General features: G+C 67.4%; 58 protein-coding genes and 3 tRNA genes (1 of these 61 running past the window's edge). 23 read left to right on the forward strand and 38 right to left on the reverse strand.

All coding sequences use genetic code 11. The features are described from left to right. Window positions 1-76: 76 nt before the first annotated feature. Together ACU18_RS07525 and ACU18_RS07530 are read right to left on the reverse strand one after the other, a co-directional pair. The gene (locus ACU18_RS07525; RefSeq protein WP_050684920.1) at window positions 77-817 is read right to left on the reverse strand and encodes an ankyrin repeat domain-containing protein; all 741 of its coding nucleotides are present in this window, start codon (window positions 815-817) and stop codon (window positions 77-79) included. A 10-nt stretch (window positions 818-827) separates the two neighbouring features. Further along, the gene (locus tag ACU18_RS07530) at window positions 828-1,430 is read right to left on the reverse strand and encodes a GlcG/HbpS family heme-binding protein (protein ID WP_050684921.1); all 603 of its coding nucleotides are present in this window, start codon (window positions 1,428-1,430) and stop codon (window positions 828-830) included. A 197-nt stretch (window positions 1,431-1,627) separates the two neighbouring features. Between ACU18_RS07530 and ACU18_RS07535 the strand changes: the two genes are divergently transcribed. The 5 genes from ACU18_RS07535 to ACU18_RS07555 all read left to right on the forward strand — a co-directional run bounded on the left by ACU18_RS07535 (window position 1,628) and on the right by ACU18_RS07555 (window position 5,102). Then, a complete protein-coding gene (locus tag ACU18_RS07535) occupies window positions 1,628-2,827 on the forward strand; it encodes a sensor histidine kinase (protein ID WP_050684922.1) in 1,200 nt (399 codons plus the stop codon). Beyond that, window positions 2,824-3,450, forward strand: coding sequence for a response regulator (locus ACU18_RS07540; protein ID WP_050684923.1), 627 nt, complete (start codon window positions 2,824-2,826; stop codon window positions 3,448-3,450). The genes ACU18_RS07535 and ACU18_RS07540 overlap by 4 nt, the downstream gene beginning before the upstream one ends. Before the next feature lie 130 nt (window positions 3,451-3,580). Next, complete coding sequence (locus ACU18_RS07545; RefSeq protein WP_013599688.1) at window positions 3,581-3,784, forward strand: cold-shock protein; 204 nt, start codon at window positions 3,581-3,583, stop codon at window positions 3,782-3,784. A gap of 122 nt (window positions 3,785-3,906) precedes the next feature. Beyond that, window positions 3,907-4,227 (forward strand): hypothetical protein, encoded by a 321-nt coding sequence (locus ACU18_RS07550; RefSeq protein WP_050684924.1) that lies wholly within the window; start codon window positions 3,907-3,909, stop codon window positions 4,225-4,227. Between the two features lie 68 nt (window positions 4,228-4,295). Continuing rightward, window positions 4,296-5,102: a MerR family transcriptional regulator gene (locus tag ACU18_RS07555; protein ID WP_050684925.1), complete on the forward strand. Its 807-nt coding sequence runs from the start codon at window positions 4,296-4,298 to the stop codon at window positions 5,100-5,102. 53 nt (window positions 5,103-5,155) lie between these two features. Here the strand turns inward: ACU18_RS07555 and ACU18_RS07560 are convergent, their stop codons facing one another. Next, a complete protein-coding gene (locus ACU18_RS07560) occupies window positions 5,156-5,809 on the reverse strand; it encodes a DedA family protein (protein WP_050684926.1) in 654 nt (217 codons plus the stop codon). Between the two features lie 61 nt (window positions 5,810-5,870). Continuing rightward, a complete protein-coding gene (locus tag ACU18_RS07565; protein ID WP_050684927.1) occupies window positions 5,871-6,476 on the reverse strand; it encodes a helix-turn-helix domain-containing protein in 606 nt (201 codons plus the stop codon). Between the two features lie 87 nt (window positions 6,477-6,563). Between ACU18_RS07565 and ACU18_RS07570 the strand changes: the two genes are divergently transcribed. Further along, window positions 6,564-7,520, forward strand: a complete 957-nt coding sequence (locus tag ACU18_RS07570) for an NAD(P)/FAD-dependent oxidoreductase (RefSeq protein ID WP_231686024.1) — start codon at window positions 6,564-6,566, stop codon at window positions 7,518-7,520. Here the strand turns inward: ACU18_RS07570 and ACU18_RS07575 are convergent. Genes ACU18_RS07575 through ACU18_RS07585 form a run of 3 tightly spaced genes read right to left on the reverse strand, consistent with a single transcriptional unit; the run spans window position 7,507 to window position 10,381 of the window. Continuing rightward, window positions 7,507-8,283 carry an enoyl-CoA hydratase gene (locus ACU18_RS07575; protein WP_050684929.1) on the reverse strand — a complete coding sequence of 259 codons (777 nt, stop codon included), beginning with the start codon at window positions 8,281-8,283 and terminating at the stop codon, window positions 7,507-7,509. The genes ACU18_RS07570 and ACU18_RS07575 overlap by 14 nt on opposite strands. Then, window positions 8,280-9,236 (reverse strand): 3-hydroxyisobutyrate dehydrogenase, encoded by a 957-nt coding sequence (mmsB, locus tag ACU18_RS07580; protein WP_050684930.1) that lies wholly within the window; start codon window positions 9,234-9,236, stop codon window positions 8,280-8,282. The genes ACU18_RS07575 and mmsB overlap by 4 nt, the downstream gene beginning before the upstream one ends. A gap of 2 nt (window positions 9,237-9,238) precedes the next feature. Continuing rightward, window positions 9,239-10,381 carry an enoyl-CoA hydratase/isomerase family protein gene (locus ACU18_RS07585; RefSeq protein WP_082178232.1) on the reverse strand — a complete coding sequence of 381 codons (1,143 nt, stop codon included), beginning with the start codon at window positions 10,379-10,381 and terminating at the stop codon, window positions 9,239-9,241. A 225-nt stretch (window positions 10,382-10,606) separates the two neighbouring features. On the opposite strand from ACU18_RS07585, the gene ACU18_RS07590 reads away from it, so the two are divergent. Both ACU18_RS07590 and ACU18_RS07595 read left to right on the forward strand, forming a co-directional pair. Further along, window positions 10,607-11,413, forward strand: a complete 807-nt coding sequence (locus tag ACU18_RS07590) for an exodeoxyribonuclease III (RefSeq protein WP_050684931.1) — start codon at window positions 10,607-10,609, stop codon at window positions 11,411-11,413. Window positions 11,414-11,447: 34 nt separating this feature from the next. Beyond that, the gene (locus ACU18_RS07595; RefSeq protein WP_050684932.1) at window positions 11,448-12,350 is read left to right on the forward strand and encodes a hypothetical protein; all 903 of its coding nucleotides are present in this window, start codon (window positions 11,448-11,450) and stop codon (window positions 12,348-12,350) included. 39 nt (window positions 12,351-12,389) lie between these two features. Here the strand turns inward: ACU18_RS07595 and ACU18_RS07600 are convergent, their stop codons facing one another. The 13 genes from ACU18_RS07600 to ACU18_RS07660 form a co-directional block, all read right to left on the reverse strand. Beyond that, entirely contained in the window at window positions 12,390-13,442 is a 1,053-nt protein-coding gene (locus ACU18_RS07600) for a LacI family DNA-binding transcriptional regulator (protein WP_050684933.1), read from the reverse strand. Between the two features lie 123 nt (window positions 13,443-13,565). Continuing rightward, the gene (locus ACU18_RS07605; protein WP_050684934.1) at window positions 13,566-14,546 is read right to left on the reverse strand and encodes a carbohydrate ABC transporter permease; all 981 of its coding nucleotides are present in this window, start codon (window positions 14,544-14,546) and stop codon (window positions 13,566-13,568) included. After that, window positions 14,543-15,508, reverse strand: coding sequence for a carbohydrate ABC transporter permease (locus ACU18_RS07610; protein ID WP_050684935.1), 966 nt, complete (start codon window positions 15,506-15,508; stop codon window positions 14,543-14,545). The genes ACU18_RS07605 and ACU18_RS07610 overlap by 4 nt, the downstream gene beginning before the upstream one ends. Before the next feature lie 98 nt (window positions 15,509-15,606). Further along, entirely contained in the window at window positions 15,607-16,944 is a 1,338-nt protein-coding gene (locus ACU18_RS07615) for an ABC transporter substrate-binding protein (RefSeq protein WP_050684936.1), read from the reverse strand. 143 nt (window positions 16,945-17,087) lie between these two features. Continuing rightward, window positions 17,088-17,699: a hypothetical protein gene (locus ACU18_RS07620; protein WP_050684937.1), complete on the reverse strand. Its 612-nt coding sequence runs from the start codon at window positions 17,697-17,699 to the stop codon at window positions 17,088-17,090. After that, complete coding sequence (locus ACU18_RS07625) at window positions 17,696-18,349, reverse strand: hypothetical protein (RefSeq protein ID WP_050684938.1); 654 nt, start codon at window positions 18,347-18,349, stop codon at window positions 17,696-17,698. Before ACU18_RS07625 ends, ACU18_RS07620 begins: the two co-directional genes overlap by 4 nt. Beyond that, window positions 18,346-18,726 carry a hypothetical protein gene (locus ACU18_RS07630; protein ID WP_050684939.1) on the reverse strand — a complete coding sequence of 127 codons (381 nt, stop codon included), beginning with the start codon at window positions 18,724-18,726 and terminating at the stop codon, window positions 18,346-18,348. Before ACU18_RS07630 ends, ACU18_RS07625 begins: the two co-directional genes overlap by 4 nt. After that, complete coding sequence (locus tag ACU18_RS07635) at window positions 18,723-18,914, reverse strand: hypothetical protein (RefSeq protein ID WP_050684940.1); 192 nt, start codon at window positions 18,912-18,914, stop codon at window positions 18,723-18,725. Before ACU18_RS07635 ends, ACU18_RS07630 begins: the two co-directional genes overlap by 4 nt. Continuing rightward, entirely contained in the window at window positions 18,911-19,372 is a 462-nt protein-coding gene (locus tag ACU18_RS07640) for an Asp23/Gls24 family envelope stress response protein (protein ID WP_050684941.1), read from the reverse strand. The genes ACU18_RS07635 and ACU18_RS07640 overlap by 4 nt, the downstream gene beginning before the upstream one ends. 108 nt (window positions 19,373-19,480) lie before the next feature. Further along, the gene (locus tag ACU18_RS07645; RefSeq protein ID WP_082178233.1) at window positions 19,481-21,325 is read right to left on the reverse strand and encodes a BCCT family transporter; all 1,845 of its coding nucleotides are present in this window, start codon (window positions 21,323-21,325) and stop codon (window positions 19,481-19,483) included. A 217-nt stretch (window positions 21,326-21,542) separates the two neighbouring features. Next, a tRNA-Phe gene (locus tag ACU18_RS07650) sits at window positions 21,543-21,618 on the reverse strand. A gap of 48 nt (window positions 21,619-21,666) precedes the next feature. After that, window positions 21,667-21,740, reverse strand: a tRNA-Asp gene (locus ACU18_RS07655). Between the two features lie 91 nt (window positions 21,741-21,831). Then, window positions 21,832-21,904: transfer RNA gene (locus ACU18_RS07660), tRNA-Glu, on the reverse strand. A gap of 165 nt (window positions 21,905-22,069) precedes the next feature. Between ACU18_RS07660 and ACU18_RS07665 the strand changes: the two genes are divergently transcribed. From ACU18_RS07665 to ACU18_RS07680, 4 genes are all read left to right on the forward strand, one after another. Further along, window positions 22,070-23,113, forward strand: a complete 1,044-nt coding sequence (locus ACU18_RS07665; protein ID WP_050684942.1) for a PHP domain-containing protein — start codon at window positions 22,070-22,072, stop codon at window positions 23,111-23,113. A 62-nt stretch (window positions 23,114-23,175) separates the two neighbouring features. Next, window positions 23,176-24,150 carry a DMT family transporter gene (locus tag ACU18_RS07670; RefSeq protein WP_050684943.1) on the forward strand — a complete coding sequence of 325 codons (975 nt, stop codon included), beginning with the start codon at window positions 23,176-23,178 and terminating at the stop codon, window positions 24,148-24,150. A 9-nt stretch (window positions 24,151-24,159) separates the two neighbouring features. Then, window positions 24,160-24,588 (forward strand): metallopeptidase family protein, encoded by a 429-nt coding sequence (locus ACU18_RS07675; RefSeq protein WP_050684944.1) that lies wholly within the window; start codon window positions 24,160-24,162, stop codon window positions 24,586-24,588. Between the two features lie 10 nt (window positions 24,589-24,598). Then, a complete protein-coding gene (locus tag ACU18_RS07680) occupies window positions 24,599-25,519 on the forward strand; it encodes a cation diffusion facilitator family transporter (protein WP_050684945.1) in 921 nt (306 codons plus the stop codon). 17 nt (window positions 25,520-25,536) lie between these two features. Here the strand turns inward: ACU18_RS07680 and ACU18_RS07685 are convergent, their stop codons facing one another. From ACU18_RS07685 to ACU18_RS07700, 4 genes are all read right to left on the reverse strand, one after another. Further along, window positions 25,537-26,388 (reverse strand): ABC transporter permease, encoded by an 852-nt coding sequence (locus tag ACU18_RS07685; protein ID WP_050684946.1) that lies wholly within the window; start codon window positions 26,386-26,388, stop codon window positions 25,537-25,539. Continuing rightward, window positions 26,375-27,382 carry an ABC transporter ATP-binding protein gene (locus tag ACU18_RS07690; protein WP_050684947.1) on the reverse strand — a complete coding sequence of 336 codons (1,008 nt, stop codon included), beginning with the start codon at window positions 27,380-27,382 and terminating at the stop codon, window positions 26,375-26,377. The genes ACU18_RS07685 and ACU18_RS07690 overlap by 14 nt, the downstream gene beginning before the upstream one ends. Then, a complete protein-coding gene (locus ACU18_RS07695) occupies window positions 27,379-28,455 on the reverse strand; it encodes a LolA family protein (protein ID WP_331456830.1) in 1,077 nt (358 codons plus the stop codon). The genes ACU18_RS07690 and ACU18_RS07695 overlap by 4 nt, the downstream gene beginning before the upstream one ends. 183 nt (window positions 28,456-28,638) lie before the next feature. Further along, window positions 28,639-29,676, reverse strand: coding sequence for a universal stress protein (locus tag ACU18_RS07700; RefSeq protein WP_050684949.1), 1,038 nt, complete (start codon window positions 29,674-29,676; stop codon window positions 28,639-28,641). A 428-nt stretch (window positions 29,677-30,104) separates the two neighbouring features. Here ACU18_RS07700 and ACU18_RS07705 point away from each other — a divergent pair, with 428 nt between their 5' ends. Next, window positions 30,105-30,740, forward strand: coding sequence for an NAD(P)-binding protein (locus ACU18_RS07705; protein WP_082178236.1), 636 nt, complete (start codon window positions 30,105-30,107; stop codon window positions 30,738-30,740). Between the two features lie 66 nt (window positions 30,741-30,806). Here the strand turns inward: ACU18_RS07705 and ACU18_RS07710 are convergent, their stop codons facing one another. Beyond that, window positions 30,807-31,445, reverse strand: coding sequence for a copper resistance CopC family protein (locus ACU18_RS07710; RefSeq protein ID WP_050684951.1), 639 nt, complete (start codon window positions 31,443-31,445; stop codon window positions 30,807-30,809). Between the two features lie 111 nt (window positions 31,446-31,556). Here ACU18_RS07710 and ACU18_RS07715 point away from each other — a divergent pair, with 111 nt between their 5' ends. After that, window positions 31,557-32,996 (forward strand): NCS2 family permease, encoded by a 1,440-nt coding sequence (locus tag ACU18_RS07715; RefSeq protein ID WP_050684952.1) that lies wholly within the window; start codon window positions 31,557-31,559, stop codon window positions 32,994-32,996. Window positions 32,997-33,015: 19 nt separating this feature from the next. Here ACU18_RS07715 and ACU18_RS07720 read toward each other — a convergent pair whose 3' ends face one another. Beyond that, window positions 33,016-34,320: a cation:proton antiporter gene (locus ACU18_RS07720; RefSeq protein ID WP_050684953.1), complete on the reverse strand. Its 1,305-nt coding sequence runs from the start codon at window positions 34,318-34,320 to the stop codon at window positions 33,016-33,018. Window positions 34,321-34,494: 174 nt separating this feature from the next. Here ACU18_RS07720 and hutG point away from each other — a divergent pair, with 174 nt between their 5' ends. Beyond that, window positions 34,495-35,544, forward strand: coding sequence for a formimidoylglutamase (hutG, locus tag ACU18_RS07725; RefSeq protein ID WP_050684954.1), 1,050 nt, complete (start codon window positions 34,495-34,497; stop codon window positions 35,542-35,544). Between the two features lie 7 nt (window positions 35,545-35,551). On the opposite strand, the gene ACU18_RS07730 is transcribed toward hutG, so the two are convergent. Both ACU18_RS07730 and ACU18_RS07735 read right to left on the reverse strand, forming a co-directional pair. Further along, a complete protein-coding gene (locus tag ACU18_RS07730; RefSeq protein ID WP_050684955.1) occupies window positions 35,552-36,220 on the reverse strand; it encodes a response regulator in 669 nt (222 codons plus the stop codon). Beyond that, window positions 36,217-37,791, reverse strand: a complete 1,575-nt coding sequence (locus ACU18_RS07735) for a sensor histidine kinase (RefSeq protein ID WP_050684956.1) — start codon at window positions 37,789-37,791, stop codon at window positions 36,217-36,219. The genes ACU18_RS07730 and ACU18_RS07735 overlap by 4 nt, the downstream gene beginning before the upstream one ends. A gap of 273 nt (window positions 37,792-38,064) precedes the next feature. Here ACU18_RS07735 and ACU18_RS07740 point away from each other — a divergent pair, with 273 nt between their 5' ends. From ACU18_RS07740 to ACU18_RS07760, 5 genes are all read left to right on the forward strand, one after another. Continuing rightward, window positions 38,065-39,075 carry a Bug family tripartite tricarboxylate transporter substrate binding protein gene (locus ACU18_RS07740; RefSeq protein ID WP_050684957.1) on the forward strand — a complete coding sequence of 337 codons (1,011 nt, stop codon included), beginning with the start codon at window positions 38,065-38,067 and terminating at the stop codon, window positions 39,073-39,075. Beyond that, complete coding sequence (locus tag ACU18_RS07745; RefSeq protein ID WP_050684958.1) at window positions 39,072-39,575, forward strand: tripartite tricarboxylate transporter TctB family protein; 504 nt, start codon at window positions 39,072-39,074, stop codon at window positions 39,573-39,575. Before ACU18_RS07740 ends, ACU18_RS07745 begins: the two co-directional genes overlap by 4 nt. Next, on the forward strand, window positions 39,575-41,113 hold the full coding sequence (locus ACU18_RS07750; RefSeq protein ID WP_050684959.1) for a tripartite tricarboxylate transporter permease: 1,539 nt from the start codon (window positions 39,575-39,577) through the stop codon (window positions 41,111-41,113). Before ACU18_RS07745 ends, ACU18_RS07750 begins: the two co-directional genes overlap by 1 nt. A 55-nt stretch (window positions 41,114-41,168) precedes the next feature. Then, the gene (locus ACU18_RS07755; protein ID WP_050684960.1) at window positions 41,169-41,561 is read left to right on the forward strand and encodes a universal stress protein; all 393 of its coding nucleotides are present in this window, start codon (window positions 41,169-41,171) and stop codon (window positions 41,559-41,561) included. 186 nt (window positions 41,562-41,747) lie between these two features. Continuing rightward, entirely contained in the window at window positions 41,748-42,128 is a 381-nt protein-coding gene (locus tag ACU18_RS07760) for a hypothetical protein (RefSeq protein WP_050684962.1), read from the forward strand. A 60-nt stretch (window positions 42,129-42,188) separates the two neighbouring features. On the opposite strand, the gene ACU18_RS07765 is transcribed toward ACU18_RS07760, so the two are convergent. After that, window positions 42,189-43,058: a fumarylacetoacetate hydrolase family protein gene (locus tag ACU18_RS07765; RefSeq protein WP_197273541.1), complete on the reverse strand. Its 870-nt coding sequence runs from the start codon at window positions 43,056-43,058 to the stop codon at window positions 42,189-42,191. Between the two features lie 232 nt (window positions 43,059-43,290). Here ACU18_RS07765 and ACU18_RS07770 point away from each other — a divergent pair, with 232 nt between their 5' ends. Next, window positions 43,291-43,551: a hypothetical protein gene (locus ACU18_RS07770; RefSeq protein WP_197273542.1), complete on the forward strand. Its 261-nt coding sequence runs from the start codon at window positions 43,291-43,293 to the stop codon at window positions 43,549-43,551. A 110-nt stretch (window positions 43,552-43,661) separates the two neighbouring features. Here ACU18_RS07770 and ACU18_RS07775 read toward each other — a convergent pair whose 3' ends face one another. The 6 genes from ACU18_RS07775 to ACU18_RS07800 form a co-directional block, all read right to left on the reverse strand. After that, a complete protein-coding gene (locus ACU18_RS07775; RefSeq protein WP_050684964.1) occupies window positions 43,662-43,898 on the reverse strand; it encodes a hypothetical protein in 237 nt (78 codons plus the stop codon). Between the two features lie 162 nt (window positions 43,899-44,060). After that, entirely contained in the window at window positions 44,061-45,653 is a 1,593-nt protein-coding gene (gene hutH / locus ACU18_RS07780) for a histidine ammonia-lyase (protein WP_050684966.1), read from the reverse strand. 110 nt (window positions 45,654-45,763) lie between these two features. Beyond that, the gene (locus tag ACU18_RS07785) at window positions 45,764-47,461 is read right to left on the reverse strand and encodes a urocanate hydratase (RefSeq protein WP_050684967.1); all 1,698 of its coding nucleotides are present in this window, start codon (window positions 47,459-47,461) and stop codon (window positions 45,764-45,766) included. A gap of 228 nt (window positions 47,462-47,689) precedes the next feature. Then, window positions 47,690-48,514, reverse strand: coding sequence for an IclR family transcriptional regulator (locus ACU18_RS07790; protein ID WP_050684970.1), 825 nt, complete (start codon window positions 48,512-48,514; stop codon window positions 47,690-47,692). A 158-nt stretch (window positions 48,515-48,672) separates the two neighbouring features. Next, entirely contained in the window at window positions 48,673-49,680 is a 1,008-nt protein-coding gene (gene trxB / locus ACU18_RS07795; protein ID WP_050684972.1) for a thioredoxin-disulfide reductase, read from the reverse strand. Window positions 49,681-49,878: 198 nt separating this feature from the next. Continuing rightward, on the reverse strand, window positions 49,879-50,742 hold the full coding sequence (locus ACU18_RS07800; protein WP_050684974.1) for an SDR family oxidoreductase: 864 nt from the start codon (window positions 50,740-50,742) through the stop codon (window positions 49,879-49,881). A gap of 121 nt (window positions 50,743-50,863) precedes the next feature. On the opposite strand from ACU18_RS07800, the gene ACU18_RS07805 reads away from it, so the two are divergent. After that, the gene (locus tag ACU18_RS07805) at window positions 50,864-51,286 is read left to right on the forward strand and encodes a winged helix-turn-helix transcriptional regulator (RefSeq protein ID WP_050684976.1); all 423 of its coding nucleotides are present in this window, start codon (window positions 50,864-50,866) and stop codon (window positions 51,284-51,286) included. A 25-nt stretch (window positions 51,287-51,311) separates the two neighbouring features. Here ACU18_RS07805 and ACU18_RS07810 read toward each other — a convergent pair whose 3' ends face one another. Both ACU18_RS07810 and ACU18_RS07815 read right to left on the reverse strand, forming a co-directional pair. Beyond that, on the reverse strand, window positions 51,312-52,061 hold the full coding sequence (locus ACU18_RS07810) for a 3-hydroxybutyrate dehydrogenase (RefSeq protein WP_050684997.1): 750 nt from the start codon (window positions 52,059-52,061) through the stop codon (window positions 51,312-51,314). Window positions 52,062-52,119: 58 nt separating this feature from the next. After that, complete coding sequence (locus ACU18_RS07815; protein ID WP_050684998.1) at window positions 52,120-53,502, reverse strand: MFS transporter; 1,383 nt, start codon at window positions 53,500-53,502, stop codon at window positions 52,120-52,122. A gap of 129 nt (window positions 53,503-53,631) precedes the next feature. Here ACU18_RS07815 and ACU18_RS07820 point away from each other — a divergent pair, with 129 nt between their 5' ends. Continuing rightward, window positions 53,632-54,525: a LysR family transcriptional regulator gene (locus ACU18_RS07820; RefSeq protein ID WP_050684977.1), complete on the forward strand. Its 894-nt coding sequence runs from the start codon at window positions 53,632-53,634 to the stop codon at window positions 54,523-54,525. A 54-nt stretch (window positions 54,526-54,579) separates the two neighbouring features. On the opposite strand, the gene ACU18_RS07825 is transcribed toward ACU18_RS07820, so the two are convergent. Then, window positions 54,580-54,839, reverse strand: partial view of a spermidine synthase gene (locus tag ACU18_RS07825; RefSeq protein ID WP_050684981.1) — the end only. Its footprint extends 718 nt past the window's final position; 260 of the gene's 978 nt are visible here — the last part of the coding sequence; the start codon falls outside the window, past its right edge; the stop codon is at window positions 54,580-54,582.

Genomic DNA, 54,839 nt, shown 5'->3' on the forward strand with positions numbered 1-54,839 from the left:
AGACAGGCCTTCAAAAGGCGGCGCACCGCCGTCGTGGGCCGGCAAAGATGGGTAACGTCAGCGGGGCGGGCGGCTGCTAGGAAGCCGGCCGGAGCAGGGCTGCAATCTGCCCAAAGCCCAGCCGCTCGGCGTTCTGCAGGGCGGTGCGGCCTTCCGGATCCCGGATGTTGGGGTCGGCGCCTGCCGCGAGGAGCAGCCGCACCACTTCCTGCTGGTTGGGGCCGCCGGAGTTGAGCAGGATCGCTTCCTGCATGGCGGTCCAGCCCAGGTTGTTCACATGGTTGACGGGGACCCCGGCGGCGAGCAGAAGTTGCACCGTCTCCACATGGCCGTGCTCGCTGGCCGGGATCAGGGCTGTGCCGCCGTACCTGTTAGTGCTGGCCACATCGGCCCCTGCCGCAAGGGTCAGCTGGAGCACCTCGTTGAACCCCTCGGCGCCGGCGTAGAGGAACGCCGAATCCGAGATGTCATCCTTGGCATTGACGTTTCCTCCTCGGCCGATGAGTTCCTGCACCAGGGGCGCGTTGTTGGCCTTGGCCGCTGTAATCAGGTCCCGGTCCAGCTGCGCCTGGGCGTCGGGCGAGCGCACCGGCGCAGTGGTGACGGGTGCAGCCGCAGTGCCGGAATCAGCCGCTGAGGGGGCCGGCACTGCTGGAACCGGGCGGGTGGCTGTGGGCTCAGCCGTGGCGGCACCGGGCGACGGGGTACCGGGCGAGGAGGAACCCGCCTCGCAGCCGGACAGGCACAAAACCAGCCCGGCGGCGGCCACCAGCGGGGCGAGGGCCAGGGGCCGGGTCCAGGTCAGGTAGTGCCGCATGCCGCCCAGCCTACTTGCCGGTTCCGGCCAGCACCGCTGCCCCGGCGGATGCGCAGGCCTCATCCAGCGCACCGTCCGGAGCGCCGCCCACGCCGATGCCGGCAACAGAAACCCCGTTGACCTTCAGCGGCACGCCGCCGGCCAGGAAGAGCGTGCCGGGCAGGTCCGCAATGGACGGGCCGGGGCCGTTGATGCGCCGGGCCAGTTCACTGGTGGGGGCACCGAACGCGGCGGCGGTGTAGGCCTTCTGCTTGGCGGCCTCGATGGTGTGCGCCGCGGCGTTATCGCCCCGTAGCACCGCCTGGACGGTCCCGAACCGGTCCACCAGCGCCACCGTCACAAACGGGAGCTTGTCCGCCTGGCACTTGGCCAGGGCAGCGCCCACCGCCGCAGCTGAGGCACCGGCCGTGATCCGGTCCTGCTGCACCGCGTTGGCGGGGACCGGCTGGACGTCAGCCGCCGGGAGGGCCGCGGGAACAGTTGCAGCGCCGGCAACGGCCCCGGCTGCAGCGGGCCCCGCGGTGGCACCGGCGTTGGCGGCGGCCGTGGCGCCGGCGGTGGCCAGCAGCAGTGCCGTGGCTGCGACCGCAAACGTTTTTGTGGACTTTTTCATGGTGTTTCCCTTGGTCGGAGGAGGAGGAGCGGGTGCTGGCTTCAATCCTTCCGGCGCATCGGACGCCTGCCATCGGGCGTTGGTCTGTGGTCGGCTGCCACTTATGGCGCCTGGAATCAGCCAAATGGCTGAGAGACCCGGGCGGACCCGGCGCCCTAGCATGGAGGGGACGTCCCGCAACAGCATCGGAAAACCTCATGGCTCCCTTCCCCAGCACCGGCTCCGCCGGCACTCCCGGCACCCGCTGGGGCAGCATCGGCGCGGCCGTGCATCTTGGTTTCGCTGTGCTGCTGGTGGCCTCCGCGGTGCGGTATCTTATGCGGCACAGCGCCACGGACAACGTCCTGGTCCTGGGACTGGCGGCCGCTGCGTGCCTGCTCTACGCGGCCGTCGCCGTCCTGGCCGAACGCGGCCGGCCCGGTATGGCGTGGATGTTCGCACTCGTGGCCGTCTGGTCCGGCCTGGTTATCGCGGCGCCCAGCTTCGCCTGGTGCTCCTTTGCGCTCTTTTTCCTGGCCCGCCGGGCTTTGACCGGCACCGCTGCGTACGTCGCGGCCGGCGCCACGGCGTTTGCCACGGCCGCGGGGCTCTTCCGGCTCAGCGACGGCACGGATCCGGCAATGGTTTTGGGCCCGCTGGCCGTGGGCCTGATGCTCACGCTTGTCCACGACAGGATCGCGCATGATGCCAACGAACAGGTTCGCCTGCACGCGGAAATTTCTCAGGCGCAGGCGGGCCTGGCGGCCAGCGAGCGCCGTGCCGGCACCATCGCCGAACGGGAGCGCGTCTCCCGGGAGATCCACGACACCGTGACGCAGGGCCTGGCCAGCAGCCTGCTGCTGCTTGAAGCCGCGGACCGGGCCTGGCCCGCCCCTGCGGCGAAAGCGGGCCTGCACCAGGCCACCGGCCTGCTGCGAAGCAACCTCTCCGAGACCCGCAGCCTGGTCCATGAACTGGCGTCCCCCGGCCTGGACACTTCGCCCCTGCCCGAGGCCCTGCTGATCGCGGCCCGCCAGTACATGCCCGCGGCCCGGCTACTGGTCACCGGAGACCCGCGGGAGGTCCCGGCAGAGGTCCGCCACGCCCTCCTGCGCGTGGTGCAGAGCGCAGCTGCCAACACCCGCCTGCACGCGGGCGCCACGGCAGCAACCGTGACCCTCGGTTACCTGCCCGGGGCCGTCACCCTGGACATTTACGACGACGGAGCGGGCTTCGATCCGCTGGCGGCAGCACCGCCGTCGGACGCGGGCGGGTACGGCCTGCGCGCCATGCGGCAACGGGTGGAGCAGCTGGGCGGCGTTTTCGCAGTGGAAAGCGGCCCCGGGGAAGGCACAATCGTCGCAGCCCAGCTGCCGGCCGCCCCGCTGACGGAGCAAAACCGGGGCGGTGCCTTGTGACGGCCATCCGGGTGCTGCTGGTGGATGACCACCTTGTGGTGCGCCGCGGACTGCGGGCGTTGCTGGGAACCCAGCCCGGCATCGAGGTGGTGGGTGAAGCGGCGTCCGGGGAGGAAGCCCTGGCCCTGGTGCCGGAACTCCAGCCTGCGGTGGTGGTGATGGACCTGGCAATGGGCGCGGGCATGGACGGCATCGAGGCCGTCCGGCAGCTCCGTGCGTTCAACCCCCGGCAGGCCATCCTGGTTTTCACCACATATGACTCGGATGCGGATATTGTCCGGGCGGTGGACGCCGGCGCCATGGGCTACCTGCTCAAGGACGCGGCACCGGGTGAAATTTTTGCAGCCGTCCGCGGCGCCGTCGAGGGTAAAAGCGTGATGAGTCCCCCGGTGGCGTCGCGGCTGTTCCAGCAGCTGCGCAACCCCGGGGAGATCCTGACGCCGCGGGAGGCCGAGCTGCTCAGCCTGCTCACCGAAGGCCTGAGCAACCGGGAGCTGGGCAAGCGGCTTTTTATCTCGGAAGCCACCGTCAAAACGCACCTGGCGCACATCTACGGCAAGCTCGGAGTGGACACCCGGGCCGCTGCGATTGCCACCGCAATCCGCCGCGAAGGCATGCGTTGACGACGCCAAACACGTCAAACCCTTGCACGCAGGCCTTCCGCCCCGTACGTTGGGATGGCGGGGGACGTTCTCCGCACACTTCGGGTTGATACCCGGAGAGAGAATCAGAGTCACATGAAGGAATGCAGCCATGGCAACAGGCACAGTTAAATGGTTCAACGCCGAAAAGGGTTTTGGCTTCATTGCCCCCGATGACGGGTCCGCTGACGTTTTCGCACACTACTCGGCAATCGCCAGCAGCGGTTACCGCTCACTGGACGAAAACCAGAAGGTCGAATTCGATGTGACCCAGGGCCCCAAGGGCCCGCAGGCAGAGAACATCCGCCCGCTCTAAGACTTAGGTACTCCCGGCTCCGGCCGGGGCACGCCCGTCAGGCGGCTCCGTCAACATCACGTTGGCGGGGCCGCTTTTTTGTGCCCGGCACACCACCAGCCCCGGTTTGCAATAATCGGAGCATGACCGGACAGGACCCGGAAAGGGACCCGTGGGAGGAGTTCGACAGGCTGGGGCCTGCCGTTCCCGACCGTGTGCCCGGCCAGCCCGGCGGCGAACCCCACGGCTTCGGTTTCCGGACGGGCGTCCGCAGCGGCAGGGTGGCGCTGGGCTTCGCCATTTACACGCTGGCGCTGGGTACCGCGCTGGTGCTTACGGGCTTCATCTTCTTCGTCGCCATGGGCCAGTGGCTGCCGGCCGGGCTGATGGTCCTGATTGAGGCAGTTTTCGTTTTTTCCTTCACCCGGCTGGCCCGCCAGGCACGCCGCAGGCACCGGCGCTGAGCGCCTGCGGGAACTTCCGGAAAAAGAGTTCTTGACGTTGACGCAGCGTCAACCCGTACGCTCAGAGCATGGAAGCACTCCGGCGGGACTGGCCCATCCAGGACATCGCAAAACTGGCCGGCACCACCAGCCGCACCCTTCGCCACTACGACGATGTGGGGCTGCTGAAACCCAGCAGGGTGGGCAGCAACGGGTACCGCTATTACGACGGCGACGCTCTCCTTGCGCTGCAGCGGATCCTCCTGCTGCGCGAACTGGGGCTGGGGTTGCCTGCCATCGCGGAGGTCTTCCGGAACCAGACGGACACCGTGACGGCCTTGGGCCGGCACCTGGAGTGGCTGGGCCAGGAGCAGGAGCGGTTGGCCCGGCAGATGGCATCCGTCAGTAAAACGATCAGGACAGTATCAACAGGAGGCGACCCGGTGGCGGAAGAAATGTTCGACGGCTTTGACCATACGCAGTACAAGGACGAGGTGGAGGAGCGCTGGGGCAAGGACACCTATGCCCGCAGTGACGCCTGGTGGCGGGGCATGGGCCCGGCTGAACAGCAGGCCTGGAAAGCCAGGGTCGCCGGCCTCGGCAGGGATTGGATTGCCGCGGCAACCGGCGGAGTGGACCCGGGCAGCGCCGGTGCGCAGGACCTGGCCCGGCGGCACGTGGCCTGGCTGACGTCGATCCCGGGCACACCGGCGTCGGACGACGGCGGCGATACCCGCGGCTACGTGCTGGGACTGGCGGACATGTACGTGGCGGATCCGCGCTTTGCTGCGAACTACGGCGGCACTGCAGGCGCCGCCTTCGTCCGGGATGCGCTGCGGATCTACGCCGGGGCGCACCTGCCCGGGGCAGGGTCCGGTCAGGGAAAGGCCGAGTAGCCGGTCACGGCCCGGCCCGGCCCACCAGGAGAGAGTTGATCTCGCGGCGCCTGTCAGCTTTTCGCCCGGGCGCGCCTGACCCGCCGGATGATCAGCAGTGCCAGCGCCACGGCGATGGCGGCGTAGACAGCGTAGTTGAGGAACTTCGAGTATTGCTCAATGAGGTGGTACTGGGTTCCCAACAGGTAGCCCAGTCCGATCAGGGCCCCGTTCCACAGGCCGCTGCCGGCCAGGGTGAACAGGCTGAAGGTGCCCAGCGGCATCGCGGCGGCTCCTGCCGGCAGCGAGATGAGGCTCCGCACGCCGGGGAGGAGCCTGCCAAAAAAGATGGAGGACCGGCCGTGGCGGCGGAACCAGCCGGCGGCGTGTTCGAAGTCTTCGCGGTCCACCAGCGGCAGCCGGGACAGCCCCCGGATTGACCGTTCCAGCCCCAGCTTGGCGCCCAGCCAGTACAGCAGGAGCGCCCCGAGGTAGGCGCCCAGGGTGCTGGTGAGGAAAACCAGCAGCAGGTTCAGCGAACCCTGCTTGGCGAGGAAGCCGGCCAGGGGAAGGATCACTTCGCTGGGGATGGGTGGAACCACCGTCTCGGCGAGGGTGAACGCGCCAACACCCCATTCCCCGAGGCTCTCGATGGCCCGGGCAGCGACGCCCACAATCCCGGTGAGGCCGTCAGTGGCGCTGGATCCTACGGCTGCTGCTGCCCACATTCTAAAAGAGCTCCCCCTGGGTCTGCGGCTGGGGCGCGATGCGCGCCTGCTCCTTTCTACCTCACGTGGCTGGCTGTTTGCTGGCAGGCTTGGCCCGGATGTGGATGCGTTCCCCCTGGGTACCGAAGAGGCTCAGGAATTCCACCGCGCGGCCGTCCGCCCGGCCGAACCAGTGCGGCACCCGGGTGTCGAACTCCACGGCTTCGCCCGGCCCCAGCACCAGGTCGCGTGCACCCAGCACCATCCGGAGCCTGCCGTTGAGGACGTACAGCCACTCGTAGCCCTCGTGGACCTGCGGGGTGGGCGCCAGCATCGGGCCTGCGGGAAGAATGTGTTTGTAGGCCTGGATGCCGCCGGGCTTCCGGGTCAGCGGAATGATGGTCATGCCGTACGCCTCGATGGGCCGCAGGTGCACGCGCGGGTCGCCCGTCGCCGGGGCGCCCACCAGTTCGTCCAGTGGAACCTGGTGCGCCTTGGCCAGCGGCAGCAACAGCTCAAGGTTGGGCCGGCGCTGGCCGGATTCCAGCCGGGAAAGGGTGCTGACGGAGATCCCCGTAATGTCGGCGAGCGCGGCCAGCGTGACGTCGCGGCTGAGCCGCAGGGCCTTGAGCCGGGGGCCCACCGCGGCCAGGACATCATCGAGGCTCTCTTCCGTGTTCTCTCCCATGGGCCTATTTTGCCATACCAGCAACGAAGCTTGCCATAACGGCCCGGGCGACGGGAGCCTTGGAACATGACGAATCAAGGGAACCCAATGTATGACGTTGTGATTGTGGGCGGGGGCGCCGCCGGCCTGAGCGCCGCGCAGATGCTGGGCCGCACCCGGCGGTCCGTGGCGGTGGTGGACAGCGGGGAGCCGCGCAACGCTCCGGCTGCGGGAGTGCACGGCTTCCTGGCCCGCGACGGCGTCAGCCCCGCGGAGCTGCTGGCCGCCGGACGGGCGGAAGCCGAAAACTATGGCGCCCGGATTGTCCGCGGCGCGGTGGTGTCCGCAGCCGGTGGGCTGGAGCAGGGCTTCGACGTGGAGCTCGACGGCGGCGAGCGGCTCCGCGGCCGTCGGCTCCTGATTGCCACAGGGCTGGTGGACGAACTGCCGGAGCTCCAAGGGCTCCGCGAACGCTGGGGCAAGGATGTGCTGCACTGCCCGTTCTGCCACGGCTGGGAAGTCCGGGACCGGGCCATCGGAGTGCTGGGCGCCGGGCCCTGGTCCGTGCACCAAAGCCTGCTGTTCCGGCAGTGGAGCAGCAACGTCACACTGTTCCTCAACGACACCGTCACCCCTACGGACGCGGAGCTGGAGCAGCTGGCCGCCCGTGGCGTCAAGCTGGTGGCCGGTCCGGTGGAGTCGCTGCGGGTGGCGGACGATGCGCTCAAGGGGGTTGTCCTGGCCGGCGGGCCGGAGGTGGCGGTGGACGCCCTGGTGGTGGGTGCCAGGGTCCACGCCCGCCTTGACGGGTTTGCGGGGCTGGGCCTGGTGGCGGAGCCGCATCCGATGGGGATCGGCGATTACCTCCCGGCCGATGCTGAGGGCGCCACAGCCGTCCCCGGAGTCTGGGCGGCCGGGAACGTGACGGACATCAAGGCGCAGGTGATGGCGTCAGCCGCGGCGGCTGCGTGGACCGCCGTCGTGATCAACAACTCCCTGATGGCCGACGAAATGGACGGCGACCTCCGCGCGTACCGGGAGGCTTTGGCCCTTACCGGTGCCTGAACTCCGGCTGCCGCTTCTCCGTGAATGCCGCCATGCCCTCCTTCTGGTCCTCCGTGGCGAACAGGGAATGGAAGAGCCGGCGCTCGAACAGGACACCCTGGGCGAGGCCGGTCTCGAAGGCGGCGTTCACGGCTTCCTTGGCGGCCATGGCCACGGGCTTGGACTTGGCAGCGATCAGCCCGGCCGTTGTGAGGGCCTCGGCCAGCACGTCGCCGGCCGGGACCACGCGGGACACCAGGCCGCAGCGGTCTGCCTCCGCGGCGTCGATGAACCTGCCAGTAAGGATCAGGTCCATGGCTTTGGCCTTGCCCACGGCCCGGGTGAGCCGCTGGGATCCGCCCATGCCGGGCAGCACGCCCAGGTTGATTTCCGGCTGGCCGAACTTGGCGTTGTCGCCGGCGATGATGAGATCGCACATCATGGCCAGTTCACAGCCGCCGCCCAGGGCGAAGCCGGACACCGCGGCGATGGTGGGGATCCGCAGCCGGGTGAAGTCCTCCCAGCCCCGGAACCAGTCAGCCGCGTACATGTCCATGTAGCCCTGGGACGCCATTTCCTTGATGTCGGCGCCGGCGGCGAAGGCCTTGCCGGAGCCGGTGATCACCACGGCACCGGTACCGGGGTCCGCATCCATGGCTGACACCGCCGCCACCAGTTCATCCATGGTGGCTTTGTCCAGGGCGTTCAACGCCTCCGGCCGGTTGAGGGTGACCAGGCCAACCCGGCCCCGCTGTTCCACCAGGATGTTGTTGTATTCGCTCATTCAGGGCTCCCGTCGTGGTGTGCCGGTGCGGCGCCACGCTCCTGCTCCGAGCGGGCACGGATGTCCGTGATGATCGCGGAGAAGTCCCGGGAGGCACCGCCTTCTGCGGCAAACGTATCGTAGATTTCCGCCGCCAGTGGTCCCAGCCGGCCGGCCACCCCGGTGCTGCGGAGCGCGTTGACGGCCAGGTTGAGGTCCTTGGCCATGAGGGATCCGGCGAACCCGGGCAGGTAGTCCCGGTTGGCTGGGCTGCCGGGGACAGGCCCCGGGACGGGACAGTTGGTGGTCAGGGCCCAGCACTGCCCGGAGGCTGCGGATGCCACATCAAACAAGGCCTGGTGGCTCAGGCCCAGCTCCTCCCCCAGCACAAACGCTTCACTGACGGCGATCATGGATACCCCCAGGATGAGGTTGTTGCAGATCTTGGCGGCCTGCCCGGCGCCGTGGTCCCCGCAGTGGACCACACGCTTGCCCATGACCTCCAGCGGCGGCAGGATGTCCGCGAAGCCAGCAGCCGGGGCCCCCACCATGAAGGTCAGGGTTCCGGCTCCGGCACCCGCCACGCCCCCGGACACCGGCGCGTCCACAAAGGTGTGGCCCGCCGCGCCGGTCAGCGCTGCAGCTTCCCGGGCCTCCGCGACGTTGATGGTGGAGCAGTCCAGGAAGACCGTGCCCGGCGCTGCGGCGGCCAGCAGCCCCGGCTCCCCGTCGATGCCCTGGTAGGCGGCCAGCACGTGCTCTCCGCTGGGGAACATGGTCAGCACCACGTCCGCACCGGCTACGGCTTCGCGGGGGCTGCCGCTGACGGGGATCCCGGCCGCGCGGGCCGCGTCGCGGGCGGCCGGCACCACATCGAACCCGGCCACCCGGTGGCCGGCCTTAACCAGGTTGGCGGCCATGGGCGTGCCCATGTGGCCCAGGCCCAGGAAGGCGATGCTGCGGTATTCCGGCATGATCAGGCTCTCCTGCGGTCTGACGGGACCGGCTGCAGGTCCAGTTCCTCCCCCGGCAGGGGCGCGAAGAACCGGTCCACCCGGTCCGGGTGGACCTCTGCCAGGGTGGACGGCTTCCATTGCGGGTTCCGGTCCTTGTCCACCACCTGGGCCCGGATGCCCTCGCGGAAGTCAGGTGCCGTCAGGAAACGCAGGCCTACCCGGTATTCCTGGGCCAGGGTTTCCGCCAGGTCCAGGCCGCGGGCCCGCCGCAGGGCGGCCAGGGTGACGGCGACCGCGGTGGGCGACTTGGACTCGATGGCATCCGCCGCGGCAGCCGCGTCCCCGTCCCCGTCCTTGGCGTAAGTGCGCAGGCTGCGGACAATCTCCACCGCATCCGTTCCGGCATAGCAGGTATCGATCCAGCCGCGCTGCCCGGCCAGCACCGAGGGCGGCGCCTCCGTCGTGAAGCGTCCGACGGCGGCTGCCGCGGGTTCGTGTTCCAGCGCCGCCACGAGCCCGGGCAGGCTGGTTGAGGGGACAAAGTGGTCGGCCAGGCCCAGGAACAGGGCGTCGGCCGCGTCCAGGTGGGCGCCGGTCAGGCCTGCGTGGGTTCCTGTTTCGCCGGGGGCACGGGCCAGGAGCAGGGTACCGCCCACGTCCGGGACAAAACCGATGGTGGTTTCCGGCATGCCCATGCGCGTCCGCTCGGTGACCACGCGGACGGACCCGTGGGCGGAGATCCCCACGCCGCCGCCCAGGACCAGCCCGTCCATCAGCGCCACGTAGGGTTTGGGATACGCGGCGATCAGGGCGTTGAGCCGGTACTCCGTTTGCCAGAAGTCCGCTGTCCGGTTGCCGCCGTGCAGCATGTCCTCGTAGATCGCAACGATGTCCCCGCCGGCGCAGAGCCCGCGCTCGCCGGCGCCCTGGATCAGGACCGTGGCTACGGCGTCGTCCGTTGCCCAGTCGGTGAGGGTCGCCAGCAGGTCCGCCACCATGCCCGCGGTGAGGGCGTTTACGGACCGCGGCCGGTTGAGCGTCGCCACCGCCAGGGAGCCCCGGCGTTCGAAGAGCACCTCTGCGGCCGCTTCGGGCTGCGCCGCGGCTGCCGCGGCACCCGCCGGAACTGCGCCTTGGTCCGTCCTGCTGGGGCTGTCCGTCATCTGTTTCCTTCCAACGTGGCGGCGCTGCACCGCCGGACTGGCCCGGCTCCGGTGCCTTCCGGGGCCGGGGAACCATGGCCCCCGCAGCGCAGCAGGTGATCCAGGTCATGCCTGGTTGCGAATATACCCGCCGCCGGCGCCGCGCAACCATCCGCCGCGGCAGGCCGGCGCGGACGGGACGGCGGGTCAATACCGGCCTCCGCACCGCCAAGGTAAGTTAGGGGTGTGAAGATTGCTACCTGGAATGTAAATTCGCTCCGTGCCCGTGCCGACCGTGTTGAAGCCTGGCTCCAGCGCAGCGACTGCGATGTCCTGGCCATCCAGGAGACCAAGTGCAAGGACGAAAACTTTCCCTGGGAGCTGTTTGAGCGGATGGGCTACGAGGTGGCCCACTTCGGGCTCAGCCAGTGGAACGGCGTGGCCATTGCTTCCCGGGTGGGCCTGGCCGACGTGGAGCGGACCTTCCTGGACCAGCCCGCGTTCGGCAAAGCCGGCAAGGACCCCGTCCAGGAGGCCCGCGCCATCGCCGCCACCTGCGGCGGCGTCAGGATCTGGAGCCTCTACGTCCCCAACGGCCGGTCCCTGGACGACGAGCATATGCCGTACAAACTCAAGTGGCTCGAAAGCCTCAAAACCCACGCCCAGGACCTCGTTGACCAGGATCCGCAGGCCCAGGTGGCGCTGATGGGCGACTGGAACATCGCCCCGTTCGACGACGATGTCTGGGACATCGACCTGTTCGTCAACAACAACTTCACGCATGTCAGCCCCCCGGAGCGGGAAGCCTTCCACGCCTTTGAAACCGCCGGCTTCACGGACGTGGTGCGGCCCTATACCCCGGGCCCTGGCGTGTACACGTACTGGGATTACACCCAGCTCCGCTTCCCCAAGAAGGAAGGCATGCGCATCGACTTTGTCCTCGCCTCCCCCGCCTTGGCCTCCCGCGTCACCGGAGCGGCGATCGACCGCGAGGAGCGCAAGGGCAAGGGCGCTTCGGACCACGCGCCCGTCCTGGTGGACCTGGCGGACTGATGAGCCAGCCCCGGAGCCGCCGCAGGAGGCCACTGTGACCGGAAATCTCTACCGGGGCCAGGCAGGGCTGCCCTTTTCCTCCACCCTGCGGGTCTACGAGCCCCTGTCCGCGTTCCCGCCGGAACAACGCCCGGCCATCCAGTCGGCCGGGGCGCGCACCGCCTCGCGAGCCGCCGTCGAAAACGCCGAACTGCTGGCCTCCCTGGGCCGCATCACGCGGACCGGCGGGGATCCTTTCCCCACGGGCAGGACTGACACCGTCCGGGTGACGACGGCGCCCGCCGCGCCCCGGACCGGTGAACCGTCGGGTGCGGCCGCCGCTCCGGAAGACGCCGCCGGCCCGGCACTCCTCTACTGCCCCAGCCAGCTGGTCCTGCGGGCGGGCCTTGCGGCCAACGCATTGATGGAAGGCATCCATGGGCCGCTCGCCGAACTGCTGATTCCCGAGCAGCAGCGCGACCGGCACCAGGAGCGCATCGACCAGGTGAAGGCCAGGGACGGGTCCATCCGGGTCCATACCCGGGCTTCCACGTGGGGCATCCCGTTCAGCTGGTTTTCGCTGTTTTCGGAGTCTGACCACAAGGATGTGGTGGAATCTGCCGGGCGGATCCTGACGGTGCGGGTCTGGGCGCCCATTACGGAGGCGCTGGAGCGCGCCCGGTACGCGGTGGCCAACCTGACGCTGGCGGCCCCGGACCTGGACATGCTGGATGACCTGGCGCAGCTGACCGAATGGCTGGAGCTGTTCCACGTGGGGTCCATGGTGGAACTGGACTACGGCGCCGTAGCGGACAAGGTGTACCCGGACGATTCGCCCATGGATATCCGGCTTGGCATCGAATGCCTGGCGGAAGGCGACATGACCGGCGCCGCAGCCGCCTACCGGCGGTTGGCATCCCGCTGGATCCCCATCCGCCAGTTGGCCCGGGCTTCCTGAGCTGCTCCCCGGCCGCCGGTACGGCTGGCCGCCTCGACCTTAGGCCCGCGGGGGAGCTGTGGTTGCCCTGAGGATCAGTTCATGGCGTGCGACGGCGGATTTCACGGCACCCACGTGGCCGTCAAGTTCATCGAGAAGCATTTTGGTGGCCAGCTCCGCCTGCTCGTCAGGCCGTTGGGCAACCGTCGTCAAGCCCATGGCTTCAGAGAAGTCGTGGTCATCTATCCCTATCACCGACAGCTCGCCGGGTACGTTCACGCCGGCGCGGGCGGCCTCGAATATCACCCCCATGGCCATCTCATCCGATGCACAAAAGATGGCGGTGGGCTTCCGGCCGGGCAGGTTCCAGATTCTTCGGAACGCGTCCTGGCCGCTCAGCAGGGTGAAGTCGCCCCACTGTTCCCACCCGGGCTGCGGGTCCAGGCCGGCCTTGCGCATCACATCGTGGTAGGCAAGGATCCTGACCCGCGGGACATCGAAGTTCAGGTCCGTCTGGTTGTCACCGTGGACCAGGGCGATATCCCTGTGGCCAAGGTCCACCAGGTGCTGCACGGCAACGGATGCCGCGGCGTAGTCATCGATTCCGATGTAGGAACATTCCTCGACGTGTCCGCCCACCACAATCAGGGGGATCTCGATTTTATGCAGATGTTCCAGTTCCTCGTGGCTCAGAGCCATGCAGAGAACCAAGAGCGCATCGATCTGTTTGTAGACCATCGTCTTGTCGAAGAGCCTTACCCTGTTCCCGCCGTGCCCACCCAGGTTGTAAAGGGACAGGTTGTAATTCCGCGCGTAAAGCTCGCGGTCGGCGCCTTCGATGGCTTTGGAGAAAAACCAGCGGCTCACAAACGGCGCCAGGATGCCAATGGTCCTGGTGCGGCCGGTGGCCAGCCCGGAAGCCGATGACGACGCCACATAGCCCAGGCTGGCTGCGACCTCAAGGATCTTTTGCCTGGTAACCGGAGAGACTTTGGGAAGTCCACGGACGGCCCTGGACACCGTTGCGGTTGATACCCCGGCTGCGGCGGCCACATCCTCGATGCTGATGCCCGTATGGCCGCCTCGCTGCGACCTCTCAGAACTGCCTGCCACTGTATATCCTCTTCGGTCCCTAACGATTACCAGGCCCCCGCCACCCGCCACGTTATAGCAGGGCCGCCCGGCGGAGGCGCACTGTTACGTGCGCACCCGCCGGATGGCAGCACTACCTTCTTGTCAGCCCTTGAGCCCGCCGGCCATCAGACCGCGGACGAAGTAGCGCTGGAGGCCGAAGAACACGGCCAGCGGCACAATGATGGACACGAATGCGGCGGCCGGGTTCAGGTAGTCCCGGTTTCCGCGGGTACCCGAGATCTCAGCCAACCGCTGGGTGATCGGTGCAACGTCCGCTGTGCCGCCGGAGAACACCAACGCAACCAGCAGGTCGTTCCAGACCCAGAGGAACTGGAAGATGGCCAGTGACGCCAAAGCGGGGACGGACAGCGGCAGGATGATCCGCCAGAAAATGGTGGTGTGTCCGGCGCCATCGACCTTGGCTGCCTCGATGACTTCGCCCGGAATTTCCGAGATGAAGTTATGCAGCAGGAAGATACCGAGCGGCAGCCCAAAGATGGTGTGCGCGATCCAAAGCTGGGTGTAGGAGCCCGGCGGAATCTGCAGCACCTGGGTGAACAACTGGAGCAGCGGGATCAACGCCATCTGGAGCGGGATGATCTGGAGCGCGAAGACGAAGATGAATCCTGCTTCCCGGCCCCGGAAGTTGCCCCACGCGAAGATGTAGGCCGCCATGGAGGCCAGCACCAGGACAAACACGGTGACGGGCACAACGATTGCCAGCGAGTTGACGAAGTACTGCGAGAGGTTGGCGGACTGCGAACCAGCTGCAGCAGTGACGTCCACGTAGTTCTTGAAGGTGAAGTCCCAGTCGGAGAAGAAGTTCCACCAGCCGTCTGAGCGTGGACCCACCTGCTTCGCCGCGGGCCGGACCGATGACACCAGCAAACCGAAGGTGGGAATGGTCCAGATAACGGCGATGATCACCGCCGCGGCGGTGGCCCAGCGGGACGTCAGCCTGTTCTTGACCCGCCGCATGATGGGGCCGGTATCTTCCGGATCCAAGGGCCGGCCACCACTCTTGGCTTTGGTCGCGGTGCGGGTGTTTTTCGCCGCCTCATCCGGCGCTGGCATGACGGTCATCGGATTTCCTTCTGCTGGCGGAGGACGCGGGCGTTGTAGATCACGATAGGCAGAACCAGGATAAAGAGGATCAGCGCGAGGGCCGCACCCCTGCCAGGTTCACCGGCGCGGAACGCCTGCGTATACATTTCATTGGCAACAACCGAGGTGTCGTAGTTGCCGGCTGTCATGGTCCGCACAATATCGAAGACCTTGAGCGTGGCGATGGTAATGGTGGTTAGGACCACAACAAGGGAGCCACGGATGCCGGGGATGGTGACGTTCCGGAACTGCTGCCACGGGTTAGCACCGTCCAGGCGGGCGGCTTCGACGATTTCAGCGGGGACGCCCTTGATGGCGGCCGAAAGGATCACCATGGCGAACCCGGTTTGGATCCAGACCATAACGATGATGAGGAAGATCGTGTTTCCCGGCGCGTCCAGCAGGAACTGCTTGGGGTCCAGGCCCAACGCAACGCGGAGTGCGTTCAGCACACCGGTCTGTTCAATGCCAGGGCCGCGGTAGTCGTACACCAGCTTCCAGATGATGCCGGCACCGACAAACGAAATGGCCATAGGCATAAAGACCAGGGCCTTCAGGACCTTTTCGCCGCGGGCCTTGTCAATGAAGACGGCGTAGGCAAGGCCAAAAACGGTGGAAAGCAACGGGACCAGGATGGTCCAGATGACGGTATTGCGAAGCGTGGCGAGGGCCTCCGGTTGGGTAAACATCCAGACGAAGTTATCGACGCCGTTCAGCTTTCCCCCGGAATCCGTGAACGCCAGGAATGATGTCTGGGCTGCCGGGTAAACCAGGCCAACCAGCAGCAGGATCGCGGCCGGTGCGAGGAACCCGATCACCGTGACCTTATCTTTGGCGGACTTGGGGGCCCTGTCCACCAACAACATGAGTAGTCCAATGATCGCGGCAAAAATGGCCAGCGCGATCACGACCTGAAGGAGCTTTCCTCCGATGAATTCCAAGGCTCAACCTCCGGGGTATGCGTGGATCAGAATGAAGAGTGGGGAGCACTGCGCCCCAGCACCTACCGGTGGCTGGGGCGCAGCGTACAGCTGGGAGGTCAGCTCTTGGGCCAGCTGCCTTCGATGCTGTCGGCAACCTGCTTGGCGGGGGTGCCGTTGATCCACGAAACGATGCCCTTCCAGAAGGAGTTGGATCCTACTGCGCCCGGCATGAGGTCCGAACCGTCGAAGCGGAAGACGGTGTTCTCGTCCTGCAGGAGCTGGATGGAGAGCTTATCCAGCTCGGTCTGCGCGTTGGCCGGGTCCAGGCCCTTGTTCGCGCTGATGACGCCGCCGAGCTTCACGCGGTCGTTGGCGAATTCAGAGCTCGCCAGGTAGGCCTGGAAAGCCTGGACTTCGGGGGCGTCGCTGTAAGCGCCGACCATTTCGCCGCCGCCGGTGATGGCCTGGCCCTTGGACTCGTCGATCGGTGGCGTCATAAACGCCCAGACGTCGCCGTCGGGTGCAACGGAGGTGCCTTCGGGCCAGTTGGAGGCCTGGAAGTTGGCCTGGTGGTGCATTGCGCACTGGCCGTCAAGTACCGGCTGGCCGGCCTGGGCGAATCCGGTGGTCAGGATGGAACGGACGTCGCCGAAGCCGCCGTTGACCATCTTGTCATCGAGCAGGATGTCGCCTGCCTTATCAAAGGCGTCAACGATTTTGGGGTCGTTGAAGGGAATTCCGTGGCTGACCCACTGGTCGTAAACCTCCGGTCCCTGTGCGCGGAGGACAACGTCCTCGATCCAGTCCGTGCCGGGCCAGCCCGTGGCTTCACCTGACTCGAAACCGGCACACCAAGGCTTCATGGCGCCTTCATCGGCGATCTTCTTGGAGAGGTCCATCATTTCGTCCCACGTTTTGGGGACGGTCCAGCCTTTATCCTCGAACGTTTTCGGTGCGTACCAGACGTAGCCCTTGACGTTGGCGAGCATGGGAGCGGTGTAGAAGACACCGTCCACGGTGCCGTATTTCTTCCAGTCCGCTGACCAGTTCTTGTCCACGGCGTCCGAGACGGCCTGCGGTGCTTTCTTGAGGTTGCCGGCGCGGGCCTGGTCCGCCATCAGGCCGGGCTGCGGGAAGATGGCAATGTTGGGGGCGTTTCCGGCTTTCGCGCGGACACCGATCTGGGTCTCGAATTCCTTGCTGCCCTCATACTTGATGGTTGCACCCGTGCACTGCTCGAAAGCGGCCCAGGTCTTTTCAAGGTTGGTGGCTTCAAGGTCAACGATCGTGGAATAGACGGAAACGGTCTTTCCGTCATGCTTGCCGTAGCTTTCATACTTTGCACAATCGACGGAAGCGTCTCCGGATCCACTGTCCGAGCTACTGCATCCTGTGAGTGCCAGGGCCACAATTCCGGTGGCTGCAATCGGCAGCAGGTATTTGCGGTTCTTCATTACTGGTGACTCCTCGCTGAGTTACGGACCTTACGCCTGGTGCGATTGACGTGGTGACCATCACAGTAGTGGACTCCCAGCAAGAAATGCAAGCGTTTACACCAGCTGTGTCCAATTGGTGATCAAACGCCGGACCGGCCCCCTCAGCGGGCCCGTTCCGCCCGTCCAAACCGGGTCCGGGCGCCTGCGCCGATGTGGATCAGCACGGGTGTTTCGCGGCCCACCACGGCGTCCAGCGCGCCGAGGAGGTCAGAGATTTCGGCAGCCAGCAGGTGCGGGGCAACACCCTGGCGCGGCAGGAGCTTGACCTTCAGGGCGGGCATGCCCTTGACGTTGTAGGTCGCCACCGTGGCTCCTGCCAGGTCCGGCCGCCCTGCGAGGGCCTGCCTAAGGGCCTGCTCCGCCACTCCCCCGCCGATGCGGATATCTCCCGCGACCTCGCCTGGATCGTATTCGGAGGCGAGGAGGTTGGACCTGCCTTTGCCCTGCTGCGCGATCCACGCCACCATCAGGCCGATCAGGACCAGCAATGCCAGGGCCACCAGGAGCCACAGCCAGCTTTCCGCGCGGCCCGGGAAACGCGTGGCGTTGAAGGCGGTGTTGACGGAGCTCCAGGTTCCGTCCGCCCAGGGATGCCACCAGGACGCCACGGCAGGCACTGCGGCCAGGAGCACCAGCAGCAGGCCCAAAGCCAGCATCGCGAGGCCCAGGAGGGTGATGAGGATCCGGTTTAATGTTCCGGGGGTGCTGTTCATGCGCCGATCACTCCGGACGGGGTCAGGTTGATGCGGACCTCAGGGGCCGGTTGCAGGTCCATCTGCTCAAGCTCGTCCGCCACGGCCGCCAGGATGGCGTCCTGTTCCACCGGCACGCCGGAGGTGGGGCGGACGTTGACCAGGACCTGCCGGTGCGAGACCACCACCATCACCTGTCCCGGGGTGACATTGGCGGCCAGCCGGGCGCGCCGGGCCAACGATGAGGCGATGACCTCGTCATCCACCACCACGGCATGGTGGCCCGCATGGCGGCCTGGCAGGGCCAGCGGATGCCGGGCCCGGCGCCCGGGCAGGACACCGTTAAGGAAGAAGATCAGGCCGGCCATGGCGATCACCGCGCCGATGGCGCCCAGGAGCAGCGGAGTGATCCCCGCCGGCAGGTCGACCAGCCGTTCGGCTGCCACCTGGGGCTCGATCAGCCAGGCGGGCTGTCCGATGGCGTGCACGGCTGCTTCAAGCAGGCCGTACGCGGCCAGGCCGGCCACCAGCACGGCAGCAAAGATGGCAATGCCCGCCCGGTTTGAGTGGGTTTCGCGGTGCACAATCCTGCGCAGGACGGGGTCCGGTTCCGCGGCACCGTGCCGTTTGGCTTTGCGGGTCCCCTCAGGACCGGTGTCGACGGTGGTCACTTGACCCGTCCTCCTTCGCTGATCCTGGCTCCGCTGATCCTGATGTCAACCCGGCTCAGCTGGGCACCGCTGAGTTCGGTGACCGTGGCAAGGATCCGGGCTTTCGCCGTGACGGTTCGTTCCCAGATGGAGCCGCCGAAGGCCTGAAGCCTGGCCGGATCAGCCGCGGCCGCGCGCAGCGGCGGGATGCTGATGGGCGCCACGAGCGATAGCGCCAGCAGGCCGCCGTCGTCCGCCCAGTCGGCCCGCACGTCCTGGGCATCGCATCCCAGGGCCTGCGCCGCTGCGGCTTTCGCCAGGCTGGTCAGGGCCTGGGTGCTAATCCGGTTGTGGCCGCTGAGCACCTGCCCGGAAACGGCCGGCGCGCCCGGGTTCATGAGGATGAGCGCCGGCCGGTGATGGCGTCCAGCACACCGCGCAGATCAAGTTTGCCCTCCGCTGCCCGGCCCAGCACGGCGCCAATGGCCATAAACAGGAGCGAGATCAGGAAGCCCCACAGGCCGAACTGCAGGGACATAAACGCCACGAACGCGCCAAGTGCCGTTCCTGCGAGAGTGAGGTTCACAGCAGCGCCTCCCGTTCGGTGGTGCCGGATGCCGTTGGTTTGACGGGCGGCGGAACAAAGACGTCCGTGATTTCCACGTTCACCTCGATGACCTGCAGGCCCACGAGTTCCTCGATGGCCCCGTAAACAGCGGCACGCACCTGGTTGGCAAGCGAATGCAGGGGTGTGCCGTAGGAGGCGACGAGGTTGATGTCCACCGCCACCTGGGTTTCGCCCACCTCGGCATGGACGCCGGTGGCATGGTCCGTGCTGCCCACGGCATCACGGATCGCGCCGAGGGCCCTGGACGGGCCGGACCCCAGCGAATAGACGCCGGGGACGGCGCGGGCGGCAATACCGGCCACTTTCGCCACGGCGGTTTCGGAAATGACAGTCCTGCCCGACCCTGCCCCTGCGGCAGGAACCAACGGGGCAGGGCCCAGGCCGCCCTGGCCGGGCTGCGGGTTCTGGTACTCCATCGAAGAACTCCCCCTTCTGTTGTTCATTACCCTATCCCTAGCCCGCGCCGATGTGCTGGAACGGGCCTGCGTCGGGGACTTGAAGCGCCCCCGATGCAGGCGGCCGGGCTAGCGGGTTCCCTTCGCGCCAGAACCGGCCTTGTCGGCGTCGTGCGTGACATGTTCCGCGCCGGCCTCGTCACCGTGGGCCAGGTGTTCGGTGAATTGCGCCTGGACGGCCTCCGCCACCTGGTCCGATACCTGGTCCGCCAGGTGTTCCTGGTAGTGCTCCTGGACGGAATCGTTCACGGAGTCCTGCACCTTTTCCGTCACGTGGGCGGTCATCTGTTCGCGGGCCAGCTTCCGTTGGGCCCGCATCAGCGCCGCGTGTTCCTGGTGGAATGCCTTGGCCGTGGCCACGCACATCAACAGAATCACCACGCTGAAGGGCACCGCGGTGAGGATGGCGGCCGTTTGGATCGCCTGCAGCCCGTCGGCCAGCAGGAGCGCGATGGCTGCTGCCGCTGCGGCCAGCGCCCAGAAGATGCGGATCCAGTTCTTCGGCTCCACGTTCCCGCCGGTGGAAATCATGCCCATGACCAGCGCGCCGGAGTCTGCCGAGGTGACAAAGAAGATGGCGATCAGGACAATTGCCCCGATGGTGAGGACCATCCCGCCCGGAAGGCTGCCCAGCAGGGAGAACAGCGCCCCCTCGGTGTCCACTGTGCCGTCAGCGCTGACCAGCCCGCCGGCACCGAAGAGTTCGCGGTGGATGGCGGCGCCGCCCAGGACGGAGAACCACAGGAAGCCCATCATGGTGGGGACCAGCAGGACGCCGGCGACGAACTGGCGTACGGTGCGGCCCTTGGAGATGCGGGCGATGAAGATGCCCACAAACGGTGCCCACGAAATCCACCAGCCCCAGTAAAACGTGGTCCAGGCGGCCTGCCAGGCTTCGCCTTCGGCGCCGGAAAATGCCAGCGTGTTAAAGGTCAGCCCCACCACGTTCTGCAGGTAGTTGCCGATCGATTGGACGAACTCGCGGAGCAGGAACAGCGTGGGCCCGGTGAACAGCACCACGATCATCAGCGCCCCGGCGAGCAGCAGGTTCGTGTTGGAGAGCCATTTCATGCCCTTGCCCACGCCGGAGACCACCGAAAGGATGGTCAAGGTGATGATGCAGAGGATCAGGCCGATCTGGGTCATGGTGGTGGCCTGCGCTATGTTGGCGTGTTCCAGGCCCGCCGAAATCTGCAGGACGCCCAGGCCCAGGGAGGTGGCGACGCCGAAGAGGGTGCCCACCAGGGCGATCACGTCGATCAGGTTGCCCCAGCCGCCGGCAACGCGCTTGTGCCCCAGCAGCGGTTCAAGGGTCCAGCGGATGGAGATGGGCCGGTTTTTGCGGTGCACCGCGTAGGCGATGGAGACACCCACCACCACGTAGATGGCCCAGGCGTGCAGCCCCCAGTGCAGGTAGGTCTGGGTCAGCGCCTGCTGCGCCAGCGCCACCGGGGTTCCTTCAACACCGGGCCTCGGCGCGGCGAAGTGGTTCAGGGGTTCGGCCACGCCGAAGAAAACAAGCCCGATGCCCATGCCTGCGGCGAAGAGCAGGGAGAACCAGGACACGACCGAAAATTCGGGCTCATCGTCGTCCTTGCCGAGTTTGATGTCGCCGTAGCGACTCAGCCCGATCCACAGGGCAAACGCCACAAAAACGGCGATGGCTGCAACGTAGTACCAGCCGAACCATTTAATGACGTTGGTCTGGATGGCCCCGAAGGCCTCGGTGGCTGTGCCGGGGAAGAGCGTCGCGAACAGGACAAAAAGGAAAATGACGGCCGCGGCGGGCCAAAAGACCCAGGTGGCAATTTTCTGGCCACCACCTCCGGGCGGCTGGGAAGCCGCTTTCTCCGCTCCCGGCGGATTGCCCTTTTGTGGTTGGCTGGTGGTCCTTGCGCCTGGTGTGGCGGACATTCAGGTTGCTCCTTATGCGCTGTGCAATGCTCAGACTGCTCTTCGAGGTTCAACGTGCAGCCTGCAAGTTTACTGACCGTGGGCGCAGCGCGGCCGGGAAGGCAGGATCCGTTGGCACAACGATGCGGGATTGATACGTTCTTCGGCCATCCGGCGGCGCGGGGAACGGCTTGTTAAAGAAGAAAAGCATCAGTTCCGAAGAACTGATGCTTCCCAGTGGTGGCTCCGACCGGCGTCGATCCGGTGACCTTTCGATTTTCAGTCGAACGCTCTACCAACTGAGCTACAGAGCCTAGGTGACTAGTCACCTTGAGAGCCGGAATTACTTCCAACAATCAGAGCGACCCTGACGGGACTTGAACCCGCGACCTCCGCCGTGACAGGGCGGCGCGCTAACCAACTGCGCTACAGGGCCTTGCGTTTCTTGCTTTTACGGCATCGCTACCGTTTTTTTCAAGGCTTCAAGCTTACCAGACAATTTCTACCTGCTTGACCAGTTCCTTGCGTACCCCCAACGGGATTCGAACCCGTGCCGCCGCCGTGAAAGGGCGGTGTCCTAGGCCGCTAGACGATGGGGGCCAGAACCCGTTCGGAACAAAAGAAAAGGCTTCGAGCCGAGGCTTTTAGTCTTTATCGTTTGCGTTGTCTCCGAACTGGACTCTAAAACTATAGGGCCTAGTTTCGATTTAACCAAAATCGGCACAAACCCCGCCTCCTGGCGCCTGGTTGGGCCAAGATGGAGTGATGGATGCCGTTGCAGCACTGTCCGAAATTGCCTTCTGGCTGGAACGGAGCCGGGCCGCCACGTTCAAGGTCCAGGCCTTCCGGAAGGCAGCCGCCGCCATCGGGCCGCTGGAGCCGGCCGAACTTGCGGCACGGGCCAGGACAGGCCGGCTCAAATCCATGAAGGGCATCGGCGACCGGACCCACCAGGTCATCCAGGAAGCACTGGCGGGCGGGGTGCCGGAGTATCTTGCGGACCTGCGGGACAAAGGGGCCCAGCCGCTGGTATCCGGCGGCCACGAGCTGCGGCAGGCGCTCCGCGGCGACCTGCACAGCCACAGTGACTGGTCCGACGGCGGATCCCCCATCGACCTGATGGTGGCCGCCGCCGGAATCCTGGGCCGCGAATACCTGGCATTGACGGACCATTCGCCGAACCTGACCATCGCCAACGGGCTCTCCGCCGAACGCCTTACCGAGCAGCTGGAGGTGGTGGCCGCCATCAACACCGGCGGCCCGGACGGGTCCGCTGGCAAGAAGGTGCCCCCGCGGCTCCTCGCCGGCATCGAGGTGGACATCCTCGAGGACGGCAGCCTGGACCAGGCGCCGGAACTGCTGGACCGCCTGGACATCGTGGTGGCCAGCGTCCACTCGAAGCTCCGGGCCGACGGTAAAACCATGACCCGGCGCATGCTGGGCGGCATCCGGGACCCGCACACCAATGTGCTGGGCCACTGCACCGGCCGGCTGGTGGAAGGCTCCCGCGGAACCCGGCCGCCGTCGGACTTCGACGCCAAGGAAGTCTTTGCTGCCTGCGCCGAATACGGTGTCGCCGTGGAAATCAACTCCCGGCCGGAACGGCAGGACCCGCCGGACGCCCTGATCCAGCTCGCATTGGACGCCGGTTGCCTGTTTTCGATCGACAGCGATGCCCACGCCCCCGGCCAGCTCGATTTCCTCCAGTACGGGGCCGAACGGGCCGCCAGCAACGGCGTCCCGGCAGAACGCATCATCACCACCTGGCCGTTGGCGGAACTGCTGGCCTGGGCGGCGCCTGCGGCATAACCCGCCGTGACGCGGCCGGTTTCCGCGAGCCCAAGGCCCTCCGATCCGGCTAGATTGGCCGTATGCCAAGCACAGGTCCCGCCAGCTCACCCGCACCGCCCACCACCCCGGCCCCGCTCAAGGCGCTGGGCATCACCGCCATGGTGGTAACGGTGGTGCTGTGGGCGTCGGCGTTTGTGGGGATCCGGGCCATCGGCCCGCACTTTTCCCCCGGGCCCCTGACCCTGGGCAGGCTGGCGGTTGCCGCCGTCGTCCTGGGCCTGCTGGTGGTCCCGCAACTCATGAAGAGCAGGCTCCTCCCCCACGGCAGGGAATGGCTGCCCATCCTGGCGTACGGCGTGATGTGGTTCGGCGGCTACAACGTGGCGCTGAACGCGGCGGAACATGTCCTGGATGCCGGAACCAGTGCCCTCCTCATCAACGTCAACCCCATTTTGGTGGCCGTGATGGCCGGTATCTTCCTCAAGGAGGGCTTTCCGCGTTGGCTGCTGATCGGCAGCACTGTCGCGTTCGCCGGCGTGGCAGTGATTGCGCTCGGGTCCGGCCAAGGGTCCGGCGGCGGGAACCGGCCGACAGCGGACATGGCGGGCGTGGCGCTTTGCCTCCTTGCCGCCGTGCTCGCCGCCGTCAGCGTCATCATCCAGAAGCCGGTCCTGCGCAAGTTCCCGGCAGCCCAGGCCACCTGGTTCGGCATCCTGGTGGGAGCCCTGTGCTGCCTGCCGTTCAGCGGTCAGCTGCTCGCCGAACTGCAGGCAGCTCCGCCGGAGGCCACCTGGGGCCTTGCCTACCTCGGGGTTTTCCCAACGGCCATCGCGTTCACCACCTGGGCATACGCCCTGTCGCTCATCGACGCCGGCAAGCTTGCGGCCACCACGTACCTGGTACCCGGGACCACCGTGCTGATCTCGTGGTTCCTGCTCGCCGAAATTCCCACGGTGTGGGGCCTGGTGGGCGGGCTGATCTGCCTGGTGGGGGTGGCATTGACCCGGCGCCGGACCCGGAACAAGCACGTTACGGCTGCCGCCGTTCAGCGCTAAGGTCGGAGGATGCACGCCAGCCTCCCGCCCGGCCTTCCCATCATTCCCGACGGCCCGCACGAGCCCTATGGCTTCAGCATGGGCGCCGACGAATTCGAGGCCGCTGTCCAGGACGCCCTGGACAGCATCCCGGCCAAGCTGGCAGAGGCCATGGACAACGTGGCCGTTTTCATCGAGGACGACTACGTGCCGGGTCCCGGGCAAGACCCGGATACGGTCCTGCTGGGACTCTACGAGGGTGTGCCGCTGACCGAACGGGATTCCTGGTGGGATGCCGGTTCGTTGCCGGACCGGATCACCATCTACCGCGGGCCCATCCTGGAGATCTGCTCCTCCCGGGAAGACGTCATCCACGAAGTCGCCGTGACAGTGGTCCACGAGGTGGCCCACCACTTCGGCATCTCCGATGACAGGCTGCACGAGCTCGGCTGGGGATAGCCTTAGGAGCATGGGACACGACCACAGCCACACACATGGCCTGACCGCAACGGGCCGGCACCGGAAACGCCTGGTGGCGGTCCTGGTGATCACCCTGTCCGTGGTGTTGATCCAACTGGTGGGCGCGTTCCTGTCCGGCTCGCTGTCGCTGCTGGCGGACGCCGGGCACATGCTTTCCGACGCCGCCGGGGTAACCATTGCGTTGCTGGCCGCGTGGATCGCCGGCCGCCCGGCCAGTGACCAGCGGACCTACGGCTACCAGCGCGCAGAGGTGCTGGCAGCACTGGCCAACGCCCTGATCCTGATCGTCATTTCCGTCATCATCTTCACCGAGGCCATCCGCCGGATCGGCACCGCCCCGGAAGTGCAGACGGACATCATGCTGTTCGCCGCCATCCTCGGCGCTGCGGCAAACCTGGTCTCGCTGCTGATCCTCCGCGGCGCGCAGGAGCACAGCCTCAACGTGCGCGGCGCCTACCTCGAAGTCCTGGGTGACCTCCTGGGCTCCTTCGCCGTGATCGTCGCGGCAGTGGTCATCATGGTCACCGGGTTCCAGGCCGCGGACACCATCGCCTCGGTGGTCATCGCCCTGATGATCCTGCCCAGGGCCTGGAGCCTGCTGCGGGACGTGGTGGATGTGTTGCTGGAAGCCACCCCCAAGGGCGTGGAGGTCCAGATGATCCGCGAGCACATCCTGTCCGTGCACGGCGTCACGGATGTCCACGACATCCACATCTGGACCATTACGTCCGGTGTTCCGGTCTTTTCAGCCCATGTGGTGGTGGAGGACGGTGTGCTTAATGCGCACGGCGCCGACCAGATCCTGGACCAGCTCACCACCTGCCTGGGCTCCCACTTCGACACCGAACACTGCACCTTCCAGCTCGAACCGGCCAGCCACTCCGAACACGAGGCTAACCAGCACGCCTAGCTGTACGCCCGGACGGCTCAGCTCAGGATGTCCTTGGTGGCGAACCGGCCGTAGGCCAGGGCTCCGAACACCGCCACGTACCCTGCCTGCAGCACCGCGTTCGAGGCGAAGGAATCCCACAGCACCGGCTGCCGCAGGATGTCACCGAACCCCAGCCAGTAGTGGCTGAACAGCCACGGATGCAGCCACTCGAGCTGGGGCAGCTGGCCCAGGATCTGGGACACCACCGAAACCACCACGGTGGCGGCCATGGCGCCCACGGGGACCACGGTCAAGGTGGACAGGAACAACCCGATCGCTGACAGCCCGGCCAGCGATACGGCCAGGTAGGCGGCGATCAGGAGGATCCGCAGGGCAGCCTCCGGCGGCTGGATCACGTCACCGGACAACAGCGTGACGGGCCCCACCGGGAACAGCGCAGCCCCGATGGCGCCGCCGGCCAGGGCCACGGCCAGCGGGGCCGCAACGCAGAAAGCCAGCGCCCCCGCGTATTTGACCAGGAGCAGCCGGATCCGGCCCGCTGGCGCCACCAGGAGGTAGCGCAGCGTCCCGTGGCTTGCCTCACCCGCGATCGTGTCGCCGGCCACCACCCCCACCGTGAGCGGCAGGAACAGCGGAACGGAAACCAGCATGGCCGTGAAAGCCACAAAAAGGCCGTTCTGCGAGATCCGGTCAAGGAACGCCGGTCCCCGCCCCGCGGGAACGGTGGAGGAAAGCCTGACGGCCACGGCAATGAGCACCGGAATGGCTGCCAGTGCCAGAAGCAGGGCCCACGTGCGCCGCCGGCCAAAGAGCACCTTGAGCTCGGAGCCCAGGAGGGACCACGCGGAGCCGCGCGGGGGCTTGGCAGTGGCGTCAACCGGCAACATCGAACCCCTCACCGGTGAGGGCCACAAAGCGGTCTTCCAGGCTTTCGCGTTCCACGCCGAACCCCCGGACCCTGACGCCCGCCGCAACCAGGTGCGCCACGATGTCTTCCGGCAGCAGGGCGGGGACTGCGGGGCCAGCTGACGCCGGCAATGCGGCCAGCACCTGAACGCCATCGCCGCCCGGTTCAAGGGTGTCCGCCGCGGGGAGCAGCCCCAGGCGGACCAGCTCCTGCCGGCCCAGCGCGGCGTCGGGAGTCTCCAGGCGGATCCGGACAGTGCCTTCACGGCGCAGGTCGGCGAGTGGCCCCTGGGCCACCAGCCTGCCGCTGCTCATCACCGCCGCGTGGGTGCACATCTGCTCCACCTCGGCCAGGAGGTGGCTGGAGACGAAAACGGTGGTGCCGTCGTGGGACAGGGCCCGGATCAGGTTCCGCACCTCACGGGTACCCTGCGGGTCCAGCCCATTGGTGGGCTCGTCCAGGACCAGCAGGTCGCGGGCGGACAGCAACGCGCCGGCGATACCCAGCCGCTGTTTCATCCCCAGGGAATAAGCGTGGACCTTTTTCCCGGCGGCGTGGGCCAGCCCCACCCGTTCCAGGGCCTGGCCCACCCTCAGCTTCCGGGTGGCCGGGACGGTGTGGGGCCCGGCCGCGTCCATCCGGTGCAGGTTGGCGGCGCCGGACAGGAACGGGTAGAACCCCGGGCCTTCCACCAGCGCTCCCACCCGTGGCAACACTTTGTGCAGCTCCCCGGGCATGCTGGCGCCCAACAGCTTCACGGTCCCCGCCGATGCGGCGGCCAGGCCCAGGAGCATGCGGATGGTGGTGGTTTTACCGGAGCCGTTGGGCCCCAGGAACCCGAAGACGGTCCCGGCGGGAACGGAAAGGTCCACGCCGTCCACGGCCGACTGCCGGCCGAAGTGCTTGGTCAGGCCGGAAGTCTCGATGGCCAGGCCGGAAGCGCCGGCCAGGGATCCCCCAACGCCCGCGCTCACTGCGCGGCGGCCGCTGCAGCCTGGAGCCGCTCCCCCGGGACCAGGCCGGCCAGGAGCCGGCCGTCGGCCAAGACCAGGACAGTGAAGAGGGGGGTGGACAGCAGCTTTCCGCCGGGCACGTCCACGGCGGCCTGGGACAGCAGCGGGTCCGCCAGCAGCGCGTTGGCGCCGGCACCGGTACCGCCGGCTACGGCCGGCACGGCCAGCACACTGGTCCACCCGCTGCCTGTCACAGCCGGCCGCGGACCGGAAGGCGGCGTCTCCGAATCACCGACGTCGTGGGACAAACCGGGGGCAGGCGGCACAATTTCGCGGACGCTGCTGCCGGCCGGCGGCACAAACGTGAACAGCGAATCGTCCGGCGCGCCCAAGGCCAGGGCGGTGAACCCGGACCGGAAGGCCGGTGTTGCGGCTCCGCGGGCCGTGACCTGCACGGACAGGGGCAACCCTGTTTCGCCGTCCACGGCAATGGCGATCCTGCCCACCAGGGTGTCGGCGGTCCTGGGTTCGAGGAGGAGGTTGTAGGCCGCCCTGCCGGCCACCTCAACGTCGGCCCCGACGGAAATTTCGGTGTCCGGATCCGCTGCGGCCAGGAACCGGCCGGCGATGTCCGCCGGGGTGGCGGTTGACGGGTCGCCGGCGCCGCGGTCCGGAGCCTGCAGAACCAGGTGGGCGGCGGAATTGTCCTTGGAGGCGTAGAACCAGACATCCGTTCCGCGGCGCACCATATTGCGTTCGGCGAAGCTGCCGTCCGCCACCTGGACCCGGAGCTTGGCCGGGCCGTCGGCATACACCCGGGCTGTGTGGTCCGCGGCGAGCAGCCCGGCAATGGACGCCACACTTCCGGCGGGACCGTCCCCGGCCGCCGCAGGACCCGACGAAGGCCCTGCCGCGGGGAGGTCCGGCAGGCCAAACTCCGTCGCCTGTTCCAGGGTGCCGGTGAATGACACGGCCGTGCGGGTGTCCATCAGTTCGATGACCTGCGCGGGTGTCCTGGCCGGCAACGGGTCGGCGGCACCGGCGGGCAGCGTCCCCACCAGCACTCCGGCGGCAATCACGACCGGAACCGCCACCGCGGGCAGCCATCGGGTCCACACGCGGGAAACTCCCGGCGGTTTCCGCCGCGGGTGCAACTGACCGGATCCCGGAAGGGGGCTCATAACTTCAAGGGTACGCCTGTCCCTGACGGCGCGCAGGAGTCCGCGCACCTGGGAACGGGAGCTCCGGGCGCACAGGCGCGGTGGGTGCCGCCCTGGTCAGGCGGCGCCGAGGATCGGCCCGAAGCGGGCGCGGTCAGCCAACCGGGGATCCTCGCGGTCCGGCACCACCATCACGGGGCCCTTGGCGTGGTGCAGGACGCCGTCGGAGGTTGATCCCAGCAGCATCCCCGTGAAACCGCCGCGGCCGCGGGTGCCCACGACGACCAGTTCGACATGCCGGCCCTCGGCCACGAGGACCTCCACCGGTGACCCGTCGCGCAGTTGGGACTCGGCGGACAGGCCGGGATAGTGGCTCCGCAGCCAGGCCATCCCCGCGTCCAGGGTCACCTGGATGTCCGCGAACAGCGCCTTCCGGTCCAGCGGAGCGGGAACCCAGGCGAGGGAGCCGCTGTACTGCGGAACGGCGCAAACGACACGAAGGGAAGCACCGAGGCGAAGGGCCTGGTCCGCCGCCTCGAGGACGGCGATCCGTGCCTGCTCCGAGCCGTCCACGCCCACCACCACCACGTTTTCCACGGGCTGGTGTCCGGATTTTGCCTGTTCTGCCTTGACGCGCCGGTCCTCGGTGGTTTCCCCCAGCCGGTCGGAGCACACCAGGGGCACCGTGACGGTGGGGCACTTGGCGTGGGCGGGCAGGGCGCTGCTCACGGAGCCGAGCAGGCGGCCCACAAAGCCGCCGCGCCCGCGGGTGCCGAACACCAGAAGTTCAGCCGACTCGGAGAGGTCCAGGAGCACCCCGGACGCGTCGCCGTTCTCCACGGAGGAACTGACCTCAATGTCGTAGCCGGCGATTTTGTCCAGGGCCTGGCGCACGATGGCCTCGGCGCCTTCCCGGATCACGGAATCGTCAACGGTGGCGTAGCCTCCGTCCAGGCCGGATGCCGCGAAAATAGGGACGGAATACGCGGTCACAATATGAAGCGGCCGACGGCGGCGCACGGCTTCGCGGGCAGCCCACACCAGCGCGCACTGGCCATGCTCTGAGCCGTCCACGCCCACAACGATCCCCTGCGGAGCGGGTGTTTCGCCGCCGTCCTCACGCTCCGGGTCCGGATGCCACTCTTGTGCGCCCATGGGGCCGCCTCCTCGCGTTACCGCTGTGATGTTCCGGCCATTCTGCCAGACAGCGGGGCGTTCCCCCGCCACCGTGCACTGCGGCCGGAGCCGCCGGCGAAATTCCGCCTGCAGTTCCCACTATTCTCTGTCCGGTATTGCATGGCAAGCCTGTTCAGGAGCGGTTTGGCCGGGTTATCCACAGGCGTGGGGCACCCCCTTGGAAAGCGCGTTCAGCCGCTGGAGAATGTTTACGCCACGGTCTATCCAGCGGCCCGTTTGTTCTGTAGTCTTCAGGACATTGTTGGTCCGGGACTATGCCGTACGTAATCCATCAGGCTGCCCGGCCCCGCACGGCGGCCGGACTGAGGGGGAAACGGGGCGCACGTCGGCCAGGAGGCCGGCACCGGCGTTGAAATCCTTCGAAGGAGTGATCTGTAGTGTCTAGCCTGCCCCTGACTGCCAGGACCGAACAGACCACCACCGTTATCATCGGCACCGGACTTTCCGGCCTGGCCGTAGCTGCGGAGCTGCGCCGCCGGGGCGTGGACTCCATCGTGGTGGACGGGCTGGATATCCTCGGCGCCGCTTCGCCGCCCAATACCTCGTCCCTGCAGCGCTGTGACGCCGCTGATTCCGCCAGCCTGCAGGAACGCAACGAAATCCTCCGGCACCTGCGCAACTATGCCGCAAGCCATCACGTGGATGTCCGCAACACCACCCGGGCCGTGCAGCTGACCATGGTGGACGGCGTGGCTCTGGATGGGATTGCGGCCACCCCTACCCATTGGGAAGTGCATACCCCTACGGGCATCCTGCTTGCCGACCACATCGTCCTCACCCGTTGCGCCCACAGCCAGCTGCGGCGCATGCTCAACGACTTCGGCATCGCAGTGGGCAGGAACCTTGCCGCTGCGATGCGGGCCATCGGGATCTACCTGGTGGGAGTGGGCGAGCTGATTACGCCCTCACCCAAGGAAGTCCTGCGGCAGGCCAAAACCGTGGGGCTGGCCATCTCCGCCAAGGTCAACCCCGATGCCGGAACGCTCCCGGCTACCGGAAGCCTCGCCGTCCTGCCCTGCTAGGAACGTGCGGAAAGCCGGGCCCGGCGAAGCGCACCCGGCGGGCAGCCGGGAAGCACCGCAAGCGCGTCAGCTCTCCGTGTCCTCCCGGTCGTTGCCGGAAAGCCGGCGGCGGGCCAGGACGGCCAGCGCCACCAGCAGGCCCACAGCCACCACGGCGAAAATCACGATGCTCCACTGGAACGGCTCCCCCGAACCGGCCGGCTCGGCGGGTTCTGCGGTGGTACCGGGCTGGGCGCTGCCCATCCCGGGAACGGTGGAGGCCGCCGTCGGGCTTGCCGACGCTGCACCCGACGGGGTGCCTGACGCAGCACCACCGGGCGAAGCGGCAGTTGCCGTGAAGCTGAAGGTCCCCTCAATGGGATGCGAATCGGAGCTGACCACGCGCCAGGCCACGACGTATTCCCCGGCGGGGCCGCCTGCCCGCAGCTTCTGGGACACCACGTTGTCCACAATCTCCACGGCCCCGTCCGCCCACTCCGTCCCGGCCGCATCCTTGACCGAAATGGAGGGCCCGATGCCCAACGGGTTGTTGTTGAAGGTCACCGACACCTCAGCAGGCGGTGTGGCAACCGCCGCGCCCTGGGCCGGGCTGGTCGACTCGGCAGCGTCGTGGGCGGCTGCGGGCCCGGCCAGGCCCAGGACGGCGGCGGCGGAGACGAGGACACCGAGCACAAGGCTCAGGAACTGGCGGCGGATGGAACGCATGAGGGGACTGCTCCTTGTGTTGGCTTCCTTACAGACTAGGGGAATTTGAAGGCCGATCCCCCGGCACCACCATAAGATGCTGGTATCCCCACAGACTCCCCCGGAGGACTAATGCTCAAGCAAGGCTCTGCCCTGGACCGGTACTTCAAAGTCACCGAGCGCGGCTCCAACCTTTCCCGCGAAATCCGCGGCGGGTTCGCCACGTTCTTCGCCATGAGCTACATCGTGGTGCTGAACCCCCTGATCCTGTCCGGCCCGGACTCCAGCGGCAATACCCTGGGCTTCACCGCCGTCGCGGCCGTAACGGCCTTTGTGGCAGGCATCCTGACCATCCTGATGGGCGCCTGGGCCCGGCACCCCTTCGCGCTGGCCACCGGGCTGGGCGTCAACGCGTTTGTGGCGGTCACCGTGGCCACCAACCCGGGCCTGACGTGGCCGGACATGATGGGCCTGGTTGTCCTCTCCGGCGTCACCATGCTGATCCTGGTCCTCACCGGCTTCCGGACCGCTGTGTTCAAAGCCGTGCCGGACGGACTGAAAACGGCGATTGTGGTGGGCATCGGACTGTTCATCGCGCTGATCGGCCTGGTCAACGCCGGGTTTGTCCGGCGCATCCCGGACGTGGCAGGCACCACCGTGCCGGTGGGCCTGGGCTTTGACGGCAAGCTGCTGGGCTGGCCCACCGCCGTGTTTGTCTTCGGCTTGATCCTCACCATCGCCCTGGTGGTCCGCAAGGTCAAGGGCGCCATCCTGATCGGCATCATCACCTCCACCGTGATCTCCGTGATCCTGGAAATGACCCTGCACATCGGCCCCAGCTTCGACGGCGAAAAGTCCAACCCGCAGGGCTGGTCCCTGGTGGCGCCGGAGTTCTCCGGCTGGGCCGCACCGGACCTGTCGCTGATCGGCAAGGCCAACCCGTTCGGCGCCTTCGAGCACCTGGGCTTTGTGGCCGCCACGCTGCTGGCCTTCGTGATCCTGCTCAGCATCTTCTTCGACGCCATGGGCACCATGGTGGGCCTGGCCAACGAGGCCGGCACCATCGATGAGCACGGCAACATCCCCGACGTGGACCGTGTCCTCCAGGTGGACGCCCTCGGCGCCATCGTGGGCGGCGGCGCGTCCGTCTCCTCGAACCAGATCTACGTGGAGGCCGGCGCCGGCATCGGCGAAGGTGCCCGCACCGGCGTCGCGTCAATCGTCACCGGCCTGCTGTTCCTGGTGGCCATGTTCTTCACCCCGCTGATCAACCTGGTGCCCTTCGAGGCCGTGGCGCCGGCGCTGGTGGTGGTGGGCTTCATGATGGTGTCCCAGGTGGGCAAGATCGACTGGCAGGACTGGGGCATCGCCATCCCGGCGTTCCTGACCTTCACGCTGATGCCGTTCACGTATTCCATTGCCAACGGCCTCGGCGCCGGCTTCATCGCCTTTGTGCTGATCCGCACCGTCCAGGGCCGGATCAAGGAGATCCACCCGCTGATGTGGGCCGTGGCTGCCGCGTTCCTGCTGTTCTTCGCCGTGGGTCCCATCGAGGCCGCCCTGGGCATGTAACTTCCCCTTCCCGGTGGGGTTACACGGGGGTGTTGGGCGCCAGCCCTTCATCCCCGGTCACCGCCCGCGCCTTCCGTTCCCGCAGCCGGTCCAACCGGTTCATCAGGGGCGAGGTGGTGGCGCCGTGGATCACGATCGAGAGCGCCACCACCAGCCCCACGAAGGCCCACAGTTCCCGTGCCTGGCCGCCGAACTGGCCTTCGGCAAGGGCGTAGGCCAGGTAGTACAGCGAGCCGATGCCGCGGATCCCGAAGAAGGACAGCGCGATCCGTTCCCGCGGCCCGGTTTTGCCGCCCAGCAGTCCCAGCCAGCCCGCCACGGGACGCACCACCAGCAGGAACGCCAGGGCCACCAGCACCTCGGCAAGCCCGACGCCGGCAAGCAGGCCGCGGGCAATCGCACCCCCCAGCAGCACCAGGATCACCACGGTCAGCAGCCGTTCCAGCTGCTCCACGTAGGAGTGCAGCACCCGGTGGTAGCCGTGGGTGTGCTCAGCGGCGCGGATGGTGACGGCACACACAAACACCGCGATGAAGCCGTAGCCCTCCGCCAGTTCGGTCAGGCCGTAGGCCAGGAACGTGGCCGCCAGGGCCACAAACCCTTCCGAATGGTTGGACAGCCGCAGGCTTTCCGCCTTGGCCGAAAAGAAAAGCCGCGCCAGCAGTTTTCCGGTCAGGAAACCCGCCAGCAGGCCAACGGCCAGCCGCCACACCACGTCCACGCCGAACCATTCCGGAAACCACTCGGACGGCTGTGCGCCCACCACGCTGATGATGATCGCCAGGTACACAAACGGGAACGCCAGCCCGTCGTTGAGTCCGGCTTCGGAGGTGAGCCCGAAGCGGACCTCGTCCTCCTGGTCCGCCTCGTCGTCGTGGTCCGCAGGCTCGCCCACCTGGACCTCCGAGGCCAGGACCGGGTCCGTGGGCGCCAGGCTGGCCGCCACCAACAGGGCAGCGCCAAGGCCCAAACCGAGGAACCACAACCCCAGCAGGGTCAGCCCCACGATGCACAGCGGCATGGCGATGCCCAGCAGCCGCCAGGTGGTGGCCCACCGCTTCCGCCCCACGGGTCGGTCCAGCGCCAGCCCGGCGCCCATCAGCGACACAATCACGCAGATCTCGGCAAGGTGCAGGACAAATTCGTTGTGGGCGATCGGGTCCGGGCTGGGCAGCGTGGGGATCAGCGCGAAAGCGGCCATCCCGGCGCCGAGGAACACCATGGGCATCGAAAAAGGCATGTTGCGCAGGGCTTTGGGCAGCACGGCTGCCACAAAGACGGCCAGTCCGGCCGCCGCGAAAAGGATGTTGGGACCTTCAAACATGGGGTGCTGCTCCGGCCTGGGTCATGGCGCCCGTTGGCGCAGGCGAAGGGTACGAGTCCCCGGGGGAAGGGATTGCTCCACCATAGCCCCGGGCGGCCCGGAAGTTCTTGGATTCCAGACAGTCCGGCGGCGGTGTTGCTGGCATTGGCGGCCGGCATGCGGTGAGCTTGGACCATGGATCTGCTGCCTGCCGCCGTTGACGTCCCGCCCCTGCCCTGGACGGGCAGGTTCGACGGCGACACCGCTGAACACCGCCGCTGGTGGCAGGCGGTGGAAACCGGCGGGGAAGCGGATGAGGATCCCGACGACGGCGCGGAGGCCGGTCCTGGGACCGCACCCGTGGTGCCGCACGGCGGTGCCGCTGCCGGATCCGCGCCGGCCCGTCCCGCAGGCCGGAACGGTACCCCCAGTCCGGCGGTGCTGCTGGGCTTTGCCAGCGACGAGGGAGTCCGCCGGAACAAGGGCCGCACCGGCGCGGCGACGGCGCCGGCGGCCATCCGGCGCGCGCTGGGCCCGTTGGCGTTCCACCTGGACCGCGAGGTGGCCGACGCCGGTGACGTGGTGGTCTCCGGCGGAAACCTGGAAGCCGGCCAGGCCCGGGCCGGACAGGCGGTGGCGGCCCTGATCGATGCCGGGAACCTGACCGTGCTGCTGGGCGGCGGCCACGAAACGGCCTACGCCAGCTACCTGGGTGTCAGCGCGTCAGCGGCCGTCACGGCAGGCCAGCGGCTGGGCGTGCTGAACCTCGATGCGCACTTCGACCTGCGGGACGAACCACTCCCCAGCTCCGGCACCCCGTTCCTCCAGATGGCCCGCGCCGAAGCGGCCGCGGGCCGCGAACTCCGTTACGCCGTCGTCGGGATTTCCGAAACAAACAACACCCGCGCGCTCTTTGATACTGCCCGGAAGCTGGATGTGGCGTACCTGCTGGACGAGGAATGCGACGCGGACCGGGTGCGGGGCTTTGTGGCCGGGTTCCTGGCCGGCATCGACGTGCTGTACCTGACCATCGACCTGGACGTCCTGCCGGCGGCCGTGGCTCCCGGCGTCAGCGCACCCGCGGCGTTCGGCGTGCCGTTTCCCATCATCAGCGCCATCTGCCGGCAGGTGGCCTGGAGCGGGAAGCTGCTCCATGTGGACGTGGCGGAACTGAACCCGGCCTACGACCTTGACGGCCGGACCGCGAAGGTGGCGGCCCGGCTGGTGGACACCCTGCTGCGCTGAGCGGTGGCTACCGGCCCTTTAGGACGTAACGGCGTTCCGGCCGGCCCACGCCGTACTTGAGCCGGACGTCGAGGGTGCCTTCGTCGTGCAGGTATTCGAGGTAGCGGCGGGCACTGACGCGGGACGTGCCCAGCTGCTCGGCCAGCTCTGCTGCGGAGAGGTCTGACGAGGTTGCGTGCAGGGCGGTTTCCACCAGTTTCAGGGTCTCCACGCTGCAGCCCTTCGGTAGCGGCCGTTCGGTGCGGTCCAGGCCGAACACCCGGTTCACATCCGACTGGTCGGCGCCGTCCTTGGCCTGTTCGAGCCCCTGGTAAGCGTTGCGGTAGTGCTCCAGCCGCTCCTGCAGGTCCGTCTGCGAGAAGGGCTTGATCAGGTAGTGCACAATTCCGCCGCGGAGGGCCTTGCGGACGGTTTCCACTTCGCGGGCGGCGCTGATCACCAGCACATCCAGTTCCGGGGCGACCGCCCGCAGCCGGTGCATCAGGTCCAGCCCGTTGATGTCCGGCAGGTGGATGTCCAGCAGCACCAGGTCCGGTTGCAGCCGCTCGGTATCCGCTACCGCCTGCGCCCCGGTGTGGGCGGCACCCACCACCGTGAACCCTGCGGTGCGCTGGATAAAACCTGCGTGCACCTTGGCCACCATAAAGTCGTCGTCGACGATCAGGACCTTGATCATTTTCCTGCACCTCTTTGGAATCGTGCCGTGAAGACTGCACCGTTGTCGTTGGCCACCGTCAGGTCGCCGCCGGACCGGCGGCACACCACCCTGGAAAGCGCCAGGCCGAAACCGCGCCCGCCTTCCTGCCGGGGGTCCTTGGTGGTGAACCCCTGCTGGAAGATTTTCGCTGCAGTGCCCGGCGGCACACCCGGACCATTGTCCCGGACCGTGACGGTCACCTGGCCGGCCCGCTCCGCCACCAGCACCAGGACTTCGGCGGCCGGCACCCCTGCCAGCGCGTCGAAGGCGTTGTCCACCAGGTTCCCGGCAACGGTGGCAAGGTCCCGTGACAGCCCATCATCCACGGCCTCCAGCCGGGAATCAGGGGACAGTTTAAGCGCCACACCCCGTTCCGTCGCGAGGCTTGATTTGGCGATCAGCAGGGCGGCGAGCGCCGGATCGTGGATCCTGCCGGTCACTTCATCGTTGAGCCGGGTCCGGTCCACGGTGGCGCCGTTGACGAACTGCACCACCGAGTCGTACTCGCCGATCTGGATCAGGCCCGAGATCACATGCAGCTGGTTGGCGAACTCGTGTGCCTGGGCCCGGAGCGTATCGGTGGCGGTCCGGGTGGCCCCAAGCTCCCGCTCCAGCGACGAAAGCTCCGTCCTGTCACGCAGGGTGGTGACGGAGCCGATGGCCCGGCCCCGGGACCGGATGGGAACCCGGTTCAGCACCACCAGCCGCTCCCCCACCAGGACCAGCTGGTCCGTTTCGGTCTGGTCCCGGGTGAGGACCACTTTTAGGGCTGGGTCCACGTGGAGGGAACCGAGTTTCCTTCCCACGCAGTCGGCCGGCAGGCCCAGCAACTCCCGGGCGCTGTCGTTGGCTACGGTGATGCGCTCATTCGGGTCCAGCGCCACCACGCCTTCCTTGAGGCCGTGCAGCATTGCTTCCCGGTTTTCCACAAGGCCCGTGATCTCGCTGGGTTCCATGCCCAGGGTCTGCCGCTTGACGCGGCGGGACAGCAGCAGCGAACCGGCAACACCCAGGACGCTGGCCACGCCCAGGTAGGTCAGCAGGTTGGGTACGGCGTCGCCCAGGCGTTCCAGCACGGTGGGATAGTTCCTGCTGATGGAGGCGATCCCGATCATCTTGCCCGAGTCGTTGAGCACGGGGACGTGCGCTGACAGGACGGCGGGGCCGGTCCCGGCCACCACCCCGGTCCAGGCCCGGCCTTCCATGACCCGGCTTTCCCCCAGCTCCAGCTGCCCGCCCAACAGCCCGGGGTCCGAGGTGGCCACCACCGTGAGGTCGATTTTCGCGAGCGCCACCTGGGCTGATCCGGAGACCGTGCGAACTGACTCGGCCACTGCCGTCAGTGCCGCACCGCCCCTTGGTTCCGCCTCGGGCAGGAGTTCCCGCACGGCCGGGCTGTTGCCCAGCGCCTCGGCCGCAGACAGAGCCCGGCGGCCCTCGATCCGTTCAAAGGTGGCGGCTGACTGGGCCAGGGAGATGGCCACCACGGCGACGAGCACGGCAAGGACAATCAGCAGCTGAAGCACCAGATACTGCCCCGCCAGGGACATTCCTCTTCGACGAGTCACTCTGGTTGGTCCTTATGGTGGGGTGCGGCAGCCGGCCGGTGCCGGGGTACCGGAACTATACCGCAGGCCCGCGGACCGGCGGGGCCAGGCCCCCGGCGGGACCCGACGCGTGGCCGGGACCATGAGGGGCCGGAAACGTGAACGCAATGAACTTAACTTTCTCTGCGTACATAAGAGTGACCCCGGTCACGGACGCCCCTAGCATCGAAACACCAGTCAGTCCTGCTGAACATATTTCTTGAGAAGAGGAACACCATGCGCCAAATCCGCGCATTGCGTATTGCCGCCGTCGCCGCCGGCATCGCCCTGATGGCTACCGGCTGCGGTGCCACAGGTAAGAGCTCCACCGGTTCGGAAAGCTCCGGCGCCGCTGCCGGCCCCATCACCGGACTGCAGATCATGGTCCCCAACACCCCCGGTGGCGGCTATGACACCACCGCCCGTGCCGCCGCGAAGGTTCTCGATGACGAGAAGATCTCCACCAACACCGAGGTCTTCAACCTCGCCGGCGCCGGCGGCACCGTGGGCCTGGCCCGCGTGGTCAACGAAAAGGGCAACGGCGACCTCACCATGCTCATGGGCCTTGGCGTGGTGGGCGCCAGCTACACCAACAAGTCCGAATCGAAGCTGACGGGCACCACCCCGCTGGCCCGCCTGATCGAAGAGCCTGGCGCCATCATGGTGAGCAAGGATTCGCCGTACAAAACCATCGATGACCTGGTGACGGCATGGAAGGCCGATCCGGGCTCCATCGCCGTGGGCGGCGGCTCCTCACCGGGCGGACCGGACCACCTGCTGCCCATGCAGCTGGCCGGCGCGGTGGGCATCGACGCCACCAAGGTCAACTTCGTCTCCTACGACGGCGGCGGCGACCTGCTCCCCGCGATCCTGGGCAACAAGCTCGGCTTCGCCGCTTCGGGTGCCGGCGAATACCTGCAGCAGATCCAGTCCGGTGAAATCCGGGTTCTCGCCACCAGCGGTGCCGAGCGGCTCGAAGGCGTGGATGCACCCACGCTGAAGGAATCCAAGATCGACCTGGTCTTCACCAACTGGCGCGGCATCGTGGCCCCTCCGGGCATCAACGACGCCGACAAGGCCGCACTGATCGCCGCACTCGAAAAGATGCACGCGAGCGCCAGCTGGAAGGAAGCCCTCAAGACCCACAGCTGGACCGACGCGTTCATCACGGGCGACGAGTTTGCGTCCTTCCTCACCGAACAGGACAAGCGGGTGGCTGACGTCCTGACGAAGCTCGGGTTGGCGTGAGTTCCTTGGCTACCAGCCTCAAAGGCCGCTCCGAGCTGGGGGTAGCCCTCCTGCTCGGGGCGGCCGGCGTTGTGGTTTTCCTCGACGCCAACGGATTGGTCACCCCGTATTCGAAGTCGGATCCGGTGGGTCCCAAGACCGTCCCGTTCATCGTGGCGGCCCTGCTGATCGTCTGCGCCGTGATGCTGGCCATCAACGTCCTCCGTGGCGGCAAGGGTGAAGCCGAAGGCGGCGAGGACGTTGACCTCAGCCACCCCGCCGACTGGAAGACCGTCCTGCCGCTGGCAGGGGCGTTTGTCCTGAACATCCTGCTCATCGACTGGGCCGGCTGGGTCATCTCCGGAACTGTCCTGTTCTGGGGCAGCGTCCTGGCCCTGGGCAGCCGCCACTACATCCGTGACGGGATCATCTCGGTGGCACTGTCGCTGCTGACCTTCTACGGCTTCTACCTCGGCCTCGGCATCGCCCTGCCCGCCGGACTCCTGGAAGGAATCCTCTGATGGACGTCTGGTCCTCACTGATGGACGGTTTTGCCACCGCCCTCACCCCGCTGAACTTCATGTACGCCGTGATCGGCGTCATCCTGGGTACCGCCGTCGGCGTCCTCCCGGGCCTGGGCCCGGCCATGACGGTGGCACTGCTGCTTCCCGTCACGTACGCCCTGGAACCCACCAGCGCCTTCATCATGTTCGCCGGCATCTATTACGGCGGCATGTACGGCGGGTCCACCACCTCCATCCTGCTGAACACACCCGGCGAATCGTCGTCGGTGGTGACAGCCATCGAAGGCAACAAGATGGCCAAGGCCGGACGGGCGGCGCAGGCGCTGGCGACGGCGGCCATCGGCTCGTTCGTCGCCGGCACCATCGGCACCGCCCTCCTGGCCGTCTGCGCACCGATTGTGGTCAAGTTCGCCGTCAGCCTGGGCGCGCCGAGCTACTTCGCGATCATGATCCTCGCCTTGCTTGCGGTCACCGCCGTCCTGGGTTCGTCCCGGCTCCGCGGCTTCGCCTCGCTGGGCCTGGGCCTGGCCATCGGCCTGGTGGGCATCGACTCCGTCACCGGCCAGCGCCGCCTGACCTTCGGCCAGCCCCTGCTGGCCGACGGACTGGACATCGTGGTGGTGGCCGTGGCCATCTTCGCGGTGGGCGAGGCACTCTGGGTCGCTGCGCACCTGCGCCGCACTCCCCTGCACGCCATTCCCGTGGGACAGCCCTGGATGGGCAAATCGGACTGGAAGCGGTCCTGGAAACCGTGGCTGCGCGGCACGGCGTTCGGGTTCCCGTTCGGTGCACTGCCGGCCGGCGGCGCCGAAATTCCCACCTTCCTGTCCTACGTGACGGAGAAGCGCCTCTCGAAGCACCCGGAGGAGTTCGGGAAGGGTGCCATCGAGGGCGTGGCAGGCCCGGAGGCCGCAAACAACGCGGCCGCCGCCGGAACCCTGACCCCCATGCTGGCCCTTGGCCTGCCCACCAACGCCACGGCAGCGGTGATGCTCGCGGCGTTCACCAGCTACGGCATCCAGCCCGGACCCCAGCTGTTCTCCAGCCAGGGACCCCTGGTGTGGGCACTGATCGCCAGCCTGTTCATTGGCAACTTCCTGCTCCTGATCATCAACCTGCCGCTGGCACCCCTGTGGGCCAAGCTGCTGCAGCTCCCCCGCCCCTACCTGTACGCGGGCATCCTCTTCTTCGCCACACTGGGCGCCTATTCGGTGAACCTGCAGGCCTTCGACCTGATGATCCTGCTGGTCCTGGGCGCCCTGGGCTTTATGATGCGGCGCTTCGGGCTTCCGGTCCTGCCCCTGATCCTTGGCGTCATCCTGGGCCCGCGCATCGAAGGCCAGCTGCGGAAGACCCTGCAGCTGAGCGCAGGCGACCCGGCAGGGCTGTGGAGCGAGCCGATCGCCGTCGTGGTGTACATCATTGTGGCGATCATCCTGGCCTGGCCGTTCGCGCTGAAACTGATCAAGCGCAACCGCCCCGGGAAGAAGCCACTGCTGCCCGCCAATTCCGGAGCAGCCGACTACAGCGACTGAAAAGCCGCAGGCTTCCCAGCCATCCATCAACCGTGTGCAGACCCAAGGAGCAAACATGACGATCGTTGTGGGATACGTCCCCACCCCGGAAGGTGAAGCGGCCCTGACCCAGGCCATCGCCGAAGCCCGGAAAACCGACACCACCCTGCTGGTCATCAACTCGTCAAAAGGTGACGCGCTGGTGGACAACCGGTACGCGCAGGATTCCGAAATCCAGAGCATCGAAGACCGGCTGGCGACCCAGGGCATCAAACACGTGATCAAGCAGCCGGTCCGTGGCCACGATGCTGCAGCTGAAGTCCTGGACGCCGCCGAGGAGCACAACGCGGAGCTGATTGTGATCGGCCTGCGCCGCCGCACCCCGGTGGGCAAGCTGATCATGGGCAGCGTCTCGCAGCGGATCCTGCTCGAGGCCGACTGCCCGGTGCTGGCCGTCAAAGCCGGCTAAAGAAACCCAGGACGCAACGAGCCCCGACCTGCCCTCCCTCGCGGACCGGCGGTCGGGGCTCTTTGTTATGACAGCGCCTGACGCGATTTCATCCAGACCCTTGATTAACCTGGGTGGGAGCGGCTGACAAAACTGTCACACCGTAGGCCGTTCGCACAGTGATCCGCCAAGGGAAGGACTTATGGAATGCGTAAATCCAAGCTGGGAATCGCCGCTGCCGCCGTCGCAGGGGCCGTGGGCATAACGTTGTTTGCGACGCCGTCGATGGCTTTCGCCAGCGGCGGGGCATCGGTGGGTGGATCGTCAGCCTACTGGAATTCGGCCACAAATACGGTCTCAAGCACCGATACCCGGAAGGACGGCATTTCGTCCGTGGCGCAGCTTCAATACACCCTTAACGGGCGCACCTACACGGCGACCCTGACCAACAGCAATGGAACCGGAACCACCTCTGCTGCCCAGAACAGCGGCATCGGCGGAACTGTCTACCTGCGTGCCTGCCTCAACAACCGCAGCGCAAATACGGGAATCTACGGATGCTCCGGCTGGGTGGCCCTGGCAGCCTGATATTTTCGGCAGGAGCCCCGTCGGAGGTGCACCAGCACGGCGCACCCCCGGCGCGTTTTGTTATGTTCCGGCGCGGAACAGTTCCTGGCGTTGGCGTCCCAGGCCTTCCACTTCGACTTCAACCACGTCGCCCGGCTGGAGGTAGGGAAAGCGGCCGCTGAGCGCCACGCCTTCCGGGGTTCCGGTGAGGATGACGTCCCCGGGTTCCAGCCGCATGTACTGGCTGCAGTGGTGCACCAGCGTTGCGGCGTCAAAGATCAGTTCCGCCGTTGACGAGTCCTGGCGGGGTTCCCCGTTCACCCAGCTGCGCAGCTGCAGGGTGCCGCCGTCCGTATCAGCCGCCGGGACCAGCCAGGGGCCCAGGGGGGTGCTGCCGGGAAGCGATTTGCCCTTGGTCCACTGGCCGGCCTCGCCGGGCAGTTGGTACTCACGCTCCGACAGGTCGTTGGCGGTGACGTAGCCGGCGATGCAGGCGGCAGCTTCCGCCGTGCCGGCCAGGTAGCTGGCCTCCCTGCCGATCACAATGCCCAGTTCCACCTCCCAATCGAATTTTCCGGAGCGGGGCGGGACTGGCGTTGGATCGAACGGGCCTGCGACAGTGTTGCTGGGCTTGAGGAAGACCACCGGGATCTCCGGCGGAGCGGACCCGGACTCTGCGGCATGGGCGGCATAGTTCATTCCGATTCCCACCACTGATCCGGGCCGGGCCACGGGGGCGCCGACGCGCAGCGTTTCCGCGCCGTCGAGGACGGGCAGGGTACCGGCCGCCACGGCTGCCCGGACCTGCTCCATCCCGCCGCCGGCCAGGAAGGCACCGTCCACGTCTGCAGTCAGCGGCAACAGGCTGAAGTACTGTGGCGGGGCGTCCCCATCGGTCACCATCACGGCGGGCTGTTCGCTGCCGATCTTGCCCAGGCGCATGATTTTCATCGGGATTCTCCTTCGGTCCGGTGGCTCAGCGGGATGCTTCCATGGTTGCTTATGGCACCATCCGGCCGCCAACGAAGCAGATTGTGACCAGCCCCTCATCACCGGCTGACCTGCGGCGGCAAGGCTTTCCGGCGGGAAATTTACCTGTCTGGTAGGCAGTCATCTGACATATTTACTGTCCGGACGGTAGAATGGGAGCTGCCCTGAGGCACGAAACACAGAAAGTTCACTCATGACTGCAGCCACCCTCGAACGACTTCCCGCCACCACCGGCCCCGCCGGAACGGGGCCGGTCACGTCCATCGACCTGGAATTCTCCCGCGCCCTCGACGTCCACGCCGGACTGGAAGAGGCCGTCGCCGGGCTGATCGAAGGGCCAGCGCAGGAGGCCGGCTGCGGCATCCTGGTGACCCGCCTGCACCCGGGCCGCTACACCGTGGCACTGGACGAGTCGGTGCCCTTCGGCGAAACCTACGAGGCCATCGCCGCGTAAGCTGCCAGCTGCCGCTTGACTGCCGTGGCTTCCGCGCCACAAAAAATCCCCGCCCTGCCGATGCAGTGCGGGGATTTCCGGTTCCCGGAAGAACAGGCTGGGGATGGTTGTCAGGTCCGCCGGACCTGGACACCGTCCGATTTCAGGAAGAGTGGCTTCTCAGCCGGGCCCGCCGCGACGAGCCAGAGGACGTTTCCGCTTTGGGAAACCTCTTCCACATCCCCGGCAGCCACCAGTTGAGCGTGTTTGATGATTTCTACGTGATCCCCAACCCGGAGGTTCTTCCAGTTGGAAATTTCGGCGGAATGGGCGCCGCGCCTTGATAGGACTGCCCCGCGTGCTTTCATGTGAACTTCTACCCCTTTGTATACGTTCTGCGCCACAGCTTCGTTGATGTGACTTTCACTACACCTTCAGTTCTACTACACTCGGCGCCGCCACCGCGCCACGACGGGCGGATATTCCGCCTGTCGGACGCTTCGGCCGGGAACACGAAAGATTCTTCGGCGCTACGCCAGCGCGCCGACGGCGGATTCGGCAGCCCGCAGCACTTCGCTGCCGGCCACCAGCCGGTCCGCTGCTTCCAGTTCCGGTGAGAGGAAACGGTCCGATCCCGGCCCCTCCACAACGGCACGCAGCACGGCCAGCACCGCTGTCCCGGCGGGCCCCGGGGTCAGGACACCGCCGGAGAGCTGGGTGCGGATGTCCAGGGCCCGGGCGGAGGTCACCAGTTCGATGGCGAGGACCCGCCGCAGGTTCTCCACCGCTTTGCGGAGCTTGCGGGCCGCGTGCCAGCCCATGGACACGTGGTCTTCCTGCATCGCAGAGCTGGGGATGGAATCCACGGACGCCGGGACGGCCAGCCGCTTGTTCTCGGACACCAGCCCGGCCTGCGTGTACTGGGCAATCATCAGGCCGGAGTCCACGCCGGGATCGGCGGCCAGAAACGCGGGAAGCCCGTGGGACCGGGCCGGATCCAGCATCCTGTCCGTGCGCCGCTCAGCCATGGAGCCCAGGTCCGCGACGGCGATGGCCAGGTAATCCAGGACGTACGCCACCGGAGCGCCGTGGAAGTTTCCGTTGGAGCTGACCTCGCCGTCCGGCAGGACCACGGGGTTGTCGATCGCGGCGGCCAGCTCACGGGACGCCACCAGTTCGGCGTGCGTCACAGTGTCCCGGACGGCCCCTGCCACCTGCGGCGCGCAACGCAGCGAGTAGGCGTCCTGGACCCGGGTATCCCCCACGCGGTGGGAGGCGACGATCGGCGAACCGGACAGGAGCCGCAGCATGTTTCCCGCACTGTCGGCCTGCCCCGGATGCGGACGCAACGCGCCGTGGAGTTCGGGACGGAACACCTGGTCGGTTCCCAGCAGCGCCTCGACGCTGAGCGCGGCGGTGATGTCCGCCGTCGTCAGCAGGTGCCGGATGTCCGCGATGGCCATCAGCAGCATGCCCAGCATTCCCTCGGTGCCGTTGACCAGCGCCAGCCCCTCCTTTTCGGCGAGGACCACCGGCTCGATGCCGTGGGCTGCCAACAGCGCCGCAACCGGTTCCTCGCCGCGCCCGCCGTAACGGACGCCGTCGGGCCCTTCCGCTTCGCCTTCACCCATCAGCACCAGGGCGCAGTGCGACAGCGGGGCGAGGTCGCCCGAGCAGCCCAGCGAGCCGAATTCGCGGACCACCGGCGTGATGCCGGCGTTCAGGACCGCCACCATTGCCTGCAGCACCAGGGGCCTGACGCCGGTGCGGCCTGAGGCAAGCGTCTTGGCGCGGAGGAACATGATGCCCCGGACCACTTCGCGTTCGACGGCGGGGCCCATCCCGGCGGCGTGCGAGCGGATGAGGCTTTTCTGCAGCTGCGTGCGCAGTTCGTTCGGGATGTGCCGATTGGCCAGGGCCCCGAAACCGGTGGAAATGCCGTACGCGGGGACGTCGCTGGCTGCCAGGCTGTCGATGTGCGCGCGGACCCGGGCAACCTCGTCCAGGGCGTCCTGGGCGATGGTCACTTGGGCGCCGTGGCGCGCGACGGCGACAACCTCCTCGGGCGTGACGCCGCTGGAGCCGAGGGTGACGGTGCGGGGTGAGTGGGTGGTGACGGTCATGGTTCCTACTTCGGTGGTTCCTCCCAACTGACTCGCAGTTGTTGTCGTTTTGGGGGCTCAAAACGACAACAAGTGCGAGCCAGTTGGGGTGGGGCGGGCGTTGGGGTGGCTTAGCGGGTTTCGTTCATGGGGATGCGGACGCCGCGTTCGCCTGCGACTTCCAACGCCCGGCCGTAACCGGCGTCGGCGTGGCGGATCACTCCCATCCCGGGATCGTTGGTCAGGAGCCGCTCGAGTTTCTGCGCAGCAAGATCCGTGCCGTCCGCGACGGACACCTGGCCGGCATGGATGGACCTGCCGATGCCCACTCCCCCGCCGTGGTGCAGCGAAACCCAGGTGGCGCCGGAGGCGGTGTTGAGCAGGGCGTTGAGCATGGGCCAGTCGGCGATCGCGTCTGAGCCGTCTGCCATGGCTTCGGTCTCGCGGTAGGGGGAAGCCACCGAACCGGAGTCCAGGTGGTCGCGGCCGATCACGATGGGCGCCTTGACCTTTCCATCCCTGACCAACTGGTTGAACAGCAGCCCGGCCTTGGCGCGGTCGCCGTAACCCAGCCAGCAAATACGGGCGGGCAGGCCTTCGAATTCGACGCGCTCCTGCGCGGCATCGAGCCAGCGGTGCAAATGCTTGTTGTCCGGGAAGAGTTCCTTGATGGCCCGGTCCGTGACGGCAATATCCTCCGGATCGCCGGAAAGGGCCACCCAGCGGAACGGGCCGAGGCCCTCGCAGAACAGCGGCCGGATGTAAGCGGGCACAAATCCGGGGAACTCGAAGGCGCGGGTGCAGCCGCCCTTGCGGGCTTCGTCGCGGATGGAGTTTCCGTAGTCGAAGACTTCGGCGCCGGCATCCTGGAAGTCCACCATGGCCTGGACGTGGCGGGCCATGGACGCCTGGGACTTCTTGGTGAACCCGTCCGGATCCGCCTCGGCTTCGCGGTGCCACTCTTCGACGGAAACGCCTTCGGGCAGGTAGCTCAGCGGATCATGGGCGGAGGTCTGGTCGGTGACGATGTCCACTGTCAGTTCGCCGGCGTTGTGGCGGCGCAGGATCTCCGGGAAAACTTCGGCGGCGTTGCCCACGTAGCCCACAGACCAGCCGCGGCGCTCCGCTTTCGCTTTCTGCACCTTGGCGATGGCGGCGTCGAGATCCGTTTCCACCTCGTCCAGGTAGCGCTTCCCGGCGCGTCGGCGGAGGCGGGATTCGTCGACGTCGACAATCAGGCAGGCGCCGTCGTTCAGGGTGACGGCGAGCGGCTGGGCGCCGCCCATGCCGCCGCAGCCGCCGGTCAGGGTCAGGGTGCCGGCGAGCGTGCCGTTCTCGTCACCGGTGAGCTTGCGGGCGATCGCCGCGAAGGTTTCGAAGGTGCCCTGCAGGATGCCCTGGGTGCCTATGTAAATCCAGGACCCGGCCGTCATCTGGCCGTACATCATCAGGCCCTCGGCCTCGAGCCGGCGGAACTCGGGCCAGTTGGCCCAGTCGCCCACCAGATTGGAGTTGGCCAGCAGCACACGTGGTGCCCATTCGTTGGTGCGGAAGACACCCACGGGCTTGCCGGACTGGACCAGCAGGGTTTCATCCGCTTCCATGGTTTCCAGGGTGCGGGTGATCGCGTCGAACGCGGCCCAGGAGCGGACTGCCCGGCCGGTCCCGCCGTACACCACCAAGTCATCGGGGCGCTCGGCAACCTCGGGGTCCAGGTTGTTCATCAGCATGCGCAGCGGCGCTTCGGTCTGCCAGGATTTGGCAGTGAGCGTGGTGCCCCGGGCGGCTTTGACCGGGCGGGCACCGGTGGTGAAATCGGCGGGTGCCATGGTGGCTCCTTTTTGTCTGCATAGCGGATTGTCCTGTATCCACTAAAGCCCCTGGCTCGGCCCGGCGACAGGACTTTTGCAGGGGTCCTGTCCGGCATTCCAGACAACCCCGCCCCGCCCCCAAACCAGGTAGCAGTTGTTGTCGTTTAGAGCCCCCAAAACGACAACAACTGCGAGTCAGTTGGGAAGGGGGCACGCAGGCGGCCGCCCACCGCAGGCAGGGCGGGGTCAGGCCGCCGGCCGGCCGTGGATGCGGACCGAGAGGTCGTCCGCGGCCTTCTGCACCCGCGCAGCGAGAACGGGCCAGTCAGCCGACGGCAGCTTGTCCTCGAGGAAAGTGACCGCAACCGCGGCGGTGGGCCAGCCCAGGTGGTCCGTGACGGCGGCGGCGATGGACCCGAACCCAGGCGTTACTTCGCCGTGTTCGGTGGCGTAGCCGCGCTGCCTGACCTGGTCCAGGTGCGAGGACAACGCCGAGTACTTCATGATGGCGCCGGGCACCTCATGCCGGGCAGAGAAGGCAGCAGCATTCGGGTACAGGGCCCTGACCTGGGATTTCGGCAGCGCAGCCAGGATGGCCCGGCCGCTGGCGGTGAGGTGGCTGGGGAGCCTGACACCCACGTCGGTCACCAGCGACGGCCGGTTTTTGGCACGCTCCTCCACGATGTACAGCACGTCCCGGCCGTGCAGCACGGCCAGGTGCGCACTCTCGCCCAGCACATCCACCAGCGCGGCCAGCAGGGGCCTGCCCAGCCGGGATAACGGCTCCTGCCTCGAGTACGCGGAGCTCAGTTCGAAGGCGCTGATGCCTAGCCCGTACCGCTGTTCCTCGTGCAGGTGGAGCACAAAGCCGTTCGCCTCCATCACGCCCAGCAGATGGTAGACACTGGAGCGCGGCAACCCCAGCGAGGACGCGATCTGCGACGCCGCCATGGGCCCGCGCCGGGACGCCAGCAGCTTCAGGATCCGCAACGTGTTTTCGGCGGCGGGCACTTTGGACGGAACCCTGCCATCCGCCGCGGGGGCAGGGCTGGTGCTGGGTGCTGCAGTCATGGGCGAAATCGATCCTTTGGTTGCGCGTGTCCGGTATCCCGTACCCAAGCATGGCCCCGTACCGGCCGCTGCGGCACGCCGCCGGGACAAGCCGGTGTCTGGAATACCGGATGAATCGGCGAACGACGGCGGCACGGAAGTACCGCCGTCGGGTCACCCTAGCCGTGGACCGGTTCCTCCACCAGGGCGGTGGCGATGCTGGCGGCGTCATCGAGGGCAGCGAGGAACCGCTCGGCATCGAGCGCGGCGGCGCAGCCGGTGCCGGCGGCGGTGATCGCCTGCCGGTACCGGTGGTCCACGGCGTCGCCGCAGGCGAACACGCCGGAAAGGTTGGTGACGGTGGTGGGGGCGTCCACCCGGATGTAGCCGTCTTCATCGAGGTCCACCTGGCCGGCCACAAGCTCGGTGCGCGGCAGGTGACCGATGGCCACAAAAATGCCGGTGGCGGACTGTTCCCTGGTTTCGCCGGTCCGGGTGTCCTGCAGCGTCACGCCGGTGACCTTACCGTCGCCGTGGATGGCGGTGATGGCCGAGTGCCAGGCGAAGCTGATCTTGGGGTTGTCCTTGGCCCGCTGCGCCATGATGCGGGAGGCCCGCAGCTCACCCTTGCGGACCACCACCGTCACGGTCCTGGCGAACCGGGTCAGGAACGTGGCTTCTTCCATGGCCGAGTCGCCGCCACCCACCACCACGATGTCCTGTTCCCGGAAGAAGAACCCGTCGCAGGTGGCACACCAGGAGACGCCGTGTCCGCTGAGCTTCTTCTCCTCGGGCAGGCCCAGCTCCTTGTATGCGGAGCCGGTGGCCAGGATAACGGCGGGCGCCTGGTGGGTTTCCCCGGCGCCGGTGACCACTGTCTTCAGCCGGCCGGCCAGGCTGACTTCCGTGACGTCGTCGAACACTACCGTGGCGCCGAACTTCTGCGCCTGTTCCTGCAGTCCATCCATCAGTTCCGGGCCCTGGATGCCACCCGGGAAGCCAGGGAAGTTTTCCACCTCAGTGGTGTTCATGAGGGCGCCGCCCGCGGTGACGGAACCGGCCAGCACCAGCGGCGCGAGGCCGGCGCGGGCCGCGTAAATCGCCGCCGTGTAGCCGGCCGGGCCGGAGCCGATGATGATGAGCTGCCGGGGCTGGCGGTCCTGGCTGCTGGGGGTATCCACGCTCATGTTCGGTTCCTTCGGATTGACGGTGGGCGGCGGAGCGCAGGTTGCCGTAGGCGGGCTGCGCGCGGGGCAGGCTGCACCGCTTGATGCCTACCAGTGCACCAAGACCGGCCCCAGGGATCAAGTCCCGGACCCCCGGCAACGGAAAATGCCCGGCGCCCCAAGGGGAACCGGGCATCCTCCGCGCTGCGGCAGAAGCGGTCAGTTGCTGGCAGCGGCCGTCCGGAGTGCCTCCGAAAGGGAGGTGGTGGGGCGGCCGATGAGGCGGGCAAGATCGCCGGAGCTGACCAGGAGGTCTCCCCTGGCGATGCCCAGGTCCGAGTCCGCCAGGATGTCGGCGAAGGGGGCGGGGACGCCGACGCCCACCAGGATTCCTGCGTAGTCCTCGGCGGGAAGATCGGTGTAGGTGATCTCCTGGCCGGTGGCTGCAGTGATTTCCGCGGCCAGGTCAGCCATGGAGAAGGCGTGGTCGCCGCCCAGTTCGTAGACCTTGCCTGCCTGGTCGCCGGCCACCAGGACGGCCGCCGCGGCGTGGGCGTAATCCGCCCGCGCGGCTCCGCTGACCTTGCCGTCACCCGCACTGCCGGCCAGGGCGCCCTGGGCCAGGGTGCCGGGAAGCTGTTCGGTGTAGTTTTCCAGGTACCAGCCGTTGCGCAGCAGGACAAACGGGACGCCGGATTCGCGGAGCAGGGTTTCGGTGGCCTGGTGCTCGCCGGCCAGTTTCATGCCGGTGGTGTCCGCGTTGGCAATGCTGGTGTAGGCCAGCAGTTCCACGCCCGCTGCCTTGGCGGCCTCAATGACGGTTCGGTGCTGTGCCACACGCTGGCCCACTTCGCTGCCGGAGATGAGCAGGACACGGCTGGCTCCTTCGAGGGCAGCAGCCACCGAGGCCGCGTCCGCGTAATCCATGGCCCGGACCCGGACGCCCCGGGCGGCGAAATCGGCCAGCTTGCCGGTGTCCCGTCCGGTGGCTACGATCCCTGCAGCGGGGACCCCGCGCTCAAGCAATGCGGCGATGACGTGGCGGCCCAGCTGTCCGGTGGCTCCGGTAACAACAATGCTCATGATGAATCCTTTCGGGAATTATTACGGTGTCGCAGGGCATAACCTGCAGCGGACCGGATTACTTCCGGAAAGAGAGTACGCACTTTGAGGTAAGGTACTGACCTCAAAGTAAGCTGGGGTCATGGAAGCATCAACATTGCCGGCTCCGCTGCCCGCCAGCTTCACCTATGGCGTGTTCCCGGCCGCTTGTCCCAGCCGCACCCTGCTGGACCACGTGACCAGCAAATGGGGTGTCCTGATCCTGGTGTCGCTGTCCGAGGGAGAACAGCGGTGGAGTGAACTGCGCCGGCGGGCGGAGGGGATTAGCGAAAAAATGCTGGCCCAGACGCTCAAAACCCTGGAACGCGACGGACTGGTGCGGCGCACCGCCCAGCCCATCATTCCCCCGCGCGTGGACTACAGCCTCACGGACCGCGGCTATGAACTGAGCGGGCACCTGATCCCGCTGGTTGGCTGGGCGTTCACCAACGCCGAGGAAATCATCAACGGCGGCGCACCGGCGGGGGCGGATGCCGTTGCCAGCGCCGGGGCGCAGTCCAAGTAGTGCCGCCCCCAGCCTGGTCCGGTCCTCAGCGGGCGGACCAGCCGCCGTCCATGGTGTAGCTGGCCCCGGTGACCATGCCAGCGTGGTCGGAGGCCAGCCAGGCCGCCAGGGACGCCACTTCAGCAGGCTCCACCAGCCGCTTCACGGCGGACTCGGTGAGCATCACCTTGGCCAGCACCTCGGATTCGGGGATGCCGTGCAGGTGGGCCTGGTCCGCCAGTTGTTTCTCCACCAGGGGCGTGCGCACGTAACCGGGGTTGATGCAGTTGGACGTGACGCCCCGTTCGCCGCCCTCCAGTGCCGTCACCTTGCTCAGGCCTTCCAGCCCGTGCTTCGCGGAGACATAGGCGCTCTTGAACGGCGAGGCCCGCAGTCCGTGCACCGAGGACAGGTTGATGATGCGGCCGAAACCGTTGGCGTACATGTGCGGGAGCGCGGCCCGGATCAGCAGGAACGGCGCCTCCAGCATCAGCGCGAGAATCCGCCGGAACTCCAGCGGGTCAAACTCCTCGATGGGGCTGACCCGCTGGATTCCTGCATTGTTGACCAGGATGTCGCAGTCCAGGCTGAGCGTGGCGAGGGCGTCGACGTCGAGCAGGTCCACGGCCCAGGAGGTGCCGCCCACCTCATCGGCGAGCGCGGCAGCCCCGGCGGCGTCGACATCGGCCACCACCACCTTGGCGCCCCGGGCGGCGAGTTCCCGCACGCAGGCGGCGCCGATGCCGCTGGCACCGCCGGTGACCAGCGCCTTGCGTCCGTTCAAAGTGCTTTCCATACCCATCCCGGCTCCGAACCTGGCCTTGTCCTTCGGCTGTACCACCGGCTCCGGCACCTCAGCGGGTCCGGGCCGGAACGAGTCCTTCGCGGGCGGCGTCGGCCTTGTCCACGTCCTCCAGGGCGATGCCCTTGGTTTCCTTCAGGCTGAGCACTGCCACGGCGGTAATGGCGCAGGCCACCACCAGGTACAGGGCGGTGGGAAGCCAGGAACCGGTGTCCTTGAGCCACTGGGTTGCCAGTAGCGGGGCCAGCGAACCGGCGAAGATGGACGTGACCTGGGAGCCCAGCGAGACGCCGGAGTACCGCATCCGGGTGGGGAACAGCTCAGCCATGATGGCGGGCTGTCCGGCGTACATAAACGCGTGCAGGACCAGGCCGATGGTTACCGCGGCCACAATCACCACGGCGTTGCGGGTGTCGAACATGGGGAAGGCGAAGAACGGCCAGGTGGCGCCGGCGATGGCACCAAACAGGTAAACGGGCTTGCGGCCTACATTGTCCACCAGGCGGCCCACCTGGGGGATCACCAGGAAGTGGATCACGTGGGCGATCAGCAGGGCGAGCAGCAGCGAGGAGGTGTCGTACTTGTGCACAGTCTTGAGGTAGACGATCGCGAAGCTCACCACCAGGTAGTACATGATGTTTTCCGCGAACCGGAGGCCCATGGCCTGCAGGATGCCCTTGGGGTATTTGCGGACCACCTCGAAGACGCCGTAGCTGACGGCCTGCTCCTTCTCCACAAGCGCCTTGGCTTCGAGGAAGATCGGTGCCTCGGTCACGTGGGTGCGGATGTAATAGCCCACAAACACGATCACGGCGGAGAGCCAGAACGCCACCCGCCAGCCCCAGCCGAGGAAGGCCTCCGGACTGAGGGTGGAGGACATCACAAACAGCACCAGGGTGGCCAGCAGGTTGCCCACGGGGACGGCCGCCTGCGGCCAGCTGGACCAGAAACCGCGCGACTTGTTGGGGCTGTGTTCAGCCACCAGCAGGACGGCGCCGCCCCATTCGCCGCCGAGCGCGAAGCCCTGGATGAAGCGCAGGGCCACCAGCAGGGCGGGTGCCATGTAACCGATCTCGGCGAAGCCCGGCAGGCAGCCCATCAGGAACGTGGCCACGCCAACAATTACAATGGTCAGCTGCAGCGTGGGTTTGCGGCCCAGCTTGTCGCCGATCTGGCCAAACACAATGCCGCCCAGGGGCCGGGCAACGAAGCCCACCGCATAGGTGATGAACGCCTGGATGATCCCGTCCAGCTCGTTGCCGGTGGCGGGGAAGAAGTACTTCCCGAACACCAGGGTGGCGGCGGTGGCGTAGAGGAAAAACTCGTACCACTCCACCACCGTCCCCACCATCGAGGCGGCGACGATCTTCTTAAGTCCGGACCCCTTGCCTGCGGGTCCTGCGGCGTTGTCCGCCGGGCGTTGTCCTACGCTCATGGGTTTCTCCTTGGTGTCCACGGTGACACGTGCTGTGATGGCCAGCACAAATGGCTTCCTTGAGTATTGCTGCACAAACTTGCACGGACAATGCCCAATCCGGCACCTGCTGTGTGCACAATTGCAGATATGAAGGCGAACCCGGATGACCTGCTGGTGCTGCTTGCGGTGTCCCGCTCAGCGAAATTCACGACGGCGGCACAGGCGTTGGGGTTGAACCACACCACAGTCTCGCGCAGGATCGCCGCACTGGAGAAGTCCCTGGGCGGCCGGGTCCTGGCCCGGGCATCGGGCGGCTGGGAGCTGACCGAGCTGGGCGCGAAGGCTGTCCGCGCGGCCGAGCAGGTGGAGGCTGTACTGGGCACGCTGGGAGCCGACGGCGCGGCACCGGACCCGGTTGCCGGCGTCGTCCGGATGACCGCGACGGATGGCTTCAGCGCCTACATCGCCGCGCCGGCAGTAGCCGGGCTGCGGCGGGATCATCCGGGGCTCAGCGTGGAGGTGGTGACCATGACCCGGCGGGCGCTGCAGCAGCGTTCCGGGCTGGACATCGAGGTGGTGGTGGGCGAGCCGCAGGTGCACCGGGCCGAGGCCATCCGGCTGGGCGACTACATGCTGGGGATGTATGCGTCCAGGACGTACCTGGCCGAGCATGGCACCCCGGACAGCGTGGCCGGGCTCAGCGGTCACCCGCTGGTGTACTTCGTGGATTCAATGCTGCAGGTGGACAGCCTGGACGCGCCCCGCCGGCTGGTGCCGGACATGCGCGACGGGCTGACGTCCACCAACGTGTTTGTCCACGTCGAAGCGACGCGCGCCGGGGCCGGGATCGGTTTCCTGCCGTGCTTTATGGGCGACCTGCACAATGACCTGGTCCGGCTGCTGCCCGATGAGATCGGCGAGCTGCTCCCCTACTGGATGGTGCTCCGGCCGGACTCCATGCGGCGCCCCGCCGTGGCCGCCGTGGTGCAGGCGCTGCGGGGCCGGATGGCGGAGCACCGGGAGAAGCTGCTGGGCCGCTGAAACGGTAACTACGTGGGCCCACGCCCGCCGGGTTCCCTGGCCGAGCTTGCGAGGTCAGGGTGCGGGTGGTGTGGGCCCACGCCCGCCGGGTTCCCTGGCCGAGCTTGCGAGGTCAGGGTGCGGGTGGGGAGGATCGGAGCGGACGGGGGCGCCGGCGGCAAAGGCCCGCACCTGGGCGTCGTCCCACAGGTGTGCCGGCACTGCACCGCCGAGCAGCCGCCGGACCAGCCGCGGGTCGTCGGCGAAAGGGGTATCGCTGCCGGCCATCACCATGTTGCCGTAGCGGCGGCCCTTGAGCATGGCGGGATCGGCGA

The sequence above is a fragment of the Arthrobacter sp. ZBG10 genome, assembly GCF_001238605.1.
Taxonomy (GTDB): domain Bacteria; phylum Actinomycetota; class Actinomycetes; order Actinomycetales; family Micrococcaceae; genus Arthrobacter.

Coding starts and splice junctions, on each gene's coding strand:
- ACU18_RS07525 (WP_050684920.1), bottom strand. CDS start 817: ATGCGGCACTACCTGACCTGGACCCGGCCCCTGGCCCTCGCCCCGCTG.
- ACU18_RS07530 (WP_050684921.1), bottom strand. CDS start 1,430: ATGAAAAAGTCCACAAAAACGTTTGCGGTCGCAGCCACGGCACTGCTG.
- ACU18_RS07535 (WP_050684922.1), top strand. CDS start 1,628: ATGGCTCCCTTCCCCAGCACCGGCTCCGCCGGCACTCCCGGCACCCGC.
- ACU18_RS07545 (WP_013599688.1), top strand. CDS start 3,581: ATGGCAACAGGCACAGTTAAATGGTTCAACGCCGAAAAGGGTTTTGGC.
- ACU18_RS07550 (WP_050684924.1), top strand. CDS start 3,907: ATGACCGGACAGGACCCGGAAAGGGACCCGTGGGAGGAGTTCGACAGG.
- ACU18_RS07555 (WP_050684925.1), top strand. CDS start 4,296: ATGGAAGCACTCCGGCGGGACTGGCCCATCCAGGACATCGCAAAACTG.
- ACU18_RS07560 (WP_050684926.1), bottom strand. CDS start 5,809: ATGTGGGCAGCAGCAGCCGTAGGATCCAGCGCCACTGACGGCCTCACC.
- ACU18_RS07565 (WP_050684927.1), bottom strand. CDS start 6,476: ATGGGAGAGAACACGGAAGAGAGCCTCGATGATGTCCTGGCCGCGGTG.
- ACU18_RS07570 (WP_231686024.1), top strand. CDS start 6,564: ATGTATGACGTTGTGATTGTGGGCGGGGGCGCCGCCGGCCTGAGCGCC.
- ACU18_RS07575 (WP_050684929.1), bottom strand. CDS start 8,283: ATGAGCGAATACAACAACATCCTGGTGGAACAGCGGGGCCGGGTTGGC.
- mmsB (WP_050684930.1), bottom strand. CDS start 9,236: ATGCCGGAATACCGCAGCATCGCCTTCCTGGGCCTGGGCCACATGGGC.
- ACU18_RS07585 (WP_082178232.1), bottom strand. CDS start 10,381: ATGACGGACAGCCCCAGCAGGACGGACCAAGGCGCAGTTCCGGCGGGT.
- ACU18_RS07605 (WP_050684934.1), bottom strand. CDS start 14,546: ATGACCGTCATGCCAGCGCCGGATGAGGCGGCGAAAAACACCCGCACC.
- ACU18_RS07615 (WP_050684936.1), bottom strand. CDS start 16,944: ATGAAGAACCGCAAATACCTGCTGCCGATTGCAGCCACCGGAATTGTG.
- ACU18_RS07620 (WP_050684937.1), bottom strand. CDS start 17,699: ATGAACAGCACCCCCGGAACATTAAACCGGATCCTCATCACCCTCCTG.
- ACU18_RS07630 (WP_050684939.1), bottom strand. CDS start 18,726: ATGAACCCGGGCGCGCCGGCCGTTTCCGGGCAGGTGCTCAGCGGCCAC.
- ACU18_RS07640 (WP_050684941.1), bottom strand. CDS start 19,372: ATGGAGTACCAGAACCCGCAGCCCGGCCAGGGCGGCCTGGGCCCTGCC.
- ACU18_RS07645 (WP_082178233.1), bottom strand. CDS start 21,325: ATGTCCGCCACACCAGGCGCAAGGACCACCAGCCAACCACAAAAGGGC.
- ACU18_RS07665 (WP_050684942.1), top strand. CDS start 22,070: ATGGATGCCGTTGCAGCACTGTCCGAAATTGCCTTCTGGCTGGAACGG.
- ACU18_RS07670 (WP_050684943.1), top strand. CDS start 23,176: ATGCCAAGCACAGGTCCCGCCAGCTCACCCGCACCGCCCACCACCCCG.
- ACU18_RS07675 (WP_050684944.1), top strand. CDS start 24,160: ATGCACGCCAGCCTCCCGCCCGGCCTTCCCATCATTCCCGACGGCCCG.
- ACU18_RS07680 (WP_050684945.1), top strand. CDS start 24,599: ATGGGACACGACCACAGCCACACACATGGCCTGACCGCAACGGGCCGG.
- ACU18_RS07685 (WP_050684946.1), bottom strand. CDS start 26,388: ATGTTGCCGGTTGACGCCACTGCCAAGCCCCCGCGCGGCTCCGCGTGG.
- ACU18_RS07700 (WP_050684949.1), bottom strand. CDS start 29,676: ATGGGCGCACAAGAGTGGCATCCGGACCCGGAGCGTGAGGACGGCGGC.
- ACU18_RS07710 (WP_050684951.1), bottom strand. CDS start 31,445: ATGCGTTCCATCCGCCGCCAGTTCCTGAGCCTTGTGCTCGGTGTCCTC.
- ACU18_RS07715 (WP_050684952.1), top strand. CDS start 31,557: ATGCTCAAGCAAGGCTCTGCCCTGGACCGGTACTTCAAAGTCACCGAG.
- ACU18_RS07720 (WP_050684953.1), bottom strand. CDS start 34,320: ATGTTTGAAGGTCCCAACATCCTTTTCGCGGCGGCCGGACTGGCCGTC.
- hutG (WP_050684954.1), top strand. CDS start 34,495: ATGGATCTGCTGCCTGCCGCCGTTGACGTCCCGCCCCTGCCCTGGACG.
- ACU18_RS07730 (WP_050684955.1), bottom strand. CDS start 36,220: ATGATCAAGGTCCTGATCGTCGACGACGACTTTATGGTGGCCAAGGTG.
- ACU18_RS07735 (WP_050684956.1), bottom strand. CDS start 37,791: ATGTCCCTGGCGGGGCAGTATCTGGTGCTTCAGCTGCTGATTGTCCTT.
- ACU18_RS07740 (WP_050684957.1), top strand. CDS start 38,065: ATGCGCCAAATCCGCGCATTGCGTATTGCCGCCGTCGCCGCCGGCATC.
- ACU18_RS07750 (WP_050684959.1), top strand. CDS start 39,575: ATGGACGTCTGGTCCTCACTGATGGACGGTTTTGCCACCGCCCTCACC.
- ACU18_RS07755 (WP_050684960.1), top strand. CDS start 41,169: ATGACGATCGTTGTGGGATACGTCCCCACCCCGGAAGGTGAAGCGGCC.
- ACU18_RS07760 (WP_050684962.1), top strand. CDS start 41,748: ATGCGTAAATCCAAGCTGGGAATCGCCGCTGCCGCCGTCGCAGGGGCC.
- ACU18_RS07765 (WP_197273541.1), bottom strand. CDS start 43,058: ATGAAAATCATGCGCCTGGGCAAGATCGGCAGCGAACAGCCCGCCGTG.
- ACU18_RS07770 (WP_197273542.1), top strand. CDS start 43,291: ATGACTGCAGCCACCCTCGAACGACTTCCCGCCACCACCGGCCCCGCC.
- ACU18_RS07775 (WP_050684964.1), bottom strand. CDS start 43,898: ATGAAAGCACGCGGGGCAGTCCTATCAAGGCGCGGCGCCCATTCCGCC.
- hutH (WP_050684966.1), bottom strand. CDS start 45,653: ATGACCGTCACCACCCACTCACCCCGCACCGTCACCCTCGGCTCCAGC.
- ACU18_RS07785 (WP_050684967.1), bottom strand. CDS start 47,461: ATGGCACCCGCCGATTTCACCACCGGTGCCCGCCCGGTCAAAGCCGCC.
- ACU18_RS07790 (WP_050684970.1), bottom strand. CDS start 48,514: ATGACTGCAGCACCCAGCACCAGCCCTGCCCCCGCGGCGGATGGCAGG.
- trxB (WP_050684972.1), bottom strand. CDS start 49,680: ATGAGCGTGGATACCCCCAGCAGCCAGGACCGCCAGCCCCGGCAGCTC.
- ACU18_RS07800 (WP_050684974.1), bottom strand. CDS start 50,742: ATGAGCATTGTTGTTACCGGAGCCACCGGACAGCTGGGCCGCCACGTC.
- ACU18_RS07805 (WP_050684976.1), top strand. CDS start 50,864: ATGGAAGCATCAACATTGCCGGCTCCGCTGCCCGCCAGCTTCACCTAT.
- ACU18_RS07810 (WP_050684997.1), bottom strand. CDS start 52,061: ATGGAAAGCACTTTGAACGGACGCAAGGCGCTGGTCACCGGCGGTGCC.
- ACU18_RS07815 (WP_050684998.1), bottom strand. CDS start 53,502: ATGAGCGTAGGACAACGCCCGGCGGACAACGCCGCAGGACCCGCAGGC.
- ACU18_RS07820 (WP_050684977.1), top strand. CDS start 53,632: ATGAAGGCGAACCCGGATGACCTGCTGGTGCTGCTTGCGGTGTCCCGC.